Source organism: Rhodanobacter sp. Root480, from assembly GCF_001426645.1.
Taxonomy (GTDB): domain Bacteria; phylum Pseudomonadota; class Gammaproteobacteria; order Xanthomonadales; family Rhodanobacteraceae; genus Rhodanobacter; species Rhodanobacter ginsenosidimutans.
Genome location: NZ_LMEX01000002.1, coordinates 688,271 through 744,074, shown reverse-complemented (window position 1 = coordinate 744,074; position 55,804 = coordinate 688,271). Strand labels below are relative to the sequence as shown.

General features: G+C 66.9%; 53 protein-coding genes and 1 riboswitch (2 of these 54 cut by a window edge). Of the genes, 23 read left to right on the top strand and 30 right to left on the bottom strand.

Translation table 11 applies throughout. From position 1 onward, the window contains the following. The 5 genes from ASD22_RS10375 to ASD22_RS10355 form a co-directional block, all read left to right on the top strand. Positions 1-15: the 3' portion of a helix-turn-helix transcriptional regulator gene (locus tag ASD22_RS10375; protein WP_082520214.1), read on the top strand. It extends 180 nt beyond the left edge of the window; only the last 15 of its 195 coding nucleotides appear in the window; its start codon lies off the left edge, out of view; it ends in the stop codon at positions 13-15. A 123-nt stretch (positions 16-138) separates the two neighbouring features. Then, the gene (locus tag ASD22_RS10370) at positions 139-1,713 is read left to right on the top strand and encodes an alpha/beta hydrolase (RefSeq protein ID WP_056082709.1); all 1,575 of its coding nucleotides are present in this window, start codon (positions 139-141) and stop codon (positions 1,711-1,713) included. A 12-nt stretch (positions 1,714-1,725) separates the two neighbouring features. Further along, on the top strand, positions 1,726-2,460 hold the full coding sequence (locus ASD22_RS10365) for an ATP-binding cassette domain-containing protein (protein WP_056082706.1): 735 nt from the start codon (positions 1,726-1,728) through the stop codon (positions 2,458-2,460). Beyond that, complete coding sequence (locus ASD22_RS10360; RefSeq protein WP_056082705.1) at positions 2,457-3,665, top strand: ABC transporter permease; 1,209 nt, start codon at positions 2,457-2,459, stop codon at positions 3,663-3,665. The genes ASD22_RS10365 and ASD22_RS10360 overlap by 4 nt, the downstream gene beginning before the upstream one ends. Before the next feature lie 84 nt (positions 3,666-3,749). After that, entirely contained in the window at positions 3,750-5,477 is a 1,728-nt protein-coding gene (locus tag ASD22_RS10355) for a Zn-dependent hydrolase (protein ID WP_056082701.1), read from the top strand. Between the two features lie 201 nt (positions 5,478-5,678). Here the strand turns inward: ASD22_RS10355 and ASD22_RS10350 are convergent, their stop codons facing one another. From ASD22_RS10350 to ASD22_RS10325, 6 genes are all read right to left on the bottom strand, one after another. Further along, positions 5,679-6,293, bottom strand: coding sequence for an FmdE family protein (locus ASD22_RS10350; protein ID WP_056084156.1), 615 nt, complete (start codon positions 6,291-6,293; stop codon positions 5,679-5,681). A gap of 8 nt (positions 6,294-6,301) precedes the next feature. After that, positions 6,302-6,568: a DUF2249 domain-containing protein gene (locus ASD22_RS10345; protein ID WP_056082698.1), complete on the bottom strand. Its 267-nt coding sequence runs from the start codon at positions 6,566-6,568 to the stop codon at positions 6,302-6,304. Positions 6,569-6,658: 90 nt separating this feature from the next. Further along, the gene (ubiE, locus tag ASD22_RS10340; RefSeq protein WP_056082695.1) at positions 6,659-7,426 is read right to left on the bottom strand and encodes a bifunctional demethylmenaquinone methyltransferase/2-methoxy-6-polyprenyl-1,4-benzoquinol methylase UbiE; all 768 of its coding nucleotides are present in this window, start codon (positions 7,424-7,426) and stop codon (positions 6,659-6,661) included. Between the two features lie 184 nt (positions 7,427-7,610). Beyond that, positions 7,611-10,142 carry a glycerol-3-phosphate 1-O-acyltransferase PlsB gene (gene plsB / locus ASD22_RS10335; protein ID WP_056082692.1) on the bottom strand — a complete coding sequence of 844 codons (2,532 nt, stop codon included), beginning with the start codon at positions 10,140-10,142 and terminating at the stop codon, positions 7,611-7,613. A 26-nt stretch (positions 10,143-10,168) separates the two neighbouring features. Further along, positions 10,169-11,095 (bottom strand): hypothetical protein, encoded by a 927-nt coding sequence (locus tag ASD22_RS10330; protein ID WP_056082690.1) that lies wholly within the window; start codon positions 11,093-11,095, stop codon positions 10,169-10,171. 299 nt (positions 11,096-11,394) lie between these two features. Next, positions 11,395-12,243, bottom strand: coding sequence for an HAD family acid phosphatase (locus ASD22_RS10325; protein ID WP_056084153.1), 849 nt, complete (start codon positions 12,241-12,243; stop codon positions 11,395-11,397). A 194-nt stretch (positions 12,244-12,437) separates the two neighbouring features. Here ASD22_RS10325 and ASD22_RS10320 point away from each other — a divergent pair, with 194 nt between their 5' ends. Together ASD22_RS10320 and ASD22_RS16705 are read left to right on the top strand one after the other, a co-directional pair. Then, positions 12,438-13,430 (top strand): AI-2E family transporter, encoded by a 993-nt coding sequence (locus ASD22_RS10320; protein WP_056082688.1) that lies wholly within the window; start codon positions 12,438-12,440, stop codon positions 13,428-13,430. A 954-nt stretch (positions 13,431-14,384) separates the two neighbouring features. After that, entirely contained in the window at positions 14,385-14,864 is a 480-nt protein-coding gene (locus ASD22_RS16705) for a hypothetical protein (RefSeq protein ID WP_156458987.1), read from the top strand. A 271-nt stretch (positions 14,865-15,135) separates the two neighbouring features. Here the strand turns inward: ASD22_RS16705 and ASD22_RS10310 are convergent, their stop codons facing one another. Then, positions 15,136-17,118 (bottom strand): UvrD-helicase domain-containing protein, encoded by a 1,983-nt coding sequence (locus tag ASD22_RS10310; protein WP_056082683.1) that lies wholly within the window; start codon positions 17,116-17,118, stop codon positions 15,136-15,138. A gap of 143 nt (positions 17,119-17,261) precedes the next feature. Between ASD22_RS10310 and ASD22_RS10305 the strand changes: the two genes are divergently transcribed. Further along, positions 17,262-18,632, top strand: a complete 1,371-nt coding sequence (locus tag ASD22_RS10305) for an NAD(P)/FAD-dependent oxidoreductase (RefSeq protein ID WP_082520212.1) — start codon at positions 17,262-17,264, stop codon at positions 18,630-18,632. Between the two features lie 9 nt (positions 18,633-18,641). Here ASD22_RS10305 and ASD22_RS10300 read toward each other — a convergent pair whose 3' ends face one another. Beyond that, positions 18,642-19,133, bottom strand: coding sequence for a GAF domain-containing protein (locus ASD22_RS10300; RefSeq protein WP_056082680.1), 492 nt, complete (start codon positions 19,131-19,133; stop codon positions 18,642-18,644). Between the two features lie 59 nt (positions 19,134-19,192). Between ASD22_RS10300 and ASD22_RS10295 the strand changes: the two genes are divergently transcribed. The 4 genes from ASD22_RS10295 (at position 19,193) to dcp (ending at position 23,282) form a co-directional block, all read left to right on the top strand. Continuing rightward, positions 19,193-19,882: a TMEM175 family protein gene (locus ASD22_RS10295; RefSeq protein ID WP_056082677.1), complete on the top strand. Its 690-nt coding sequence runs from the start codon at positions 19,193-19,195 to the stop codon at positions 19,880-19,882. Next, complete coding sequence (gene bioD / locus ASD22_RS10290; RefSeq protein WP_056082673.1) at positions 19,879-20,577, top strand: dethiobiotin synthase; 699 nt, start codon at positions 19,879-19,881, stop codon at positions 20,575-20,577. The genes ASD22_RS10295 and bioD overlap by 4 nt, the downstream gene beginning before the upstream one ends. A 112-nt stretch (positions 20,578-20,689) precedes the next feature. After that, positions 20,690-21,037: a hypothetical protein gene (locus ASD22_RS10285; RefSeq protein ID WP_056082671.1), complete on the top strand. Its 348-nt coding sequence runs from the start codon at positions 20,690-20,692 to the stop codon at positions 21,035-21,037. Between the two features lie 97 nt (positions 21,038-21,134). After that, positions 21,135-23,282: a peptidyl-dipeptidase Dcp gene (gene dcp, locus ASD22_RS10280; RefSeq protein WP_056082665.1), complete on the top strand. Its 2,148-nt coding sequence runs from the start codon at positions 21,135-21,137 to the stop codon at positions 23,280-23,282. Positions 23,283-23,424: 142 nt separating this feature from the next. Here dcp and ASD22_RS10275 read toward each other — a convergent pair whose 3' ends face one another. The 3 genes from ASD22_RS10275 to trxA all read right to left on the bottom strand — a co-directional run bounded on the left by ASD22_RS10275 (position 23,425) and on the right by trxA (position 27,564). Continuing rightward, positions 23,425-24,792 (bottom strand): glutamate--cysteine ligase, encoded by a 1,368-nt coding sequence (locus tag ASD22_RS10275; RefSeq protein ID WP_056082662.1) that lies wholly within the window; start codon positions 24,790-24,792, stop codon positions 23,425-23,427. A 417-nt stretch (positions 24,793-25,209) separates the two neighbouring features. After that, positions 25,210-27,072 carry a transcription termination factor Rho gene (gene rho / locus ASD22_RS10270; RefSeq protein ID WP_056084146.1) on the bottom strand — a complete coding sequence of 621 codons (1,863 nt, stop codon included), beginning with the start codon at positions 27,070-27,072 and terminating at the stop codon, positions 25,210-25,212. Positions 27,073-27,237: 165 nt separating this feature from the next. Further along, entirely contained in the window at positions 27,238-27,564 is a 327-nt protein-coding gene (trxA, locus tag ASD22_RS10265; protein ID WP_007081605.1) for a thioredoxin TrxA, read from the bottom strand. Between the two features lie 450 nt (positions 27,565-28,014). On the opposite strand from trxA, the gene ASD22_RS10260 reads away from it, so the two are divergent. From ASD22_RS10260 to ung, 5 genes are all read left to right on the top strand, one after another. Next, on the top strand, positions 28,015-29,745 hold the full coding sequence (locus ASD22_RS10260; RefSeq protein ID WP_056084144.1) for a DEAD/DEAH box helicase: 1,731 nt from the start codon (positions 28,015-28,017) through the stop codon (positions 29,743-29,745). A gap of 114 nt (positions 29,746-29,859) precedes the next feature. Then, complete coding sequence (ftsE, locus tag ASD22_RS10255) at positions 29,860-30,537, top strand: cell division ATP-binding protein FtsE (protein ID WP_056082659.1); 678 nt, start codon at positions 29,860-29,862, stop codon at positions 30,535-30,537. After that, positions 30,534-31,508 carry a permease-like cell division protein FtsX gene (ftsX, locus tag ASD22_RS10250; protein ID WP_056082656.1) on the top strand — a complete coding sequence of 325 codons (975 nt, stop codon included), beginning with the start codon at positions 30,534-30,536 and terminating at the stop codon, positions 31,506-31,508. The genes ftsE and ftsX overlap by 4 nt, the downstream gene beginning before the upstream one ends. A gap of 86 nt (positions 31,509-31,594) precedes the next feature. After that, the gene (locus tag ASD22_RS10245) at positions 31,595-32,461 is read left to right on the top strand and encodes a response regulator (protein WP_056082653.1); all 867 of its coding nucleotides are present in this window, start codon (positions 31,595-31,597) and stop codon (positions 32,459-32,461) included. Continuing rightward, positions 32,454-33,152 (top strand): uracil-DNA glycosylase, encoded by a 699-nt coding sequence (ung, locus tag ASD22_RS10240; protein WP_056082650.1) that lies wholly within the window; start codon positions 32,454-32,456, stop codon positions 33,150-33,152. Before ASD22_RS10245 ends, ung begins: the two co-directional genes overlap by 8 nt. A gap of 25 nt (positions 33,153-33,177) precedes the next feature. Here the strand turns inward: ung and ASD22_RS10235 are convergent, their stop codons facing one another. From ASD22_RS10235 to thiC, 8 genes are all read right to left on the bottom strand, one after another. Further along, complete coding sequence (locus ASD22_RS10235) at positions 33,178-33,852, bottom strand: Fe2+-dependent dioxygenase (RefSeq protein ID WP_056082647.1); 675 nt, start codon at positions 33,850-33,852, stop codon at positions 33,178-33,180. Positions 33,853-33,958: 106 nt separating this feature from the next. Beyond that, entirely contained in the window at positions 33,959-34,705 is a 747-nt protein-coding gene (gene thiD / locus ASD22_RS10230) for a bifunctional hydroxymethylpyrimidine kinase/phosphomethylpyrimidine kinase (RefSeq protein WP_056082644.1), read from the bottom strand. Next, positions 34,702-35,688, bottom strand: a complete 987-nt coding sequence (locus tag ASD22_RS10225; protein ID WP_056082640.1) for a HesA/MoeB/ThiF family protein — start codon at positions 35,686-35,688, stop codon at positions 34,702-34,704. The genes thiD and ASD22_RS10225 overlap by 4 nt, the downstream gene beginning before the upstream one ends. Further along, complete coding sequence (locus tag ASD22_RS10220) at positions 35,685-36,293, bottom strand: thiamine phosphate synthase (protein ID WP_082520263.1); 609 nt, start codon at positions 36,291-36,293, stop codon at positions 35,685-35,687. The genes ASD22_RS10225 and ASD22_RS10220 overlap by 4 nt, the downstream gene beginning before the upstream one ends. Next, positions 36,290-37,060, bottom strand: coding sequence for a thiazole synthase (locus ASD22_RS10215; RefSeq protein ID WP_056082638.1), 771 nt, complete (start codon positions 37,058-37,060; stop codon positions 36,290-36,292). The genes ASD22_RS10220 and ASD22_RS10215 overlap by 4 nt, the downstream gene beginning before the upstream one ends. A gap of 3 nt (positions 37,061-37,063) precedes the next feature. Then, positions 37,064-37,261, bottom strand: a complete 198-nt coding sequence (gene thiS, locus ASD22_RS10210; protein ID WP_056082634.1) for a sulfur carrier protein ThiS — start codon at positions 37,259-37,261, stop codon at positions 37,064-37,066. Then, positions 37,246-38,235 carry a glycine oxidase ThiO gene (thiO, locus tag ASD22_RS10205; protein ID WP_056084139.1) on the bottom strand — a complete coding sequence of 330 codons (990 nt, stop codon included), beginning with the start codon at positions 38,233-38,235 and terminating at the stop codon, positions 37,246-37,248. Before thiO ends, thiS begins: the two co-directional genes overlap by 16 nt. Before the next feature lie 5 nt (positions 38,236-38,240). Beyond that, positions 38,241-40,073, bottom strand: coding sequence for a phosphomethylpyrimidine synthase ThiC (gene thiC, locus ASD22_RS10200; protein WP_056082632.1), 1,833 nt, complete (start codon positions 40,071-40,073; stop codon positions 38,241-38,243). Positions 40,074-40,145: 72 nt separating this feature from the next. Further along, positions 40,146-40,246: riboswitch (TPP riboswitch) on the bottom strand. Positions 40,247-40,504: 258 nt separating this feature from the next. On the opposite strand from thiC, the gene rpoH reads away from it, so the two are divergent. Beyond that, entirely contained in the window at positions 40,505-41,365 is an 861-nt protein-coding gene (rpoH, locus tag ASD22_RS10195) for an RNA polymerase sigma factor RpoH (protein ID WP_056082628.1), read from the top strand. Between the two features lie 84 nt (positions 41,366-41,449). Here the strand turns inward: rpoH and ASD22_RS10190 are convergent, their stop codons facing one another. From ASD22_RS10190 to hemH, 3 genes are all read right to left on the bottom strand, one after another. Then, positions 41,450-42,754: an NAD(P)/FAD-dependent oxidoreductase gene (locus tag ASD22_RS10190; RefSeq protein WP_056084138.1), complete on the bottom strand. Its 1,305-nt coding sequence runs from the start codon at positions 42,752-42,754 to the stop codon at positions 41,450-41,452. 112 nt (positions 42,755-42,866) lie between these two features. Then, positions 42,867-43,721 (bottom strand): alpha/beta fold hydrolase, encoded by an 855-nt coding sequence (locus tag ASD22_RS10185; protein ID WP_056082626.1) that lies wholly within the window; start codon positions 43,719-43,721, stop codon positions 42,867-42,869. Continuing rightward, a complete protein-coding gene (hemH, locus tag ASD22_RS10180; RefSeq protein WP_056084136.1) occupies positions 43,718-44,785 on the bottom strand; it encodes a ferrochelatase in 1,068 nt (355 codons plus the stop codon). The genes ASD22_RS10185 and hemH overlap by 4 nt, the downstream gene beginning before the upstream one ends. Before the next feature lie 118 nt (positions 44,786-44,903). On the opposite strand from hemH, the gene ASD22_RS10175 reads away from it, so the two are divergent. From ASD22_RS10175 to tatC, 4 genes are all read left to right on the top strand, one after another. Further along, on the top strand, positions 44,904-45,593 hold the full coding sequence (locus tag ASD22_RS10175; RefSeq protein WP_056082623.1) for a lipid-binding SYLF domain-containing protein: 690 nt from the start codon (positions 44,904-44,906) through the stop codon (positions 45,591-45,593). Positions 45,594-45,654: 61 nt separating this feature from the next. Beyond that, positions 45,655-45,876, top strand: a complete 222-nt coding sequence (gene tatA, locus ASD22_RS10170; protein ID WP_056082619.1) for a twin-arginine translocase TatA/TatE family subunit — start codon at positions 45,655-45,657, stop codon at positions 45,874-45,876. 30 nt (positions 45,877-45,906) lie between these two features. After that, positions 45,907-46,341: a Sec-independent protein translocase protein TatB gene (tatB, locus tag ASD22_RS10165; RefSeq protein WP_056082616.1), complete on the top strand. Its 435-nt coding sequence runs from the start codon at positions 45,907-45,909 to the stop codon at positions 46,339-46,341. After that, positions 46,338-47,099, top strand: a complete 762-nt coding sequence (tatC, locus tag ASD22_RS10160; protein WP_056082614.1) for a twin-arginine translocase subunit TatC — start codon at positions 46,338-46,340, stop codon at positions 47,097-47,099. The genes tatB and tatC overlap by 4 nt, the downstream gene beginning before the upstream one ends. A 3-nt stretch (positions 47,100-47,102) precedes the next feature. Here the strand turns inward: tatC and ASD22_RS10155 are convergent, their stop codons facing one another. Both ASD22_RS10155 and ASD22_RS10150 read right to left on the bottom strand, forming a co-directional pair. After that, positions 47,103-48,467 (bottom strand): S41 family peptidase, encoded by a 1,365-nt coding sequence (locus ASD22_RS10155; RefSeq protein ID WP_056082611.1) that lies wholly within the window; start codon positions 48,465-48,467, stop codon positions 47,103-47,105. Positions 48,468-48,544: 77 nt separating this feature from the next. Continuing rightward, on the bottom strand, positions 48,545-49,759 hold the full coding sequence (locus ASD22_RS10150) for a peptidoglycan DD-metalloendopeptidase family protein (protein WP_056082609.1): 1,215 nt from the start codon (positions 49,757-49,759) through the stop codon (positions 48,545-48,547). 165 nt (positions 49,760-49,924) lie between these two features. Here ASD22_RS10150 and ASD22_RS10145 point away from each other — a divergent pair, with 165 nt between their 5' ends. Continuing rightward, positions 49,925-50,800 carry a methylglyoxal synthase gene (locus ASD22_RS10145; RefSeq protein ID WP_056084134.1) on the top strand — a complete coding sequence of 292 codons (876 nt, stop codon included), beginning with the start codon at positions 49,925-49,927 and terminating at the stop codon, positions 50,798-50,800. A 68-nt stretch (positions 50,801-50,868) separates the two neighbouring features. Here ASD22_RS10145 and ASD22_RS10140 read toward each other — a convergent pair whose 3' ends face one another. The 6 genes in view from ASD22_RS10140 to ASD22_RS10115 are tightly spaced (at most 5 nt apart) and all read right to left on the bottom strand, a layout consistent with a single transcriptional unit that may run on beyond the window. Further along, entirely contained in the window at positions 50,869-51,777 is a 909-nt protein-coding gene (locus ASD22_RS10140) for an SMP-30/gluconolactonase/LRE family protein (protein ID WP_056082607.1), read from the bottom strand. Further along, positions 51,774-52,541: an SDR family oxidoreductase gene (locus ASD22_RS10135; RefSeq protein WP_082520211.1), complete on the bottom strand. Its 768-nt coding sequence runs from the start codon at positions 52,539-52,541 to the stop codon at positions 51,774-51,776. Before ASD22_RS10135 ends, ASD22_RS10140 begins: the two co-directional genes overlap by 4 nt. 5 nt (positions 52,542-52,546) lie before the next feature. Continuing rightward, on the bottom strand, positions 52,547-53,695 hold the full coding sequence (gene dgoD / locus ASD22_RS10130; RefSeq protein ID WP_056082602.1) for a galactonate dehydratase: 1,149 nt from the start codon (positions 53,693-53,695) through the stop codon (positions 52,547-52,549). Further along, positions 53,692-54,327 (bottom strand): 2-dehydro-3-deoxy-6-phosphogalactonate aldolase, encoded by a 636-nt coding sequence (locus tag ASD22_RS10125; RefSeq protein WP_056082598.1) that lies wholly within the window; start codon positions 54,325-54,327, stop codon positions 53,692-53,694. The genes dgoD and ASD22_RS10125 overlap by 4 nt, the downstream gene beginning before the upstream one ends. Further along, positions 54,324-55,274, bottom strand: a complete 951-nt coding sequence (locus ASD22_RS10120; RefSeq protein WP_056082595.1) for a 2-dehydro-3-deoxygalactonokinase — start codon at positions 55,272-55,274, stop codon at positions 54,324-54,326. Before ASD22_RS10120 ends, ASD22_RS10125 begins: the two co-directional genes overlap by 4 nt. Before the next feature lie 4 nt (positions 55,275-55,278). Further along, on the bottom strand, positions 55,279-55,804 hold the 3' portion of the coding sequence (locus ASD22_RS10115; protein ID WP_082520210.1) for a FadR/GntR family transcriptional regulator. 149 nt of this gene lie beyond the right edge of the window; 526 of the gene's 675 nt are visible here — the last part of the coding sequence; the start codon falls outside the window, past its right edge; the stop codon is at positions 55,279-55,281.

Here is a 55,804-nt window from a genome sequence, read left to right as displayed (position 1 = left end):
GATCCGGGCGAATGAGGGCCTCTCCATGAGCAACCCCGCGATGACGATGTACGGCGAAAGCATGGCCCACAGTCCCGAGCGGTCAACGCGCCGCCATGCCGCCATCATTCCCTTCCGGTCCCACGAGGAGCCCATGCCATGAAGCTCGCACCCCGTACCGTGTTCCGCATCGTGCTCGCCGCAGCGGGCCTGGGCTGGTTCGCCTGGAGCTATTTCCATACGGATCAGGCGCCATCCGACGCCACGGCTCCGACCGCTGCCAGTACCCAGCCCACCGCCCCCAGCGTGCCGCAAAAGCCGCGCACCTGGCGGCTGGGCTCGCTCACGCTGACCGCCTGCGAATTGCCGCAGCCGCATACCGGGCTGTCCAGCGCGGCGTGGTGTGCACCGTTCGAGGTGCCGGAGAACCGCGCCGACCCACACAGCCGCAAGATCAGCCTGAACCTGGCGGTGATTCGTTCGGCGGCGCAGCTGCCGGCGAAAGACATGGTGGTGCTGCTGGCCGGTGGCCCCGGCCAGGCCGCCACGGAAAGCTGGTCCGGGGTGGCGAATGCGCTCGATCCGCTGCTGGCGCACCGCAACGTGCTGCTGCTGGACCAGCGCGGCACCGGTCATTCCAACCCGCTCAGCTGCAAGGGGCCGGAGCAGGCGGCTACCGACGAAAAGGTGGGCTTCGACCCGGAGGCGCTACGGGCGGAAACGGCGCGTTGCCTGCAGCAGGTGCAGGCGCGTGCCGATCCGCGCTACTACACCACCACCATCGCGGTGCAGGATCTGGAAGACGTGCGCCGTGCGTTGGGTTCGCCGCGTTTCGACCTGGTCGGGGTGTCCTACGGCACCCGCGTGGCTCAGCAATACGCCATGCATCATCCGGACGCGATCCGCAGCCTGGTGCTCGATGGCGTGGTGCCCAACCCGCTGGTGCTGGGGGAGGATTTTGCGCAGAACCTCGACGCGGCCCTGAAGCTGCAGTTCGCCCGCTGCACGGCGCAACCTGCCTGCAAGGCGCGGTTTGGCGACCCGTACCAGACGCTCTATCAACTGCGCGATGCGCTGCGCGCCAACCCGCACAAGGTGAGTTTTCGCGACCCGCAGAGCTACCAGAGCGTGCAGCGCGTGCTGAGCGAGGATTCGCTGGCCAGCGTGGTGCGCATGTTCGCCTACACGCCGCTCACCGCCGCGCTGCTGCCGTTGTCGATCGACGCGGCCGCACACGGCGACGTGGGACCGCTGCTGGGCCAGGCGAAATTGCTGCAGGGCGATCTGGTCGATTCGATGGATGGCGGCATGCAGTCGTCGGTGATCTGCAGCGAGGATGCCGATTTGCTGCGCCCGCGCCCGCAGGATGAGGACACCATCCTGGGCACGCGGATGATCACCGCGTTGCAGGCGGTGTGCACCGTGTGGCCGCGCGGCACGCGGCCGGCCGATTTCCACCAGCCGTTGCGCAGCGCCACGCCGGCCTTGCTGCTGTCGGGCCAATACGATCCGGTGACACCGCCGGCGTATGGCGAGGCCGTGCTGAAGGGGCTTGCCGACGCGCGCCACCTGGTGCTCAAGGGCCAGGGTCACAACGTGATGGGGGCCGGCTGCGCGCCGCGGCTGGTGAAAAAATTCATCGAGGATCTGCAGCCGAAGGCGCTGGACGCCAGTTGCCTGGACCGGTTGCAGGCCCCGCCGCTGTTCATCGATTTCAACGGTTCAACACCTTAAAGGACCGCCCCCATGATCGAAGTAAAGGATCTGCACAAGGCATTCGGCGACGTGCGCGCCGTGGATGGTGTCGGCTTCAGCGCCCGCGATGGCGAGATCACCGGCCTGCTGGGCCCCAACGGCGCCGGCAAGACCACCACGCTGCGCATGCTCTATACGTTGATGACGCCCGACCGCGGCCAGGTGCTGGTGGACGGCATCGACGCCGCTGTCGATCCGCTGGCGGTGCGTCGCCGGCTGGGCGTGCTGCCGGATGCGCGCGGGCTGTACAAACGACTCACCGCGCGCGAGAACATCGACTATTTCGCACGCCTGCAAGGCCTGCCCGACGACGAGCTGCGCACCCGCCGCGAAGCGCTGGTGCAGGCGCTGGAGATGGGCGACATCGCCGACCGCCGCACCGAAGGCTTCTCGCAAGGCCAGCGGGTGAAGACCGCGATCGCCCGTGCGCTGATCCACGACCCCGGCAACGTAATCCTCGACGAGCCCACCAACGGGCTGGACGTGATGGCCACCCGCGCCTTGCGCCAGTTCATGCTGAAACTGCGCGCCGAAGGCCGTTGCGTGCTGTTTTCCAGCCACATCATGCAGGAGGTGGGTGCGTTGTGCGATCGCATCGTGGTGATCGCCCGCGGCCGTGTGGTGGCCGATGAAACACCCGATGCGCTGCGTGCGCAAACCGGTGAAGCGAACCTGGAGGATGCCTTCGTGAAGATTATCGGCAGCGACGAGGGCCTGGCCGCATGAATGCCATCCAGCCCACCCGCGTACGCCGCAGCCGCGCGTTCGTCACCGTGTTCCTGAAGGAAGTGCGCGAGAACCTGCGCGATCGCCGTACCCTGATCAGCGCCTTCGTCACCGGCCCGCTGCTGACCCCGCTGATCTTCGTGATGCTGATCAGCGTGTCCATCCACCGCCAGCTGGACAAGGCCGAGCAGCCGCTGAAAGTGCCGGTGATCGGCGCGCAGTACGCACCCAATCTGATCGATGCGCTGAAAGCCGGCGGCATCGTGCCGCAGCCGGCCATTGCCGACCCCGAAAAAGCCGTGCGCGAACAGGAGGCCGACCTGGTGCTGCGCCTCAGCGCCGAGTACCCCAAGGCTTGGCGCCAGGGCGAGCCGGTGCAGGTGGAAATGATTTACGACTCCTCGCAGCGCGATGCCGGCGGTTCGGTGGACCGCGTAAACCAGCTGGTGCAGTCGTACGCACGCCAGCAAGGCGTGATGCGGCTGGTGGCGCGCGGCCTCTCGCCCGGTACAGCGTGGCCGGTGCAGGTCGCGCGGCGCGATCAGGCCACGGCGGAATCGCGGGCGGTGTTGCTGTTCAACATGCTGCCGTACCTATTCGTGCTGACCATCTTCATCGGCGGCATGTACCTGGCGATCGACCTCACCGCGGGCGAGCGCGAGCGGCAATCGCTGGAGCCGCTGTTTGCCAACCCAGTGCCGCGCTGGAAAATCCTGCTGGGCAAGCTGGCCGCGATCTGCGCGTTTTCCACCGCGAGCCTGCTGATCTGCCTGCTGGCGTTCTCGCTGGTGGGGCGCTTCCTGCCCACCGACAAGCTGGGCATGGAGATCAACCTGGGCTGGCACTTCGCCGCCAACGTGCTGCTGCTGCAATGGCCGATGATCGTGCTGCTGGCGGCGTTGCAGTCGCTGGTGGCCGCGTTCGCCAAGAGCTATCGCGAGGCGCAGACCTATCTGTCGCTGTTGATGATGCTGCCGATCCTGCCCAGCATCCTGCTGATGGTGATGCCGGTCAAACCGCAGGACTGGATGTACGCCGTGCCGCTGCTGGGCCAGCACCTGGGCATCATCGACCTGCTGCGCGGCACCGGCGTGGCGCCGATGCACATGCTGTTGTGTCTGGCGGGTACCGCGGCGGCCGCACTGGTGGCGGTGGCGATCGGCATGCAGTTGTACCGCTCGGAGCGGCTGGCCATTTCCGGCTGAACAGCGCGCGTCCGCATGCGATCACCATCGCATTGCGGACACCGGCGCAGGCGATACCATGACCCTTTCGCCGGAGGACTTTCCATGTATCGACGCCTGCTCCCGTTGTGCCTGCTGCTCGCGCTGGCGGGCTGTTCATCCGGTCACGATGCGGCGCCGATCGCACCGGTGTCGAAAGAGGAGCTGGCGCCGGCCCCTGCCAGCTCGGCGCCGGCCACGGCCGCGAGTGCGGCCGCCGCGACGGCGGAAGAGGGTAGCGTGGCGCAGCGCCTGGCCAGCTACGCGCCGGTGAAACTGGAAGCCGACCTGTCCGCGTTCAACAAGCGCCAGAAGAAGATGATTGCCCTGCTGGTCGAGGCGGCCGACAGCATGAACGCGATCTACTGGCGCCAGTCGTGGGGCGACAAGGATGCGCTGATGAGCCGGATCAGCGACCCGGCCACGCGCGAGTTCGCCCAGCTCAACTACGGCCCGTGGGATCGGTTGAACAACGACAAGCCCTTCGTCGGGGGCATCGAAGAGCGACCGCCCGGCGCGCAGTTCTATCCGGCCGACATGACCCGCGAGCAGTTCGACCAGTCGCCGCTGAAAGACAAGACCTCGCTGTACACCCTGCTGCGCCGCGATGCGCAGGGCCAGTTGATCACCGTGCCCTATCACGAGGCGTACAAGGCCGAGCTGCAGAAAGCCGCCGGCCTGCTGCGCGAGGCCGCCAAGCTGGCGCAGGACGCGGGCTTCAGGAAATACCTCACGCTGCGCGCCGACGCGTTGCTTGACGACAACTACCAGCCCAGCGACCTGGCCTGGATGGACATGAAGAAAAACCCGATCGACATCGTGATCGGCCCGATCGAAACCTACGAAGACCAGCTCTACGGCTACAAGGCCAGCTACGAATCCTACGTGCTGATCAAGGATCAGGCCTGGAGCGCCAAGCTGGCGCGCTTCGCCAAATACCTGCCCGAGCTGCAGCGCGGCCTGCCCGTGCCCGACCGCTACAAGGCGGAAAAGCCTGGCTCCGATGCCGACCTCAACGCCTACTTCGCGGTGTACTACGGCGGCGACGCCAACGCGGGTGCCAAGACCATCGCCATCAACCTGCCCAACGACGAGCAGGTGCAGCTGAAAAAAGGCACGCGCCGGCTGCAGTTGGAAAACGTGATGAAGGCGAAGTTCGACACCATCATGTTGCCGATCGGCAAGCTGCTGATCGCCGACGACCAGCAGCAGAACCTCACCTTCGACGCGTTCTTCCAGAACACCATGTTCCACGAGGTGGCGCACGGGCTGGGCATCAAGCAGACGCTGGACGGCAAGGGCACGGTGCGCAAGGCGCTGAAGGATCAGGCCTCCAGCTTCGAGGAAGGCAAGGCCGATGTGCTGGGCCTGTACATGGTGACCAGGCTGGCCGGGAAGGGCGAGCTGGACAAGACCAAGTTGATGGACAACTACGTCACCTTCCTGGCCGGCATCCTGCGCTCGGTGCGTTTCGGCGCCAGCGATGCGCACGCACGGGCAAACATGGTGCGCTTCAACTATTTCAAGCAGGCGGGCGCGTTCACGCGCGACGACAAGACCGGCCGCTACCGCGTCGATTTCGACAAGATGACCGCCGCGATGAGCTCGCTGTCGACCAAACTGCTGACCATCCAGGGCGATGGCGACTACGACGCGGCCAAGCAGCTGACCGACCAGCTGGGCGCGGCCGATGCGAAGCTTGCGGGTGATTTGAACCGGCTGGCCGAGGCGAACATCCCGGTCGATATCCGCTTCGAGCAGGGCCTGGACGTGTTGGGTCTGGCCAAGCCTTGATTCCTTCCCCCGCAAGCGGGGGAAGGTGCCCGACAGGGCGGATGGGGGCGCTCTTGGGTCGGCGTGAAGAACAACAGCAGCGCGGCTTGCCGCGCCCCCGTCCGCCTTCGGCACCTTCCCCCGCAAGCGGGGGAAGGGACGGTATAGCGCTTCCATTCCTGGCCCGAATTTTTCACACCCTCTGAGGTGTATGTCGGCGATTCAGTGCAGCGGTGTGAGCCGCAGTACCTCGGGGTCGTCGGCGTGATCGAGCAACAGCCGCCGCACGCGGTCCTGCCAGGCCTGGCCGAATGCCGTGCGTTGTGCCGCGGTGGCGGCCGGGTCGAGTGCCGCGCCCATCAATTCGCGCAGTTGCGGCGCTGGCGGTATGCGGCTCAGGTCCAGTTCGACGGACACGGCGTTGCCGTTGTCGCGACGATGGAACTGCACGGCGCTGGCGCCCCGCACTGCGGCGTAACTGAGCAGCGATTGCCGCACGAAACGTCCGCCGATGCCGTGGAAACCATTGCTGGCGGCCGCGCCGGTGATCAGCGTCAACACCTGCGCGGTAACGCCGGTGACACCTTCGTCTTCCGCCGCCGGCATGCGCACGCAGATGCCGCCGCGCTCGGCCGGCTGGTCCGGGTACAACGCGCGCAATGCTGCGCGCGCCATCAGGTAGGCACCGGCCACGGTGGGGCAGGAGTGGCCGGCCAGGCGCACGGCATCAACGTAGCCGTAGTCGATCAGGCCGTCGTCGGCGGCACCCAGCAGGGCGGCCAGCGGATCGTGCATCGCGATGCGCGGGGCTTCGTCGTAGAACGCGGGGTAATGCATCGCGGCGCTCACTCGATCGGCAGGCCGACGATGCCGAAGTCGATCACGATCGCACCGGGGTCGCGCTGGCGGTAGGTCACGGTGAGGTTTTCGCCGAGGCGGTCGTTCAATTGCGCGATCAGCGGGATCGGGTCGTGGTCGTTGATGAAGCGCATCGTCTCGCCCGAGCGCAGCACGCCGATGGCGGCGAAGATGGCCGAATGGCGGAAACGCCGGGCCACGCCGCGTGCGTCGAACGTGTGGACATTGGCTTCGGGTAGGGCGTCGATCGACATGGTGTTGATACCTCGTTGCAGGAGGTCATCAACATACGCCGCGATCCGCGCCGGGCCCCTGATCTGGATCAGCGGGGCCGCGCTTGCGGTCTACAGCTTGTATGCGCGGTGGATCGCCACGACGCCGTTGGTGAGGTTGCGCACCTCGACCTTGCCGAAGCCGGCGCGTTCCATCATCCCCTTCAGCGTTTGCTGGTCGGGGTGCTTGCGGATCGATTCGGCCAGGTACTGGTAGCTGTCGGCGTCGCCGGCAAACAGGCGGCCCAGTTTCGGCAGCACCTTGAACGAGTGGAAGTCGTAGAGCTTGTTGAACAGCTCGTTCTGCACCCGCGAGAACTCCAGCACCAGCGCTCGACCGCCGGGCTTGAGCACGCGGCAGATGTCGGCCAGCGCCTTGTCCTTGTCGGTGACGTTGCGCAGGCCGAAGGCCATGGTCACCGCGTCGAAGCTGTTGTCGGGAAACGGCAGCGCCTCGGCGTTGAGCTGCGCCCAGCGCAGGCCGGACACCAGCCCGCGGTCGGTCAGCCGGTCGCGGCCCACGCCCAGCATGGCGGCGTTGATGTCGCCCACCACCACCTCACCGTCCGCGCCCACCACAGGCTTCAGCAGCGCGGCGATGTCACCGGTGCCGCCGGCCAGGTCCAGCACGCGATCGCCACGGCGCACGCCGCTGATCGCCACGAAATGCCGCTTCCACAGCCGATGCACGCCAAACGACATCAGGTCGTTCATCAGGTCGTAACTGCGCGCCACCGAGGTGAACACCTGGCCCACCAGCTTCTGCTTGTCGCCGACGGGTACGTCGCGGAAACCGAAATGGGTGGTTGGCGTGGGAGCGGGTGTGGGCTGGTCGGTCATGGGGTGCGATGTTACAGGATGGGTTGAAGTGGTTATGGGAAAAGCGCCCCCTTCCGCCTTCGGCATCTTCCCCCGTAAACGGGGGAAGGAAGCTGGCTGTTTCGAGGAGGCCTGTGACTTCCTTCCCCCGTTTACGGGGGAAGGTGCCCGAAGGGCGGAAGGGGGGCCGCTCTTGAAGCCAGCGCTACGCCGCCTGCTCCGCCGCGTCGCCGCCCGCCGGCGGCTCCTTCTCGCCAGCGCCCTGCGTGATCTTCAGGATTGAGTGGCGCACATCGCGCGACAGGATCACCCGCGCGTCGCGCACCATGCCTTCCAGCGCGCTGTCGTAATCGAGCTTGCCGCCTTCGTCGGTCCACACGACGCGCTGCTCGCGCAGTTTCTGGATGAAGCCGCGGAACAGCGCCTTGTCGAAGAACTCCGGCGCGGACAATTCGTTGAGCAGGCCCAGCCGCTGCGCGGTGAGGGTGCAGGTGGTTTCCAGCTCGGCGCCGGTGATGGTGTGCGGGCCGTGCTTGGCCAGCGCCGCCAGGGTGATGTAGTAGCGCTCGAACGCCTGCAGCAGGCCGCGCGCGATCACTTTCAGCTGGAAGGCGCTGTCTTCCTGACCCGGGCCGCGCTCGACCGTACGGCCGTCGCTGCGCGATTCCAGCAGGCCGCGGCGGATGAAGAAGTCCAGCGTGGCTTCCAGTTGCGCCCCGAAACCGTCGCTGTCCCACGGCAGGAACAGCTCGCTCTGGATGAACGGGTAGATCAGCGTGCCCAGCCGCACCACGGTGGCGCGCGCCATGCGCCGGTTGTTGAGGAAGCAGCAGGCCACCCACGCCGCGGTGGCGGTGAGGTGCAGCACGTTGTTGCGGAAATAGCTCAGCAGCACCGCCTGCTCGCCACTGACCGTCAGCACGTCGCCCAGCGGGTGCTTGACCCGCTGGATCCAGCCCATCTGCTCGCCGTAGGCGATGATCCCGGCGGGGTTCATCGGGGTTAGCGTGACGCGGTCGGAGTAGGGCAGTTCCTCCAGCAGCGCCTTGCTCAGTTCCAGTTGTGCCAGCAGGTCGCTCTCGGCCATCGCGTGCTTGGGCGTGGCCAGCAGCACCAGCGCCAGCAGGTTGATCGGGTTGACGTCGGCGGCGCGGTTGATGTTGACCTGGATGCGCTCGGCCACCTGGTCGACCACGTCGTTGAGCCATTCGGGGCGGGCGTCCGGGTCGCCGCTGGCGGCGCGCCAGTCGGTGCCGGTGGCGTCCAGCAATGGGTTCAGTTCGATCGGCTCGCCGAAGTTCAGCGCCACGTGGCCGTAGCGCTGGCGCAGCACCTTCAGGCCGCGCAGGAGGCCCAGCAGGGATTCCTTCTCCTTCGGCTTGCCGCTGAGTTCGCCGGCGTAGGCGTTGCCTTCCATCAGCTTTTCGTAGCCGATGTAGACCGGCTGGAACAGCACCGGCCGGCGCGGCGCGCGCAGGAAGGCGCGTATGGTCATCACCAGCATGCCCGCGCGCGGCGCCAGCAGGCGGCCGGTACGCGAGCGGCCGCCTTCGATGAAATATTCCATCGGCACGCCGCGGTCGATCAACTGCGCCAGGTATTCGTTGAACACCACCGAATACAGCGCATTGCCCTTGAAGCTGCGGCGCATGAAGAACGCGCCGCCGCGGCGCAGGATCGGCCCGATCACCGGCAGGTTGAGGTTCACGCCCGCGGCGATGTGCGGCACCACCACGCCGGACACGTGCAACTGGTAGCTCAGCAGCAGGTAATCGGCGTGGCTGCGGTGGCAGGGCACGTAGATCACTTCGTGGCCGGGCGCCACCGCGCGCGCCTTGTCGAAGTGGTGCATGGCAATGCCGTCGTACAACTTGTTCCAGAAGCTGGACAGCACGAACGACGCCGAGCGCACCACCGGGTGCGAGTAGTCGGCGGCGATCTCCAGCAGCATCTTGTGCGCCTTGCGCCAGGCCTTGGCGTGGCTGATTTTTTCCTTGGCGGCGCTGGCGGCGATCGCCGCGCGCACCGGCTCGGCATTGAGTACCGAATCGACCACGGTGCGCCGGTGCGACAGGTCCGGCCCCACCACGGCGGTGCGGATGCGGCGGAAATGGGTACGCAACACGCGGGCGATCTTGCGCGCGAAACGCTCCGGCGCGATGTCGCCCGATTCGTCCAGTACCTTGCGCAGCGACACCGGCGCGGAAAACTGCACCACCGTGTCGCGGCCATTCAACAGCAGTGCCAGCAGCCGGCGGAAACTGCCGACCATCACCCAGTTTTCCGAAAACAGCACGCGGAACCAGCCGGTGTCGCGGTTGGGCGCGCGGCCCACGTAGATCGATACCGGCACGATCTGGATGTCACGCTCGGGGAAGCCCTCCAGCGAGTGCACCAGCTGGCCCAGTGGTTCGTTCGGCGTGCGGCTGCGGATGCGGCCGAAGATCCAGCCGTCGCGGCGCGCCAGCGCAAACACCGAGCGCCGCCGGCGGGTGCCGGCCAGCGGCTGCATCGGGCTGGGCAGGCCTGCCTCGCGGCAGGCGCGCTGCAGGATCAGGGCGTCGGAAAAGCCGTCGCGCTCGATCGCGTAGCAGACGGGCACGCCCGCCTGCAGCAAGGTCGCCGGTTCGGCCGGGTCGCGGCGGATGCGCACCCAGGACTGCAACAACTGCCCGGCCAGGGTGAACCACCAGGGTGCACGGCTGCGCGGGGCGTCCGCGTTTGAATGATTTGGCATCCGCCTATTCTAAACGGTTGCGCCGATCAGTCCGTGTGAGCGGTGCTGCCGGCCGGTGCCGGCTCGGCGGTTGCCGCGTTGTCTTCGTGCTGCTGGTGCGACTGGCGGGCGTTCTTCAGCATGCTTTCGCTATACCAGCGGCCGTCGACCTCGACCATCGCGGTTTCGGTGGAGAGCGGCTTGCCCAGCAGGGTGTAGTCGATCTTCACCTTCGCGTGGCCGTCCTTGTTCTCCAGCTCGCTGAGCTTGATCGAATCGAGCGTGTCATCCACCGACAGGCCGTAGATGGCCAGCAACTGCTTGGCGCCGGCATAGCCCACCGCGTATTTCTTCATGGCGGTGTCGAAATCCATCGCGCGCAGCGCTTCCGGGCTTTTCAGGTCGAGCTGGCGCACGGTGGTGACGGCCACGTGCACGGCCTGTTTCGCCTTGGCCTGGTCGAACCATGGGGTCTTCTGCGCCCACGGCGCCAGCACGTCGACCACCGCATTGGCCTGGGTCTTCTGCTGCGCATCCAGCGTGGTGTTCTGCGCAATGCCGCGCTTGACCAGGGCGTCGCCCATGCTGATCAGCACCGGCAACTGATCCTTGTACTGCTGCTCCATCTGGGTCAGCTTGGGCTCCAGCTCGGCGTACAGCTTTTGCTCGGCATCGGGCGCGGTGAATTTCTGCAGTGTCTCGTTGAAACGGGCGCGGTCCTGCTCGGTGATCGGCGGCTGGTTGGGGTCGCGCTTGCTCCAGTCGGCGCGCAGCGTGGCGTAATCCGCCGGCGGCAGCGCGTGCTTCCACAGGCCGGCAAGGTCGCCCTTCTTCAGCAGCTCGACCGAACTCTGCACGGAAGCTACCGGCGTGCTGCCGCCGGGCTGGGTCGGATCGTCCTTGCCATGGCAGCCGGCCAGGACGAACGCGGCCAGCAGCGGCAGCAGGGCGTGACGAACAAGGGTGATGCGCATGGGCGGATTCTCGCGGTGGGTGGCAGCAGGGCGAAACGCCGGTGCGCGCCGTGACCGGGCAGGTTAAGGGCCGGCGCGATGCGGAACAAGGGCGAGGAGCCGGTTTCAGGCAGCCCACAAAAAGAAAACCCCGCGGGCTGGAGCCTCACGGGGAAATCCGGCAAAACCGGATGGGAAACGGCCTCGTCTGCAAACTCGCGGTGAGCAGGATCGGCAAGGCGGATATTACTTTGGTGTGAAAGTTAAGGCAACACCTATCTATTGTTACGTAACATGTTGATTTTGATTGACGTGTTCGATCAGTAGCGCAGCGCCTCGATTTTCTGCCGCCGACGCTGCTGTCGCGGAGCGCTCCATTGGTCGTGGAAAAGCGCCGATTCCCACGCGCCGTAGGTGGCGTTGGGCAGCACGAACCAGCGGGTGCCGATCCACGGCAGGTAGCGGGCCATGGCCTGTGGCCGCGCGGCTCGGTCGGTGGGGAAGTCGGCGAAATCGCCGAGCTGGTCGCCCAACTGCATCAGCACCCGGTAATGCCGGCTCACCTGTTGGCGGCGGCAGCTCTTGTCGCTGCCCACCTGGGTGCATCCAGCCACCACCGTGCCCAGGCCCAGGAACGCGTCCGGCCCGGAAACCGGCAGGCCGACCTTGCGCAGGTTGGCCAGCGTCACCTGGTCCAGCTCGCGGCTGCGGTTGGAAATGTAGATCACCGCGATGCCATGGCTGGCGGCGAACTTCGTGAACGCGACCGCACCCGGCAACGCGCGGGCGCTCTCCTCACGGCACCAGGCTTGCCAGCTTGCCTCGTCGTACTCCTTGCCGCTGCGCACCAGGCGCGCCGCGTAGGGCGAGTTGTCCAGCACCGTCTCGTCGATATCCAGCACCACGGCGGGCGGCAGTTGCGCCAGCGGCGCGACCCGGTCGGAACTCGCCAGTGCATCCCACTGCGGGTCGTTCAGGGCGGTCAGCAACTGCGATTGCGCATCGCGATAGGTCTGCAGGTAGATCAGGTCGTGCTCGATGGCCGTCTGGCTCCACGCCACCGCGTTGAGGTTGTCATCGGCCGGCACCGTGGCCGTCGGCACCGGTACGCTGGCGCAACCGGCCAGCAGGGCAAACGCGAGCAAGCCGGCGGGGAGACGAAGAGTCATGGCGTTCCTGAAGCGTGGAGTGAAGCCGCCATGATCGCCGAACCGGTGGGTGCGAAACATCGGCCGATCGGCATGCATCGGTCCGCCAGGCGGAGCCCGTCCAGGCATTACACTGGCCGCCCCACCTCGCAGTGATATGCATGGATCCCGCGTCGTCCTTCCCCTCGCCGCCCGTCTGGCGCCCACCGTCCCCGATGTTGCGCAAGATCAGTTACGTGCTGGCCGCGATCGCGCTGCTGCTGGTGGTGGAGTTGCACCTGCTGCCCGCGCTGCTGGGTGGCTTGCTGGTGTTCGAGCTGGTGCAGTCGATGACGCCGCTGCTGGGCCGGCGCATCTCCGGCGACCGCGCCCGCGTGGTGGTGGTGGCCCTGCTGGGTGCGCTGGTGGTGGGGCTTTTGCTGCTGCTGATCCTGGGCGCCATCAGCTTTTTCCGCGCCGAGATCGGCAACCCCGAGCTGCTGTGGCAACAGCAGCTGATGCCGCTGGTGCAGAAGGCCCGCCAGCAACTGCCCGCGGTGCTGATCAACCACCTGCCCGACAGCGTCGACGACCTGCGGGTCAGCGTGATGGAGCTGACCCACCGGCACGCTGGCACCCTGCGTCTGGCCGGCAAGGAGGCGGCGCATACCTTCGTGCATGTGCTGATCGGCCTGGTGCTGGGCGCCATCATCGCGCTCAGCCGCACCCGGCCGGCGCATCAGGTCGGGCCGCTGGTTGCCGCACTGAGCCTGCGCTGCCGCCGCCTGGCCGACGCGTTTCACAACATCGTGTTCGCTCAGGTCAAGATCTCGCTGATCAACACCGTGTTCACCGCGGTCTTCCTGCTGGGCGTGATGCCGTTGTTCGGCGTGCACGTGCCGCTGGCCAAGACGCTGGTGGTGGTGACCTTCATCGTCGGCCTGCTGCCGGTGGTCGGCAACTTGATCTCCAACACCGCCATCACCATCGCCGGGTTGTCGGTATCGTTGGGCGTGGGCCTGGCGGCGCTGGTCTTCCTGATCCTGGTTCACAAGCTGGAATACTTCCTCAACGCCCGCATCGTGGGCACCCAGATCCGCGCCCGCGCCTGGGAGCTGCTGGTGGCGATGCTGGTGATGGAAGCGGCCTTCGGCCTGCCCGGCGTCATCGCCGCGCCGATCTACTACGCGTACCTGAAAAGCGAGCTTGAGGCGGAGAAGTTGCTGTAACGCTGCGGATCGCGGAAATCCACTGGCGAACCGTCCTGATACCCATCGCCTCGGCGACATCGCCACCCCAGGCTGGCGCGGCTGGAAGACGGTTTATGTATTGAGCAACGTGGTGGGCAACGTCGTGCGCATGCCTGGGCTGGGTAGGGCGCTGATCCCGATCAGGCTTGCATTGATCCTTATGGGACAGAGCGCAATCCGAGGTGCGGGCATACATAATTCAATTGGCATGTCTTCGAAGGAAGCTTGCAGAACTTGCCGATTGCGATGAGTGCAAGAAAACCGTCGAAAAAAGCTATCGATATCTAGTAAGCGAGGCTGGCGGGTTAGGAAAACTGGCTCAAAATCCACCTCTCCTAGAATGACGTCTTGCGCTCTTTTTATGATCCTCTGTTTTACGCCGTGCCTTGACGCGACCGCCGCGAAATTTCTGGTGGAAGAGCAAATCGAATCAGAGCCGTCAAAAAGTCTCTTTACCTTGATTTGGCTGTCTGGAATTGTTCGCGACGGCCCGTGGCCCCGCAATTGGCGGATATGCCATGGGCCGAAAATGCTATCGGCCTCGTTGTGTATGCAGCTGGCCCTCGGGGTGGGCAGCCTCTTGTGGAAGCAGGGCCGATTTCCAACTTTCCAATCAAAGAGGTGAAAATTCCACCCAGGGGTTCGGTTTCAGGGACAATCAATATTTCAAGGCTGTTCCCTGCATTGTCCCGCTATTCCAGGTATGACGACCTCATGCTTTTCCGGGGTTACAATAGGATCGTCCCGGTGGACGATGCGTCCGACCGTAGTGAGATGGACTCGGAAGTAGGCGACAATCAGCAAATGTTACGATGCTAGGCCTGACTCCTAGATTCATCTAGACCTGCCCCTTGATGCACGTGAATCGCGCACTTTTCACGGCAGCGGGACACAAGCTACGATGGGACACTCCACGTCTTACGGTACGTCTCCATGAAGACCTCCCTCTCCATCTCTGTGGTCGGTTTAATCGCGGCCCTGTCGCTCATCGCCGCTCAAGACATTAATGCTCAAAAAGCACCTGGCTCCGCGGACAAACCGCAGTCGACAATTCCAGCAGTGAGAGCCAAGACTGTGTTGAATCCGGATCTGAGTAAGAGACCGGTAATCGTCATGGAGGATCCTGTCATCAAGGATTTGAAGGCGCATATTGCTGCGCTCGAAAAGCGCAGTGCCGCCGCCGAGGAGCGCACGGCAGCGCTGGAGAAGCGTCTTGCGCTGCTTGAGCCTTCCGCCTACAAGGTAATCAGAGAGTTCCCCGGTCACACCCATCCGTACAAGATAAGAACCTGGGGTCAGACCACCGCAGCCAATATCTACATGCACGGAAAGGCGGGCGTTTATGTACCGATTCCTACGGTAGATAAAGGTGGGACGAAAACCCTCCAAACTCAGCCGCCGAAGCTGGATTAAGAGCGCGGGCAGATTCTGGTTGCATTTTGTGCGCTCTATTTCCCGCTTGAGCGAGCGGGATTCGGCTGCGAATAAAGGCGCCTGGCGCCTTGCTTCCCCCTGCAGTGGCGATCGCCGCGTCTCTGCGTCTCTGAAAAGTGAGTTGGAGGAGAAGGCCTCATCTGACCGTCCACTCGCAGGTGATGATCTACCCGGTCCCGCTATTCCCTGTGCCCCAAAAGCATCGCCTGCGAGCGGGCTCCTGCCCGGGGAAGGCGGCTTCTGCGCTGTTTTACCCGCCCGCCAACATCGCCTTGATCTTCGCCATGTGCGATTCGGCGGTTTCGCGGGTGATTTCCTTGTCCGCTTCTGGGTCCTTGCCCTGCCAGTGCAGGTCGTCCTGCGGCAGTTCGTGCAGGAAGCGGCTGGGCTGGTTGCGGTGGATATCGCCCCAGCGTTTGGTCTGCGCGCACCACGACAGGGTCAGCAATTCCTTGGCGCGGGTGATGCCCACGTACATCAGGCGGCGTTCCTCGTCGGTGCGGCCTTCGTCGATGGCGCCTTCGTGGGGCAGGGTGCCATCCTCACAGCCCACGATGAAGACGAAGCGGAATTCCAGCCCCTTGGCCGCGTGCAGCGTCATCATGCGCACGGCATTGCCCGGCTCGTCGCGGTCAGCATGGCTGAGCAGGGCCAGTTGCGAGGCCAGGTCGCCGGCGGTGTTGCCACCCTTCTGCATCGCGCGGAACCAGTCGGCCAGCTCCTTGAGGTTGCCCAGCTTGCGTTCGCGCACGGCCGCGTCGGGCGTGCTGGCGGCGATCTGGGCGGCGTAGCCGGTGCGTTTCAGGATGCGTTCCACCAGGTCGGCGGCGCTTTCATGCAACGAGGCGCTGCGCAGTTCGTCGAGCAGGGTGGCGAACGAGGCCAGCGCCGCGGCCGGGCGCGGCGTGAGCTGGCGCAGCACGCTGTCGCTGCGGGTGGCGTCGAGCAGGGACGAGTGGCGCGATTGCGCGAACTGGCCCAGCTTCTCCAGCGTGGTGGCGCCGATCTCGCGTTTGGGCACGTTGACCACGCGCAGGAAGGCCGCGTCGTCGCTGGGGTTGGTCAGCAGGCGCAGGTAGCACAGCAGGTCCTTCACCTCGGCGCGGTCGAGGAAGCTCAGCGCGCCGGTGAGGTGGTACGGGATGCGCGCCAGGCGCAGCGCCTTTTCCAGCGGACGTGCCTGGAAATTGCCGCGATACAGGATCGCCATGTCCTCCCAGCGCGCCTTGTGTTTCTCGGCCAGCGTGGTGGCGACCGCGGCGATGCGCTCGGCCTCGTGCTCGGCTTCCTTGCATTCCAGCACGCGGATGGGCGCACCCTCCGGGTGCTCGCTCCACAGTTTCTTTTCGTGCAGGTGTGGGTTGTTGGCGATCAGCTTGTTCGCCGCGCGCAGGATGCGCTTACCGCAGCGGTAGTTCTGTTCCAGCTTGATCACGCGCAGGTTGGGCCAGTCGCGGCCGAGCTGATCGATGTTTTCCGGGTTCGCGCCGCGCCAGGCATAGATCGACTGGTCGTCGTCGCCCACGCAGGTGATGCCGCCGCGCTCGCCGGTCAACGCCTTCAGCAGCCGGTATTGCGCGTCGTTGGTGTCCTGGTATTCGTCCACCAGCAGGTAGCGCAGGCGCTCGCGCCAGGCGTCGCGGCATTCGGCGTCGCTTTCCAGGATGCGTAGCGGCAGCCGGATCAGGTCGTCGAAATCGACCGCGTTGAAGGCCGCCAGGCGCTGCTGGTACAGATCGTAGATCGTGGCCGCTTCCAGCTCGCGCGGGCTGCGTGCGGCGGCCAGCGCTTCCTCCGGCGACAGGCCGCCGTTCTTGGCCCGGCTGAGCAGATTGCGTATGCCGAACAGCACATCGTTCTTGACGCCCTTGGGCGCCAGCTCCTTCACGATGCCGCCGCTGTCGTCCGCGTCCAGTACCGAGAAGCCGCGGCGCAGGCCGGCGCGCTCGTGCTCGATCTGCAGGAATTTAAGCCCCAGCGCGTGGAACGTGCTGACCGTGAGCGCGGCCGCATCGTCGGCGCTTACCAGCTTGCCCACGCGCTCGCGCATCTCGCGCGCCGCCTTGTTGGTGAAGGTGATCGCGGCGATACGCGACGGCGCCAGCCGCTTGCGCTGGATCAGGTAGGCGATTTTCTGGGTGATCACCGAGGTCTTGCCGGAGCCCGCGCCGGCGAGGACGAGCAGCGGCGTGTCGCAATGTTCGACGGCGGCCTGTTGTTGCGGGTTGAGCATGGATCGAGGCAGCCGGGGCGATGGATCGGTGGGCGACCGATGGTAGCAGAGGCGTCCATGCGATCTGGGCGGGCCGCGGACGCTTGGGCATAATCACCCGCTGGCGGCCATGCCGCGACCGACAATCCACAGGGGGAAAACGCATGACGGCTCAGGCACAGGACGGGCACGCACACGACACACAGGCAGCGGATGCCGATGAGCAATGCGACGTGGTGGTGATCGGCGGCGGGCCGGGCGGCAGCACCGCGGCGGCCTTGCTGGCGCGGCGCGGCTACAAGGTGGTGGCGCTGGAGAAGGATCATCACCCGCGTTTCCATATCGGCGAGTCGCTGCTACCGATGAACCTGCCGGTGTTCGAGCGCCTGGGCGTGCTGGAAAAAGTGCGCGCGATGGGCCTGTTCAAGGCCGGCGCGGATTTCGAGGCGGACAACGAGCGCGGCTACAACACCTACGCGTTCAACCGGGCGATCGGCAACAGTCCGCCACACGCGTTCCAGGTATGGCGGCAGGATTTCGACAAGATGCTCTACGAGCACGCCCGCGAGTGCGGCGCCGATGCGCGCGAAGGCCATGAGGTGAAGCAGGTTGAGCAGGCCGGACCGCGTGACTCCCTGCTCGACGTGGGCACCGACCAGGGCGAGAGCTACCGCCTGCGCGCCCGCTACGTGGTGGACGCCAGTGGCCGCGACGCGTTCTTCGCCAGCCGCAAGAAGCTGCGGCGCAAGAATGCCGCCCACCAGAGCGCGGCCATCTTCGGCCACTTCCGCGGCGCGCAGACGCGCGAGGGCGCGGACGCGGGCAATATCAGCATCTACAACTTCGATTACGGCTGGATGTGGATGATCCCGCTGCCGAACGGCAGCATGAGCGTGGGTGCGGTGGCGCGGCCGGAATACCTGAAGCAGCGCAAGGGCAGCCCCCGCGAATTCTTGCTGCAGACGCTGCAGCAGGTGCCGGCGCTGTGGCAGCGGCTGCAGCAGGCGGAGTTGATCGGCGACGAAGTGCGCGTCACCGGCAACTATTCCTACGACGCCACCGCGATGGGCGGGTCGGGCTGGATCCTGGTGGGCGATGCGTTCGCGTTTCTCGACCCGGTGTTTTCCTCCGGCGTGTACCTGGCCATGAGCGGCGCGGAAAAGGCAGTCGAGGTGGTCGACCAGGCGCTGCGCGACCCCACCTGCGAAATGGTGCTGATGCGCAAGCTGGAAAAGCGCCAGCGCGCGGCGATGAAGCGCTTCGCGTTCTTCATCTACCGTTTCAACGGCCCGGTGATGCAGCAGATGTTTCGCCAGCCGCGCAACATCTGGCAGCTGGAGCAGGGCGTGATCTCGATGCTGGCCGGCGACTTGTTCGACATGCCGCTGGTGCTGCGCAAACTGCGGCTGTTCAAGCTGGTGTATGCCGTCTACACGCTGCGCGACTGGCGCCGGGCGCGGCGCGAGCGCAAATACCGCCTGGCGCAGGCGCGGCTGCAATTTACCGGTGGCACCACGCCGCTGGATCCGGCCTGAGGGCCGCGCTCAGTCGCCCAGGTTTTCGATGAACACCGCGCACAGCGCCTGCATGCCGGCGCGGTCGTCCTCGTCGAAGCGCCGCGTATGCGGGCTGTCCACGTCCCATACGCCAAGCAACCGGCCATCGGGTCGAACCAGCGGCACCACGATTTCCGATTGCGAGGCGGCATCGCAGGCGATATGGCCGTCGAAGGCGTTCACGTCGGCCACCAACTGGGTTTCCCGTGTCTGCGCGGCGGTGCCGCAGACGCCGCGGCCCAGCGCGATGCGGATGCAGGCCGGCTTGCCCTGGAACGGCCCCACCACCAGCTCGTTGCCGTCGTACAGATAGAAGCCGGCCCAGTTGATGTCGGGCAGGCTGTGGTAGACCAGTGCGCTGAAATTCGCCGCGTTGGCGATCAGGTCGCGCTCGCCGGCGAGCAGGCCGCGCGCCTGCGACACCAGGTCGTCGTAATGCTCGCGCTTGCTGGCATAGGTGTGTGGTTTCAGTTCGAACATGCGACGCGTCCGGCGGCAAAGCTCGTATTATGCGCCGAGCCATCGTGGCGGGAGGGAGCATGAGTCTGATCGGGCAACGCGAAGGAATCGAGGCCGGGCGGCTTGATGCGTTCGTGGACGGCGCTTTCGCGTTCACGCTTACCTTGCTGCTGATTGGCGGCAGTTCCATCCCCGACAGCACCGACAAACTGCTGCTGATGCTGGGCGGCATTCCCGCTTTCGCGGTGTGCTTCTTCCACATCGCGTTCTTCTGGCATGGTCACGTGCGCTGGCGCCGACGCTGCCATGAAGCCACCACCACCGGCCGGTGGCTGTCGTTGCTGCTGGTGTTTTTCGCGATGATCTTCGTGTACCCGTTGCACATGGTGTTTGCGGGACTGTTCAACGGCTTGAGCGCGGGCCGCCTGCCCAGCGACTTCCACCTCGTCGGCGGCGCCGCCGACATGCGCACGTTGTTCGCCTGCTACGGCCTGGCCTATGCCTGCATGGCCGGCACGCTGACGGCGCTGTTCGGGCATGCAGCGCGTCGCGCGGGCAGGGCGGGCTTCGACACGCTGGGCGCGCGCCGCGAGATGCGCGTGTGGAGCGTGCCGGCCGTGATCGGGCTGGCGTCCGCCCTTGTGGCGCTGCTGCTGCCGCTGTCGGCGCCGGGCTGGATGTGGGCGCTGCCCGGCTTCATGTATGCGCTGTTGTTCCTGATCGGCCCGGTGGTGAGCCGTTTCAACCGGCGCTACGGGCAAGCAGCATGAGCGCCGTCTTCATCGCGGGCACCGATACCGGCATCGGCAAGACCCACAGCTCCTGCACCCTGCTGCATGCGCTGCGCGCCGCCGGCCTGGTGGCGTGCGGCATGAAACCCGTGGCCAGCGGCTGCGAGGAAACACCCGACGGCCTGCGCAACGAGGATGCGCTGGCGCTGCAGGCGGCCAGCAGCGCGCCGTTGCCGTATGCGGTGATCAACCCGTTCTCGATGCGCGACCCGTTGTCGCCGCACCTGGCGGCCGCCCACGATGGCGTGCTGATCTCGATGCCGCCGCTGCGCGCCGCGTTCGAGCAACTGGAACGCACGCACGACTGCGTGGTGGTGGAAGGCGTGGGCGGCTGGATGGTGCCGCTGGCGCCCGGGCTATCCGCCGCGGACATTCCACGGCAGTGGCAGTTGCCGGTGATCCTGGTGGTGGGCTTGCGACTGGGTTGCCTCAACCATGCGCAGTTGAGCGCGCGGGCGATCGTCGCCGATGGTTGCCGGCTGATCGGCTGGATCGGCAACCGGATCGACCCGGCGATGGATGCGCTGGACGAAAACCTGGCCACCCTGCGCGAGCTGTTGCCTGCGCCTTGCCTCGGCGTGCTGCCGCATGGCGTCGTGCCGGCGCTGGCCGCTGCGCAACTGACTGCCGCCGTCGCCGCGGTGCAGGACGCCAACCGGATGGCGGCCGCGTAACGACCTTTCCAGCGCTGCGGTCGCGCATTTCACGCGCCGCCGTCAGGCGCGCTTCACGGCCACTATGCGTCGATATCCGGTGGGCACATCCCCGATGCCCACCGGAGTGAACATGAGTCGACACCACTACTACCTCTCCATCGCCGACCTGGCCCACGCACGTGGCGATGACCCGCGTTTCAGCTACGACGGCGTCGATCCGCGCAGTTTTGCCGCCATCCTGCAGGAATCATTGCGCGACGATGGCCTGTTCCAGCGCTGGCGCGCCGTGCAGCCTGATCCGGACGCCGTGGATGCGAGCCTGGGCGATGCCGATCCCGAAGCGCAGGTCAGCGCGCACCTGGCCGGCCTGCACACCGAGGTTGACCTGGTGACCTCACTGCCGATGAGCGTGGTGCGCCATCGCCTGTACCTGCTGGTGGGCTCGGCGTGGCAATTGCGCGATCTGCGGGCGGCTTGAACGCGCGGTTGGTCGTGGTGATCACCAGTGCCGTTAGTGGCATTGACCCCATTGTTGCCAGGTTGCACGTTTGGGTGTACCCAACGGAGTAAGCACGATGTTTCCCCTTCGCACTCTAGTGATCGCCACCACCATGTCGCTTGCCGCGTTCTCCACCCAGGCTGCCGTGAACACCGCTGGCGCCGACCTCGGCAGCAACCCGTTCTACGCCGCCAGCACGCTGCCGTTCCAGGCGCCGCCGTTCGACAAGATCAGTGATGGCGACTACCAGCCGGCGATCGAAGAGGGCATGCGCCAGCATCTGGCGGAAATCGAAAAGATCGCCAACAACCCCGCCGCACCCACCTTTGAAAACACCTTCGTGGCGATGGAGAAATCCGGCGCCATGCTGAACCGCGTGATGGCCGCGTTCGACACCGTCACCGGCGCCAACACCGACGACACGCTGCAGAAAATCCAGGAGCAGGAAGCGCCGCGGTTGTCCGCGCATCGCGATGCGATCTCGTTCAACGACAAGCTGTTCCATCGTATTGAAACCGTCTACAACCAGCGCGACACGCTCAAGCTTGATCCGGAATCGAAGCGGCTGGTCGAGGTGGTCTACCGTGATTTCGTCCACGCCGGCGCCAAGCTTTCCGACGCCGACAAGGCCAAGCTGAAGGCGCTGAACAAGGAAGAATCCACGCTCAGCACCGCCTTCACCAACAAGCTGCTGGCCGCGACCAAGGCTGCCGCGCTGGTGGTCGATGACAAATCGAAACTCGCCAGCCTGTCCGATGCCGAACTGGCCGCCGCCACCGCGGCCGCCAAGGACCGCAAGCTGGATGGCAAGTACGTATTGACCCTGCAGAACACCACCCAGCAGCCGGAACTGCAGGATCTGAACGATCGCGCCACGCGCGAGGCCTTGTTCAAGGCCTCGTGGAACCGCGCCGAACAAGGCGATGCCAACGACACCCGCAAGACCATCGAACGGCTGGCGCAGATCCGCGCCGAGCAGGCCAGGCTGCTGGGCTTCAAGAACTACGCCGGGTGGAAGCTGGACGACCAGATGGCCAAGACGCCGGAAACGGCGATCGCCTTCATGCAGCGGTTGGTCCCTGCCGCCACCGCCCGCGCCGAAACCGAGGCGAAGGACATCCAGGCCGTCATCGACCAGCAGCACGGTGGTTTCAAGGTGGCGCCGTGGGACTGGAACTTCTATGCCGAGCAGGTGCGCAAGGCGAAGTACGACCTCGACGAAAACCAGATCAAGCCGTATTTCGAACTGGACAACGTGCTGCAGAACGGCGTGTTCTATGCCGCCAACCAGCTCTACGGCCTGACTTTCAAGGAACGCCACGACATCCCCGTGTGGCAGCCGGACGTGCGCGTGTTCGAGGTGTTCGATCAGGACGGCAGCTCGCTGGCGCTGTTCTACTGCGACTACTTCAAGCGCGACAACAAGAACGGCGGCGCCTGGATGGACAACCTGGTCACCCAGTCGAAACTGCTGGGCACCAAACCGGTGATCTACAACGTCGGCAACTTCAGCAAACCAGCCGCGGGCCAGCCGGCACTGCTGTCGTTCGATGACGTCATCACCATGTTCCACGAGTTCGGCCATGCGCTGCACGGCATTTTCGCCGACGAGCAGTACCCGACCCTGTCCGGCACCAACACCGCGCGCGACTTCGTCGAGTTCCCCTCGCAGTTCAACGAGCACTGGGCGACCAACCCCAAGGTGTTCGCGCACTACGCCAAGCACTACAAGACCGGTGCGCCGATGCCGCAGCCGCTGGTCGACAAGATGAAGAAGGCGGGCAAGTTCAACTCCGGCTACAACATGACCGAGCTGGTCTCCGCCGCGCTGCTGGACATGAACTGGCACACGCTACCCGCCAGCGCGCCGCTGCAGGACGCCGACGCGTTCGAGGCCGCCGCGCTGAAAAAGGACAAGACCGACCTCAGCTACGTGCCGCCGCGCTACCGCTCCAGCTACTTCCAGCACATCTGGGGCAACGGCTACGCCGCCGGCTACTACGCCTACCTGTGGACCGAAATGCTGGCCGACGACGCCTTCGTGGCGTTCAAGGACCACGGCGGCATGACCCGCGCCAACGGCGACCGCTTCCGCAAGATGGTGCTCTCTCGCGGCAACACCGAAGACCTGGCCACGATGTACCGCAACTGGCGCGGGCAGGAGCCGGAGATCGAGCCGATGCTGGAGAATCGTGGCTTGAAGGATGCGCCGGCGGCAAAGTGATGTTGCCTGACGCATGAGGAAAAGGCCGGCGAAAGCCGGCCTTTTCCGTTGCTCGATACACCGTCGGTAGGAGCGCACCCTGTGCGCGATGGCTCTTCGCCGCAACGAAAAGCATCGCGCACAGGGTGCGCTCCTACACGTTTCAGTACGCGAACTCGCGGAACACCGGGTCCACGCTGCCATTCCACGGGCCGTGGAAAAGCTCCAGCTTGCGATCGGCCGGGGTCTGGTTGGCTTGCACGATTTCCAGCAGCGGTTCCAGGAAGACGCGTTCGTCGGCACCGTTGGCGTTGAGGCGGGCGCGGCGCTGCAGGCCGTGTGCGGCGATCTTCAGTGCCTGCTCGGCCAGGTCGCGCACGGTGCCGTTGCGGAACGGCAGCTTCAGCGCATGCTTCGGCACGCCTTCGCGCAGCGCGTGGCGCTCGGTGAGGCTGAAATCCTTGACCAGGTCCCAGGCGGCATCCAGCGCTTCATCGTCGTACAACAGGCCGACCCAGAACGCGGGCAGGGCGCACAGCCGGTTCCACGGACCGCCATCGGCGCCGCGCATTTCCAGGTATTGCTTCAGCCGCACTTCGGGGAACGCGGTGGTGAGATGGTCGGCCCAGTCCTTCATGGTGGCGCGGGTGCCGGGCAGGGCGGCGAGGTTGCCGGCCATGAACTGCTTGAAATCCTGACCGGCCAGGTCGAGGTACTTGCCGTTCTGCAGGCTGAAATACATCGGCACGTCGAGGATGTAGTCGACATAGCGCTCGTAGCCGAAGCCGTCCTCGAACACGAAATCGAGCATGCCGGTGCGATCGTTGTCGGTGTCGGTCCAGATGTGCGAGCGGTAGGACTGATAGCCGTTTGGACGGCCTTCCGTAAACGGCGAGTCGGCGAACAGTGCGGTGGCGATCGGCTGCAGTGCCAGGCTGACGCGGAATTTCTTGACCATGTCGGCCTGGCTGCCGAAATCCAGGTTCACCTGCACGGTGCAGGTGCGGGTCATCATGTCCAGGCCCAGCGAGCCGACCTTGGGCATGTACTCGTGCATGATCTTGTAGCGGCCCTTGGGCATCCACGGCATTTCGTCGCGCGGCCATTTCGGCTGGAAGCCCATGCCCAGGAAGCCGATGCCCAGCGTGTCGGCCACCGAGCGCACTTCGTCCAGGTGCGAATTCACTTCGCGACAGGTGTCGTGCACCGTTTCCAGCGGCGCACCGGAAAGCTCCAGCTGGCCGGCCGGTTCCAGCGTGATGTTGGCCATGCCGCGGGTCAGCGCCACCGGGATGTCGCCTTCGCGGGCGATCTGCCAGCCGTAGCGGCTGGCCAGCGTTTCCAGCAACACGCGGATACCGCGATCACCCTCGAAGGTGGGCGGGCGCAGGCTGTCGGTGAGAAAGCCGAACTTCTCGTGCTCGGTACCGATGCGCCAGGCTTCGCGGGGCTTTTCGCCGGCAGCCAGGTAATCAGCGAGTTGCTGGCGACCGCCGATCGGCGTGCTTTTGGCGGCACTGGGTATGGACACGGCATAGCCTCGCAGGGGAAGCCGACACTATGGGGGCGGCGCAAGGCGACGAAAAGGGGTGTCGTGGAATGCGGGGTCGGACAGCTCATTGAACCAACACGGGGCCGCGTACGCCCTGAGCTGGATCAGGCGGTATGCGTTCAGTGCGCCGCTACGATGGCGGGACACGCCAGTCGCTGTACGAGCGGTTCGGGCAATCCATTCTTCCGGCCAATCGTGGCCAGTGACGTTCCTGGCCGGTGGCGGCGTTCCAGCACAGAGCTTACGGCACAAAAAAAGCCGGCGACAAGCCGGCCCTTGCGGAGAGCGCCCCTCACCCCAGCCCTCTCCCCCAAGCGTCGCTTGGGGGAGAGGGGGCAGAAGCTCGGCTTCGAGGCTTTTGCGAGTCCCTATTCCCGAATCCCTATTCCCGGCTCTTCAGCGCTTCATCGAGTTGAAGAACTCGTCGTTGGACTTGGTGTTCTTCATCTTGTCCAGCATGAACTCCATCGCCGACAGCTCGTCCATCGGGTGCAGCAGTTTGCGCAGGATCCAGATCTTGGCGAGCATGTCCGGGTCGATCAGCAAGTCTTCGCGGCGGGTGCCGGAGCGGTTGATGTCGATGGCCGGGTAGACACGCTTCTCGGAGATGCGCCGGCTCAGGTGGACTTCCATGTTGCCGGTGCCCTTGAACTCCTCGTAGATCACCTCGTCCATCTTGCTGCCGGTTTCGGTCAGCGCGGTGGCGATGATGGTCAGGCTGCCGCCTTCCTCGACGTTGCGGGCCGCGCCGAAGAAGCGCTTCGGGCGCTGCAGCGCGTTCGCGTCCACGCCACCGGTGAGCACCTTGCCGGAGCTGGGGATCACGGTGTTGTAGGCGCGCGCCAGGCGGGTGATCGAATCCAGCAGGATGATCACGTCCTTCTTGTGCTCGACCAGGCGCTTGGCCCGCTCGATCACCATCTCGGCGACCTGCACGTGGCGCACGGCCGGCTCGTCGAAGGTCGAGCTGATGACCTCGGCGCGCACGGTGCGGGCGATTTCGGTGACTTCCTCAGGCCGCTCGTCGACCAGCAGGATGATCAGGTGCGCTTCGGGGTGGTTGTACTGGATGGCCTGAGCGATGTTCTGCAGCATCATCGTCTTGCCGGATTTCGGCTGGGAGACGATCAGGCCGCGCTGGCCCTTGCCGATCGGCGCGATCAAATCGAGGATGCGGCCGGTGATGTCCTCGCTGGACCCGTTGCCGCGTTCCAGCTTGAACGCCTTGCGCGGGAACAGCGGGGTGAGATTCTCGAACAGCATCTTGTTTTTCGATGCTTCCGGCGGATCGCCGTTGATCGTCTCCACCCGCAGCATGGCGAAGTAACGCTCGCCTTCCTTCGGGTGACGCACGCGGCCGGTGATGTAGTCGCCGGTGCGCAGGTTGAAACGGCGGATCTGGCTGGGCGAGACGTAGATGTCGTCGGGGCCGGCCAGGTAGCTTTCGTCGGCCGAGCGCATGAAGCCGAAGCCGTCCTGCAGGATTTCCAGCACGCCTTCGGCCCAGATGCCGCCGCCGGAGCGTGCGTGCGCCTTGAGCACGTTGAAGATCACGTCCTGTTTGCGCGCGCGGGCGATGCCTTCGTGGATGCCCAGCGACTCGGCGAATTCCAGCAGTTGCGGCGCGTTCTTGCGCTTCAGTTCGGTGAGGTTGATGACGCGGTCGTTGCTGCCCGGATCGGCGTTGTCGTCGTCCACCGGCAAGCCGTTCGGGTTGTTGTGGCGCGGGTTGTTGTTCTGTCCGCGCGGCGGTTGCTGCTGCGGGTTGCGCTCGTTGCGGCGGCGCCGGCCACGGCCTTCGCGACCCTCGCGACCCTCGCGACCGCCGTTGCCGTTGTTCTGCCCCTGGCCCTGATTCTGGCCCTGGTTGGACGACGGGTTCTGTCCCTGGTTCGGGTTCGACGCCTGGCCCTGGTTCTGGGGGTTGGCGTTGCCGGCCGGGCCCGCTTCGCGTGATTCCTGCGGCGCGCGTGGAGCGGGCGCCTCGCTGGATGAGGCGGCGGCCGGCGGCGCTACGGGCAGGTTGCCCTGCACGGGGGCGGACGGCGTCGGGGCTGGCGCGGGGGCCGGCCGGTCGGCGGTTTCGGCGGCCGGTTTTTCCGCCGCGGATGACTTGGCCGCTTTCTCGGCGTTTGCCGCCGCTATGGCTGCCGCCGTGCGGCGCGGCGCGCGCGGGCGCGGCTCGGGCTTGCCTTCGGCAACAGGTTTGGCGTCGGCGCCAACGGCGTCGTTCGGGGTGTGGTTTTCGGTATCGGACACGGGCAATCCTCGCGGGGCGCCGTTGAATTACAGGAGGGAGGATGTGCGTCGCGCGGAGGGCGCTGGGGGACAGGACTGTCCCGACGGACGCGATGAATCTAGCATCCGCCGCGTGCGGCCGTAAAGCACGCGGCGGGAATCACTGGATGGTTCAGGTGGAGCGGTTCAGATGGCCTTGTCGATCATCTGGGCCAGTTGCCCCTTGCTGACGGCGCCGATCTGGGTCGCCTCGACCTTGCCGTTCTTGAACACCATCAGGGTGGGAATGCCGCGGACGCCATAGGTGCGGGGGGTCTGCTGGTTGTGGTCGATATTGACCTTGACCACCCGCAGCTTGCCTTCGTAATCCTTGGCCAGATCCTCGAGCATCGGTGCGATGGCCTTGCACGGGCCGCACCATTCCGCCCAGAAATCAAGCAATACGGGTACATCCGATTCCAGCACCTGCTGCTGGAAGGCATCGTCGTTCACATGGGTAATCAGGTCGCTCACCGGGGATCTCCGTGACTGGGCAAAACGCGATAAGTAAACCGCGTGGTTGAAAAATGGGGCGGCCGCGCTCGAATGCAACACGTTCGGATGCAACTCGGCCACGGCAGGCGCGCCGCGCCGGCGGCGGCCGGGCCGGTAAAGACTCCGGGAGCCGTCATCAGCTACACTCGGGTGCCCATGAAGCGCGGGTCGAGCCGGAAGATGGTCTGCCTTGCGGCAGGTTCTTCATTCCAGCGCAACTCCGGGCACGATTCAAGGGCGGCCTGCGAAGGCCGCCAGCCAGGGAGCCGACAACCTCCGGTGCCGCCCGTTGCGGCGCGGCCCGTCGGGCCTGGCGCTGGGTCGCTCGCTTCACCCGCGCATCCCGTCCTGCACCGCCCTGCGCCGACATCCGGCATCAAGCGGGTGCAGCGCTTCACGCCGCCGTCTGGCCAGGTCAACCATCCGCATATGTCCCAAACCGTACTCACCGACACCTTTTTCACCAACTTCGATCTTCACCCGCTGCTGCAGCAGGGCCTGGACGACAGCGGTTTCACCCGCTGCACGCCGATCCAGGAAATGACCCTGCCGCTGGCGCTGTCCGGCAAGGACGTCGCCGGCCAGGCACAGACCGGCACCGGCAAGACCTGCGCCTTCCTGGTGGCGCTGATGAACCGCCTGCTGACCACGCCAGCGGTGGCCGAGCGCAAGGATGCCGACCCGCGGTCGCTGATCATCGCGCCTACCCGCGAGCTGGCCATCCAGATCGACAAGGACGCCCAGGCCATCGGCCGTCACACCGGCCTGAAGATCGCCCTGATCTACGGCGGCGTCGATTACGAGAAGCAGCGCCAGCAGCTGAAAGACGGCTGCGACATCATCATCGCCACGCCCGGCCGCATGCTCGATTACCACAAGCAGGGGGTTTTCAACCTCAACAGCGTCGAGGTGATGGTGATCGACGAGGCCGATCGCATGTTCGATCTCGGCTTCATCAAGGACGTGCGCTTCATCTTCCGCAAGCTGCCGCCGCGTGAGCAGCGCCAGGTGCTGCTGTTCTCCGCCACGCTGAGCCACCGCGTGCTGGAGCTGGCCTACGAGCACATGCATGAGGCCGAGAAGCTGGTGGTGGAAAGCGACAACGTCACCGCCGACAAGGTGCGCCAGCTGGTCTACTTCCCGGCCAAGGAAGAAAAGATGCCGCTGCTGCTGAACCTGATCGACAAGCACCAGCCCACCCGCAGCATCATCTTCGTCAACACCAAGGCCGCCGCCGAGCGCGTCACCGAGCGGGTGAAGCGCCACGGCTGCCGCGTGGGCGCGATCTCCGGCGACGTGCCGCAGCTGAAGCGGCAAAAGCTGCTGCAGCGTTTCCAGGACGGTCAGCTCGACATCCTGGTGGCCACCGACGTGGCCGCGCGCGGCCTGCACATCCCGGCGGTCAGCCACGTCTTCAACTACGACCTGCCGCACGAGGCCGAGGATTACGTGCATCGCATCGGCCGCACCGCGCGCCTCGGTGCCGAGGGCGACGCGATCAGTTTCGCCTGCGACCTGTATGCGATGAGCCTGCCGGATATCGAGGCGTACATCGGCCAGAGCATCCCGGTGGCGCACATGGATGCCGAGTTGCTGGTGATGCCCAAGCCGCGTGCCATCGATGCCGAATTCGCCGCCAATGCTGCTGCCGACAGCGCCGCGTTCGGCGACGTGGTGCCGCCGCGGCCGGGCGAGAAGCCGCGCCGCTCCGGCAGTCGCAGTGGTCACGGTGGTGAACGCGGGGCGGATCGCTCCGGCCCGCGCCCGCCGCGCAAGCCGCGGCCGGCTCCCGCCGCCGATGCCAGCGCCGAGGTGGCCGCCGCGCAGCCGATTCCGGTGCCGGTGCACGCCACCGAGGCAGGTGCCGACGCCAATGGTGACGCGCCGCGCAAGCCGCGCCGCCGTCGTGGTGGCCGCAACCGCCGTCGTGACGGAGTCGCCGCGGATGCCGGCGGCGCATCGGTGGCCCAGGCGGGCGCCGAGCGCGCACCGCGTGCCGATCGTCCCGCGCGCGAGTCGAACGCCGCGCCGGCCGAAGCGGTTGCCTACCATCGGCCCTCGCGGCAGGTGGCGGTGACGGCGGGCAAGACGCGCGACAACGCCCCGGCGAAAAAGCCCGGTTTGCTCAGCCGCCTGACGCGGTTGCTGACCGGCCGCTGATCGACCCCCGCGTGCGGCGGCCGGGATCGGTCGCCGCCGCTGTCGGAGGCCGCCACTTCGCATGCGCTTCCCTTATCCTTGTCGCTGGCAGGCCATGCAGGTGCGAGGAAACCGGTGATCCAATTCGAGCAAGTGAGCAAACGCTACGAAGGCGGCCACGAGGCGCTCTCGCAGTTGTCCTTCGAGGTGCCTACCGGCGAGATGGCCTTCGTCACCGGCCACTCCGGCGCCGGCAAGAGCACGCTGCTGAAATTGCTGGGCCTGATCGAGCGCCCCTCGCACGGCGTGATCACCCTGGATGGCCAGAACCTGGCCCGGGTGCGCCGGGGCGGCATTCCCAAGTTGCGCCGCCGGATCGGCATGGTGTTCCAGGATCACCGGCTGCTGATGGAGCGCACGGTATTCGCCAACGTCGAACTGCCGCTGATGATCGGTGGCGTGGCGCGGGCTGAACGCGCGCGCCGCGTGCGTGCCGCGCTGGAGAAAGTGGGCCTGCTGGCCTACGAGCGACAGTTGCCGGCCACCTTGTCCACCGGCGAGCAGCAGCGCGTGGGCATCGCCCGCGCCATCGTGGCGCGGCCCACCTTGCTGATCGCCGACGAACCCACCGGCAATCTCGATCCGCAGCTGGCGGTGGAGATCATGGGCCTGTTCGCCGAATTCCAGCAGGTGGGTGCCACCGTGCTGATCGCCAGCCACGACCTGCCCTTGATCAAGCGCATGCGCAAACGCGTGATCGTGCTCGATCACGGCCGGCTGGTGGCCGACCTTGCCGCGCAGGAGGTGCTGTGAACGCGTCGCCGGAATCCCCCTCGGGGCACAACGGGCCGTCAGCGCAGGCGCCGCGGCCACAGCGATTCGCCAGCTGGCAGGAGCACCACGGCTGGAGTGCCGCGGCCAGCCTGCGCCGGTTGGCCACGCGCCCGCTGGGCAGCCTGCTGACCATTGCCGTGATGGGCCTGGCGCTGGCCTTGCCGCTGGCGTTCTACCTGCTGCTGGGCAACGTGCAGAAGCTGGGCGACGCCATGGGCCAGAGCCAGGCGATCAGTGTTTTCATGCAAACCGGGCAGAGTGGCCAGGCCACGCAGTTGCTGGCCACGCAGCTGGGCAATCGGCCGGAGGTGGCGTCCGTCGCCGTGAAAAGCCCGCAGCAAGGGATGGAAGAGCTGGCGAAGATGCAGGGCTTCTCCGGCGCGCTGGAGTTGCTGGACGACAACCCGTTGCCTTATGTGGTGCAGCTGCAGCCGCGTACCGACGTCAGTGCCGCCGCCGTCGAGACGCTGGTGGCCGACGTGCGCGCGATGCGCGGGGTCGAGCTGGTGCAGGACAGCGACAGCTGGCGCAAACGGCTGGAGGCGCTGCTCGGCGTGGGCAACCGCGTGGTGCTGATGCTGGCGTTGATGCTGGCCGCGGCGGCGCTGCTGGTGGTGGGCAACACGGTGCGGGTGGACATCGCCAGCCGCAGCGAGGAAATCGGCGTGCTGCTGCTGGTGGGCGCCAGCGATGCGTTCGTGCGCCGTCCTTATCTGTACGCCGGCATCTGGTACGGCTTGTTCAGCGGTATTTTCGCCGCCGCGCTGGCGGTGGTGATCGAGCTGGGCCTGGCCGCGCCGGTGGCGCAGCTGAGCCAGACCTACGACGGCAAGCTGCAAGTGGCCGGCCTTCCCACCTGGCTGCTGCTGGCCGTGCCGCTGGCTGCCGCCGCACTGGGCTGGCTGGGCGCGCGGCTGGTCAGCGCGTGGCAATTGCGCAAGGCCGCCTGAACTTGTGACTTGCGCCGACACCCCGCCCGGTGTCGGTAAAGTATGGTGGCAGACAGGGTCGTGCCGCGACGTGAATCGGGATCGTCATGAATGGAGTGGACAACCAGGAAGTACCCCAGGCGATCAGCAACCGCTTGCTGACCACCGCGCCGCGGGTGCTGGTGGTTGACGGCTCGCGAGTGGTGCGGCAGTTGATCACCCGGGTACTGGAGGCGGAATTGCCGGGCGTCGAGATCGTCGGCTGCGGCAGCGGCAACGAGGCGCAGCAACTGCTGGGCGTGGGCGTGTTCGACTTCATCACCATCGCGCTGCGCCTGCCCGACATGGACGGGCTGGAGCTGGCGCAATTCGTGCGCGAGTCGGCGCCGCAATTCTATGTACCCATCGTGGTGGTTTCCGGCGACGTGGATTCGCGCCTGCACCGCCGCGAGCTGGGCGAACACGTCACCGACTACTTCGACAAGTCCCTGGGTTTCCAGGCGCTGGCCGAGTTCATCCGCGGCTACGTACGGCCCGAAAGCAGCGTCGAGGGCACCGTGCTGTACGTGGAAGACAGCCGCGTGGTGGCGCTGGCCACCCGTCGCATGCTCGAGAAATACGGCCTCACCGTGCGTCACGTGATCAGCGTGGAAGACGCGCTGGTGCTGCTGGAAACCGCCCGCGCGCAGGGGCGGATCGGTGCGGACGTGGTGCTGACCGACGTCAGCCTGAAGGGCGAGCTGACCGGCGGCGACCTGCTCGAGCGCATCCGTACCGAATACGGTTACGGCAAGGGCCGGCTGCCGGTGCTGGTGATGACCGGCGACGAGAACCCGGTCAACCAGGCGGCGCTGATCAAGGCCGGCGCCAACGACCTGGTGGAGAAACCGGTGGAGGAAAAACTGCTGGTGACCAAGCTGCTGTTCCAGCTGCGGGTGGCGCGCCACTTGCGTGAAGCGGCCGGCGATGAGTGACGCCCCGATCCGGCTGGAAGCCTCGTGGAAGGCGCGGCTGGAGGACTATCTGCGACGCCCCGAGATGCAGGCACTGGCGGCGTTCCTGCGGGCGGAGAAGGCGGCGGGCAAACGCATCTACCCGCCCGGCCCGGCGATTTTCTCGGCCTTCGACCACACACCGTTCGATGCCGTGCGCGTGGTGATATTGGGGCAGGACCCGTACCACGGCCCGGGGCAGGCGCATGGCTTGTGCTTCTCCGTGCCGGTGGGCGTGCGGGTGCCGCCCTCGCTGGACAACATCTTCAAGGAAATCCAGCGCGACCTGGGCATTGCGCGCCCCGATCACGGCTGCCTCACGCCCTGGGCCGATCGCGGCGTGCTGCTGCTCAACAGCGTGCTGACGGTGGAAGAAGGCCGTGCCGGCGCGCACCAGGGCAAGGGCTGGGAAGGCTTCACCGACGCGGCCATCGCCGCGCTCAACCACGAGCGCGAAGGCCTGGTGTTCCTGCTATGGGGCGCCTATGCGCAGCGCAAGGGCAGCCTGATCGACCGCAACCGCCATTGCGTGCTGACCTCGGTGCACCCCTCGCCGTTGTCGGCCCATCGAGGCTTCCTGGGTTGTGGCCATTTCTCGGCGGCCAACCAGTATCTGGAAAGCCGCGGTCAGGCGCCGATCGACTGGTCGCTGCCGCCGCGGGCCGCGATGTGAAAACCGCCGTGGGTTCCGCGGCGTCCTAGACGTCCGCCCACATGCGCAGCAGGTTGGCGTGGGATCGGCTGACCGTGTCGAAGGTGACGCTCTTCCCTTCGCGGCCGAAGAGTTGCCGCTTGGCGTTTTCCAGATCCCACAGCAATTCGCGCCGGGCCGGGTCGCGCACCAGGCTTTGCACCCAGATGATCGCCGCATGGCGACTGCCGCGCGTCACCGGGGTCACGTGATGCAGCGAATTGGCGGGGTAGGCGATGGCGGCACCCGCGTCGAGCTTGAACGCGTACTCCATGCCGCCGGAATCGATCATCAGCTCGCCGCCGTCGTAACTGGTCGGCTCGGAAATGAACAGCGTGATCGCCACGTCGGTGCGCACCGCATTGCCCATGCCGCCCATCACCGGCGCGTCGACATGCTGCCCGTACTGCATCCCGATGTCGTAGCGGTTGAACAGCGGCAGCGTCGATGCCGACGGCAGCAACGCCGTCTGCAGCATGCCATTACGCATGAAGGCGTTGCGCACCATGTCGCGCAAACGCTCCTGATTCGGATTGTCGTCGCTGGCCTGCAGGTTCTTCTTCACCTCCCGCGCCGACCAGCCCGCGGTGCGCGCGCCGTCGGTGAACGACGCATCGCGCAATTCGCTGCGAAGGGCGCCGAGTTCGTCGGCCGTCAACACGTTGGGGACGCAAAGGATCACGGGATGCCGCCTGGACGCAGTGGAGGGAAGGGCGCGTTCGATGCGCAAATCATTGTATCGGGCACCGATTGGCGGGGAAACGCGCGGTGCAGCAGACGTCAGGCGGTCAGCCGCGCGCCCGCTGGATCAGCACCTGGCGCAGGTGGCGTCGGGAACGATCAATTGCCTCGTGCAGCGGGCATGCTTTTGCCAGCCCGGCCGCTATGCCGGCCGCAAGCATGCAGCCGGTTCCGTGAAGCCGCGTGGTGACCACCCACGGTGCGGCAAAACGCTGCGTGCCGTGCGCGGTGACGAGGAGATCGACCGCTTCGGGCAGGGCGGCGTGGCCGCCTTTCATCAACACCGATCGAGGCCCCAGCAAGAGCAGCGCCTGCCCTTGCCGTGCCATCTCCGCCTCGTCTGTTGCTTGCGACGTATCCAGCAGCGCGGCGGCCTCGGCGAGATTGGGGGTGAGGCAATCGGCCAGCGGCAACAATCGCGTGCGCAACAGATCCACCGCCGCGGCTTCCAGCAGTTGCGCCCCCGAGGTGGCGAGCAGCACCGGATCGAGCACCACGAACGGTGGCCGCCGGCGTTCGAGTTGCTGTGCGACAGTGGCCACGATGTCCGCGTTGGCCAGCATGCCCAGCTTCACGGCGTCGATGGCCAGCTCCTCGAATACCGCGTCCATCTGCGCCTGCACCATCACCGCGGACATGGTCTGGATGGCGCGCACGCCCGCGGTGTTCTGGGCGGTGACGGCGGTCACCACGGTGGCGCCGTCGACGCCGAAGGCCGCGAACGTTTTCAGGTCCGCCTGCAAGCCGGCGCCGCCGCAGGAATCGGAGCCGGCGATGGACAATACCTGCGTCATGCGGGTATCCCGGCGAGCGTCGCCAAGGCCAGATTGGCGTAGCCGCGCGACTGCAATCGCCGACCGACGCGCCATGCGCGCACGCCGCTGTGACAGCACAGCACCACGCGGCGGTCGGCGGGTGGATGGGCGTCGATGAAAGCGTCGATGTGTTCCAGGGTGAAACGCAGGGCCGTTGCCAGTGGCGATATCGGGGCTTCGTCCAGGCTGCGCAGGTCGATCACCAGGTCGTCGGGCGCCACATCGCTGGGGTCGATGAAGCGCAACGCGTCGCCTTCGGGTTCGCTCGCCTGGTGAAAATCGAAGCCGCCGAACGCCAGGCGGCCCGCGTCGAAACTCAGCAGTCGACCCAGCGGCGACGGCGCGATGTCCAGCAGCAGTTGCAACACGCATTGCGCCTGCAGGCTGCCGATCATGCCGACCACGCTGCCCAGCACGCCGGCGCTGCTGCAACTGGCCGCGCGCGTGGGCATGTCGGGAAATACGGCGCGATAGCTGGGCGCGCCGCCGCAAAAGCCACCGACATAACCGGCCAGGCCCACGGCCGATGCGCTGATCAGCGGTGTGTGTTGCTGCAGGCAGGCGTCGCTCACGGTGTAGGTGACGGCGAGGCTGTCGGCCGCGTCGACGACGACATCGGCGCCGGCCACCAGCGCTGCCGCGTTGGCCGGGGTCAGCCGTTGCGCCAGCGCTTCCACGGCGATGGTCGGGTTGAGGCGCAGCAGGGCGGCGCGCGCCGCCTGTGCCTTGAACGAACCGATATCGCTCATCGCATACAGCGGCTGCCGGTGCAGGTTGCTCTCCTCGACGTGGTCATGATCGATGACGGTGATCCGCCCGACGCCGGCGCCCGCCAGATACTGCAGCACGGGAGAGCCCAGGCCGCCCGCACCGATCACCAGCACATGCGCTGCCGCCAGCCGCGCCTGGCCCGCTTCGCCGACGTGGGGCAGCACGGTCTGGCGCGCGTAACGGTCGCTCATGGATGTGCTGCCGTCGCGGTGAGCCACGCCGCCGCGCGGGCCAGCGGGTCGGCGTGGCCGGTCACGTCGCCGATGGTGGCGATGCTGTCGGCGCCCGCGTCGAAACAGCCGGCGGCGCGCTCCAGCGTGATGCCGCCGATCGCCACCAGCGCTCGATCGCCGATCAGCCGCTTCCACTCGGCGATGCGCGAAAGGCCCTGCGGCGCCCATGGCATCTGCTTGCGCGTGGTGGCATAGATCGGCCCCAGCGCCACGTAGTCGGGTGACACCGCCAGTGCGAGGTCCAGTTCGGCGTGGTCGTGCGTGCTGATGCCCAGCCGCATGCCGCGCCCGCGGATCGCCTTCAGATCCGCGTCGAGCAAGTCCTGCTGGCCGAGGTGGATGAACTCGGCGCCTTCGTCCAGCGCGATCTGCCAATGGTCGTTGACCACCAGTTGCACCCCCTGCCAGCGACATACCGCCAGTGCGGCGTGCACCTCGCGACGGATCACTTCCGGCGGCTGCGCCTTGAGCCGCAACTGCACCAGCTCGATGCCGAGCGGCGCCAGCCGGCCCACCCATTCGGCGCTGTCCACGATGGGGTAGAACGGGGGCAGGGTGATCACGCCAGCCACGCCTTGCCCACGATCGGCGTGGAGGGTTCGGCAAGATCGCGCGGCGCCATCGGCTTCGCCTGGAAACCCGCGCGGCCCGCTTCGATCGCGCGGGCGAACGCCGCGGCCATCGCCACCGGATCGCCCGCCAGCGCCACCGCGGTGTTCAGCAGCACGCCGTCGAAACCCAGCTCCATCGCCTCCACCGCGTGCGATGGCCGGCCGATGCCGGCGTCGATGATCAGCGGCACGTCGGGAAAGTGCGCGCGCAAGGTGCGCAGGCCGAAAGTGTTGTTCAGCCCGCGCCCGCTGCCGATCGGCGCGCCCCACGGCATCAGCACGCGACAGCCGGCCTGCAGCAGCCGGTCGGCCACGACCAGGTCTTCGGTGGTGTACGGAAACACCTCGAAACCATCGGCGCACAACTCGGCCGCTGCCTCGACCAGGCCGAACACGTCCGGCTGCAGCGTGTCGGCGTCGCCGATCACTTCCAGCTTGATCCACGGCGTCTGGAAGATGTCGCGCGCCATCCTGGCGGTGGTCACCGCCTCCTTCGCCGAATGGCAGCCGGCCGTGTTCGGCAGCACGTGCACGCCCAGGTCGCGGATCAGCGACCAGAAACCCTGCCCGCTGCGCTGTCCGCCCGATTCGCGCCGCAGCGACACGGTGACCACCTCGGTGCCCGAGGCGCGCACCGCATCGGCAAGCATCGCCGGCGACGGATAGCGGGCGCTGCCCAGCAGCAGGCGCGATGCCAGTTCGATGCCATAAAGCTGCATGGCTCAGCCTCCCTGCATCGGCGCGAGGATTTCCAGCGCATCGCCGTCGGCCAGCGTGGTGGTTTCTCGTCGGTCGGCGGGTACGAAAATGCCGTTGAGCGCCGTGGCCACGATGGCCTGCCGGTAACCAAGTGCGTCCAGTGCCTGCGACAAGGTGGTTGCGCGCAGGTCGTGCGCGGCGCCGTTCACGAGGAGATGCATGCGCTTGCCTCCGGGATGTTGGCCAGCGCCATCTGCGCGGCCTGCTGCGCCATCGCAGGCGAGAGCAGGAAGCCGTGGCGATAGAGGCCGTTGACGTGGATGACGTTGCCGCGACGGGACACCCGCGGCAGGTTGTCGGGAAAGGCAGGGCGCACGCCCACGCCCAGTTCCAGGATCTGCGCCTCGGCAAACGCCGGGTGCAGCGCGTAGGCGGCGTTGAGCAGATCCATCGCCGAACGCACGGTGACCGGGCCGTGGCTGCTGCTTTCCAGCAAGGTGCCGCCCAGCATGAAAACGCCCTGGCCGCGGGGGATCACATACACCCCGAAGCGCGGATGCAGCAGGCGCACGGGGCGGGTGAGATGGATGTCCGGTGCGCGCAGCATGATCATTTCGCCGCGTACGCCGCGCAGATGCTCCAGCGTGTCGCGTGCAGCGATGCCACGGCAATCGATCACGCGATCGGCCACCACCCGTTCGACATCGGCGTCCACGCCGTAGCGGATCGTCACGCCCACCGCAGCCAGTTGCGCCGTCAACGCCTGCAGCGCGCGGCGCGGGTCCAGGTGCGCCTCGTCGGGAAAGAACAGGCCTCGGTGAAACCGTCCGGCCAGGTCCGGTTCCAGTGCGCCGATGAGGGCGGCGTCGGTTGCTTCGAACCGGTCGGTGCGGCGGCCGAACAACTCCAGTTCGCCGGCATCGCGGGAGGCGGCGACCACCAGCGTGCCGCGCTGCACGGTATCGGCGAAATGACGTTGCCACCACGCGATGGAAGCGGCGCCCAACGCCGCCACCTGCGGTTCGGCGGTGGCCTGTTCGCACCATGGCGCCAGCATGCCGCCGGCAAACCAGGTACAGGCCTGCGCGCCCGGCGCGGCGCCGCGTTCCACGATCTCCACCCGGGCGCCGCGGCTGGCCAGTTCGATGGCCGTGACCAGTCCGGCCACGCCCGCGCCGATGACGGTGACGCGCATGGCGCTCATTCCCCGGCTGGCACGTAGATCGTGGCGCCCTGCTTGGCGAACTCGCGTGACTTCGCATCCATGCCCGCGCGGACCGTGGAGGCTTCCATCTCGCGCACCTCGCGGCGCAGGTCCTGGGTGATCTTCATCGAGCAGAATTTCGGCCCGCACATCGAGCAGAAATGCGCCACTTTGTGCGCCTCCTTCGGCAGCGTGGCGTCGTGGTAGGCGCGCGCCGTGTCGGGATCGAGTGAGAGATTGAACTGGTCCTCCCAGCGGAATTCGAAGCGCGCGCGCGACAGTGCGTTGTCGCGGTGCTGGGCGGCGGGATGGCCTTTGGCGAGATCGGCGGCGTGGGCGGCGATCTTGTAGGTGATGACGCCGGTCTTGACGTCGTCGCGGTCGGGCAGGCCGAGGTGTTCCTTCGGCGTGACGTAACAGAGCATGGCGGTGCCGAACCAGCCGATCATCGCCGCGCCGATGCCCGAGGTGATGTGGTCGTAGCCCGGCGCGATGTCGGTGGTCAACGGGCCCAGCGTGTAGAACGGCGCCTCGGCGCAGTGCTCCAGCTGCTTGTCCATGTTGAGCTTGATCTTGTGCATCGGCACGTGGCCGGGCCCTTCGATCATCACCTGGCAGCCGTGCGCCCAGGCGATCTGGGTCAGCTCGCCCAGCGTTTCCAGTTCGCCGAACTGGGCCGCGTCGTTGGCGTCGGCGATCGAGCCGGGGCGCAGGCCGTCGCCCAGCGAAAAGGCCACGTCGTAGCGGCGCATGATGTCGCAGATTTCGGCGAAGTTTTCGTACAGGAAACTCTCGCGGTGATGGCTGAGGCACCAGCGCGCCATGATCGAACCGCCACGCGACACGATGCCAGTGACCCGCTGCGCGGTCAGCGGCACGTGGTGCAGGCGCACGCCGGCATGGATGGTGAAATAGTCCACGCCCTGCTCGGCCTGCTCGATCAGGGTGTCGCGAAAGACTTCCCACGTCAGCCGCGCGGGATCGCCACCGACTTTTTCCAGCGCCTGGTAGATCGGCACGGTGCCGATCGGCACCGGCGCGTTGCGGATGATCCACGAGCGGATGTTGTGGATGTTGCGGCCGGTGGAGAGATCCATGATGGTGTCCGCGCCCCAGCGGATCGCCCACACCAGCTTCTCGACCTCCTCGGCCACGCCGGAGGACACCGCCGAGTTGCCGATGTTGGCGTTGACCTTCACCAGGAAGTTGCGCCCGATCACCATCGGCTCCAGCTCGCCGTGGTTGATGTTGGCCGGGATGATGGCGCGCCCCAGCGCGATCTCGCTGCGTACGAATTCGGGCGTGACGAAGGCGGGCAGGGCCGCGCCGAACGCTTCGCCGTCGGCCAGCCGGGCGTGCGCGTCTTCATGCATCTGCGTGCGGCCCAGGTTCTCGCGCTGGGCGGCGTAGATCATTTCCTCGGTGATGATGCCAGCGCGGGCAAATTCCAGCTGGGTTACCGGTTGCCCGGCTTCGCCCCGGCGCAATGTGTGGTGCGCGGGGCAAGGCGCCACCAGCCGGTCCGGGCCGACGCCGCCGTTGTCCTCCGGACAAGTGGTGCGCCCTTCGGTGACCGGAAATCCGCGTGCCGCGATCCACGCATCGCGTACCGGTGGCAGGCCTGCGGCCAGGTTGATCTGCGCCGCGTCGTCGGTATACGGGCCGGACGGATCGTAGACGTGCAGCGCGGGCGAGAGCGGATCGTTCAACGCGATCTCGCGCACCGGCACCCGCAAGGAAGGATGCGCGGGAGGCGACACGTAGACCTTGCGCGAACCGCCGATCGGCCCGGTGGTGACGCTGAGTGGTGCGGCAGCGGAATGGTTCATGGATCTCCTCCTTCGATGGAGATCCGGGACGCGACGCTGCAACGGCGCACGGACGCGCCGCAGCCGGCCGCCCATGGTGATGATTCCCGTTCCTACGCCGGTATTACCCGGATCAGGTTCAAGGGTCAGCTCGCGCTATCTCAGCCCCTTGCGGGGCACCCCTCGGAATGGCCGGCAGGATGGTGGCCACGGTTGCGTGCTGTCAAGCGCGCCTGGCCTCCGTTGGCCGGCGTCGGTGCAGGAAACGGACACCTGGACATGACGCGTTCTGAACGTAACTCTGGCCAGACTGGCGACGAATAGAAGGGTGATGGACAGTGCCCACCAATATGTGTACCATTTAGTTCATTAAAGGCCCGGAACCAATGTCCGGACTTAGCACTCCAACCCACCGAGTGCTAAACTTTGTTGCCATTCTGGAGGTTCCAACCATGTCTCAAGCCTTGGTAACCGCCAACTTCCCGCTGCCGAGCGTGGTCGGAAGTCTGGATGCCTATATTTCCGCCGTGCATCGCATCCCGGTACTGAGCTCCGAAGAGGAGCAGTCGCTCTCGCGCGACTACCTCGAGGACGCCAATCTCGACGCGGCCAAGAAACTGGTGATGTCGCACCTGCGCTTCGTGGTGCACGTGGCCCGCGGCTACAGCGGCTACGGCCTGCAGCTGGCCGACCTGATCCAGGAAGGCAACATCGGCCTGATGAAGGCGGTCAAGCGCTTCGACCCCGACCAGGGCGTGCGCCTGGTCAGCTTCGCGGTGCACTGGATTCGCGCCGAAATGCACGAGTTCATCCTCAAGAACTGGCGCATCGTGAAGGTCGCCACCACCAAGGCGCAGCGCAAGCTGTTCTTCAACCTGCGCAAGAGCAAGAAGCGGCTGGGCTGGATGAATGCCGCCGAAGTGCGCACGGTGGCGAATGATCTGGGCGTGCCCGAGGCGACGGTGCGCGAGATGGAATCGCGCCTGTCCGGCCGTGACATCGGTTTCGAGCCGGTGAGCGACGATGAGGACGCCAAGCCTGCCCCGGCCGCGTTCCTGGTCGACGACGGCGCCGATCCGTACGAAAACGTGTCCGATGCCGATGCCAGCGACAACCGTCTGCAGGCCTTGTCCGACGCGCTGGTGCAACTGGATGCCCGCTCGCGCGACATCATCCAGCGTCGCTGGCTGGACGACGACAACAAGGCCACGCTGCAGGATCTGGCCGACGAGTACGGCGTGTCCGCCGAGCGCATCCGCCAGGTCGAGGCGAACGCGATGAAGAAGATGCGCGGGCTGTTCGCCGAAGCCTGAGCGGCTCGAAACGCACTGACAGACGGCCCCGCAAGGGGCCGTTTGCGTTGGCGGGCAACGCGGAGGGATCGGTGGCCGAAACGATCAGCGATTTTCCGCTTCGTCCGTTTCGTCCTGCCCGCTGACGATGCGGGCGTGGCGTTCGTGGGTCCAGTACGCCCACGCCCAGTCCAGCATCACCACCAGCCGGTTGCGGAAGCCGATCAGAAAATAGATGTGCGCCAGCAGCCACACCGCCCACGCGGGAAAGCCCGACAGTTTCAGACGGCCAAACTGGGCCACCGCCGCCATGCGACCTATGGTGGCCAGCGAACCGGCGTCGCGATAGCGGAACGGCGTGGGGCTGTCCTTCCCGTCGAGTCGCGCGCGGATAGCCGCGCCCACGTATTCACCCATCTGCTTGGCCGCCGGCGCCACGCCCGGCACTGGTTTGCCGTTTGGTTGCTGCACGTCCGCCAGGTCACCGATGACGAATACCTCCGGATGCATCGGCAGGCTGAGGTCGGGGCGAACCTGTACCCGGCCGGCGCGATCCAGCGGCGCTCCCAGCATGCGACCCAGTGGTGAGGCCGCCACGCCAGCAGCCCACAACACGGTGCGCGCCGGCAGTCGTTGATCGCCCAGGTTCACGCCTTGCGCATCGATGTGAGTCACCGCCGTGCCGGTATGCACGGCCACGCCCAGGCGTTCCAGCTGGCGGCGGGCGCGTTCCGACAACAGCGGATCGAACGCGGGCAGCAGACGCGGCCCGGCCTCGATCAACCGCACGCTGGCGCGGCGCGGATCGCTGCGACGGAAATCGCGCGGCAGGGTGCGTCGCGCCAGTTCGGCCAGCGTGCCCGCCAGTTCGACGCCGGTGGAGCCGCCGCCCACGACCAAGAAATTCAGCCAGGCCTGACGCCGCGCCGGATCGTTTTCGCGCTCGGCGTGCTCGAAGGCCAGCAGCACGCGGCGGCGGATCAGGAAGGCATCGTCGAGTGTCTTCAGCGCCGGTGCGAAGGGCGCCCATTCGTCGTGGCCGAAATAGGCATGCGTCGATCCGGTCGCCACCACCAGCATGTCGTAATGCAGGGTGCCGTGCGCCAGCCGTACCTCGCGTGCCGACGTGTCCACGCCGATGACGTCGTCGAGCAGCACGGTGAGGTCCCGCTGGCGGCGCAGGATCTGTCGCAAGGGCGCAGCAATGGCCGGCGCCGCCAGGCTGGCGGTGGCCACCTGGTACAGCAGCGGCTGGAACAGGTGATGGTTGCGCCGGTCCACCAGCGTCATCCGCACCCGCGCGCCGGCCAGCCGCCGCGCCACGGCGAGCCCGCCAAAACCGCCGCCCAGGATCAGCACATGCGGCCAGTTCGCGTGGGTGTCCGGATCATCGGTCGGACGGTTTGGCATGGGGGCTCCTTCGGCGATGGCGGGTGCCAGTCGCTGCATCCTTGCAGCCCGGGTGTCGATGCGCGGTCGAATGCCGCGACACCTTCAGGTGCGCTGGCGATCGTGATCGATGCTAACGCGCGGGTTCGTCCGCGGCCTTGATCCAGGTCGCCACGGCGGCGGGATGTTCCAGATGGAGATGGTGGCCACCATCCATATGGCTGACGGCGATGTCCTCGACACAGTCGATGCGCGCCTGCATCAAGGCGGCCGGCAAGTAGGATGTCGACGGTCGCGCCAGCAGCAGCGCGGTGGGCGACGCAATGCCTTGCAGCAAGGCACGCACCTGCGATTCGGCCAACCGCGTGGCGCTGGGCTGGGTCAGGCGCGGATCGCTGCGCCAACGCCAGCCGCCGTCGACGTCGACGAGGCCGCGCGTGACGATCGGTCGCGCCAGGTCGCCGCGCAAACCGCTGGCGATGCTGCGAGCGTCGACCGCCTGTTCGACACTGCGGAACAGCCGCAGCGGCTTGCGTGTGGCCTGCGGCGCCAGCGCCTCGCGAAAGCGTTGCAGCGTACGCGTGCCATCGTCGCCAAGGGGTCCCAGCCCTTCGATCAACCACAACCGTTCGATCCGCGACGGCGCGGCTGTCGCCACCAGCGAGGCAATGCCGGCGCCCAGCGAATGCCCCAGCAGACTGTAGCGATCCAGCGCCAGCGCATCGGCGGCGGCCAGCACGGTGCGCACGTAATCCGCATAGTGATACTGCGCGCCCGCCGCCACATGGTCGGCGTGCCCGTGCCCGGGCAGATCCAGCGCGATCAGCTGGAACCGCGTGGCCAGCAGGGGCGCCAGCCGTGCATAACTGCCCGCGTTGTCGAGCCAGCCATGCAGGGCAAGCAGCGGCGGCAGCGTGTCGTCGCCCCAGACCTGCGCGGCCAGGGTCAGGTGCGGCAGCGCGATGCGCCGTTCGCGTGGTTCGATCACACCGCGCCGTCGCCGGTGCGGGATGCCGGCCAGCCGCGGAGATGGCGCTGCAACAACGCGGCCAGGCTGTCGATCTGCTCGGGGCTGTCGTTCAGGGCGGGGATGTAGCGCAGCGATTGGCCGCCGGCGGCGAGGAAGAAATCGCGGTTCTGCATCGCGATTTCCTCCAGTGTCTCCAGGCAATCCACCGCGAAACCGGGGCAGGCCACGTCGAGGCGCTTCACGCCGTCGGCTGCCAGTTGGCGCACGGTGGCGTCGGTGTAGGGATGCAGCCAGCGCTCTCGGCCCACGCGCGACTGGAAGCTCACCAGCAGTTCGCCTTCGCCCAGTTGCAGCCGCTGGCGCAGTAGCCGCGCCGTCGTCTGGCACTGGTCGGCGTAAGGATCGCCCAGCCGTACGTAGCGCTCCGGGATGCCGTGGAAGGACAGCAGCAGCTTGTCGCCGCGACCGTTCTCGGCCCACCAGCGCTCGATGCGTTGCGCCAGCGCCTCAATGTGAGCGTCGTCGTCGTGGTAATCGTTGATCAGGCGCAGCTCGGGCGGCCAGCGCATCGCCTTCATCGCGTCGGCCACGGCATCGATCACCGAGCCGGTGGACGTGGCCGAATATTGCGGATAGAGCGGCAATACCAGCAGCCGGCGTACACCTTCGCGATGCAACTGGGCGATGGTATCGGCCACGGCGGGCTCGCCGTAGCGCATCGCCAGTGCCACGCGCAGCGTGCCGGGCTGCTCACGCTCCAGCTTGGCCTGCAGTGCCGCCGCCAGCGCCTCGCTTTCGAAGCGCAGCGGCGAGCCGCGCTCGGTCCAGATCCGCGCGTAGGCATGCGCCGAACGCGCCGGCCGGATGCGCAGGATGACCCCGTGCAGAATCAGCCACCACAGCCAGCGCGGGTAATCGATCACCCGCGTGTCGCCGAGAAACTGCGCCAGATAGGGCCGCACCGCCTGTGCGGTGGGTGCGGTCGGCGTGCCCAGGTTGACCAGCAAAACGGCTGTCTGAACGGACTGAACGTCGGCTGTGTGGGAATGGCCGGTGGGGCCGGTATAGTAATTGGGTGGCATCGTGACGAGGGCGATGGCGTCGAAGACGATCAATCGCGCAGTCTGCCACAAGCGCCCATCCGGGCCGTGAGCACGCCTATCGTCGCCCCGCATCCCAACCCCACGTGGAGCTGAGCCAATGTTCAAGATCCCGCTGCATCGTCTGCTTGTGATCGGCGCTGCCCTGCTGCTGCCCGCCATGGCCGTGCACGCCGAAGATCCGCCGTTGGTCCGTGCCAACAATGCCGTGCGCGTCCTGGGCGAAATCATGCAGGCGCCGGACAAGGCGATCCCCAGCGATCTGCTGCGCGAAGCCAAGGCGATCGCGGTGATTCCGGACATGATCAAGGCCGGTTTCATCTTCGGCGGCCGCCGCGGCGAAGGGCTGATCTCGGTGAAGACCCGCGACGGCACCTGGTCCAACCCCAGCTTCATCACCATGACCGGCGGCAGCGTGGGCTTCCAGGCGGGCGTGTCGTCGACCGACGTGATCCTGGTGTTTCGCACCCAGCGCGGCGTCGATTCCATCGTCAACGGCAAGTTCACCCTGGGCGCCGATGCGTCGGCCGCCGCCGGCCCCGTCGGCCGCACCGCCAGCGCCGCCACCGATGGCCAGCTGAAGGCGGAAATCTATTCCTACTCGCGCACTCGCGGGCTGTTTGCCGGCGTGGCACTGGATGGTTCGGCGCTGCGCATCGATTATGATGCGAATGCTGCCATCTACGGCCCCGGCATCACGCCGCGGCGCATTTTCGAAGGTGGCGTGAGCAATATCCCCGCGCCGGTGGTCGATTTCCGCGACCGGCTGGAAGAGTACACTCAGCGATGAGCCGTCGGCGCTGCGGCGCGCTCCGGCACATCGCTGTCCGTCGCCGTTTTGAGGTCAAACCATGAGCATCACCCATCTCATCATCCTGCTGATCGTCGTTGTGCTGATCTTCGGCACCAAGAAGCTGCGCAACATCGGCTCGGACCTGGGCGGCGCCATGCGCGACTTCAAGAAGGGCCTGGAGGGTGACGACAAGCCCAAGGACGAGCAGCGCCTGCAGGCCGACCCGCCGGTCGCGAAACCTGCCGAGCAGAAGCAACCTGATTCCACCGAATCGAAGTAACCGCGCGCGGGCGCGGCGGGATACATCGCGATGATCGAGATCAGCTTCGGCAAGCTGGTGCTGCTGGCGCTGGTTGCATTGATCGTGCTCGGCCCGGAGAAGCTGCCCGGCGTGGCGCGCACCGCCGGTGCCTTGCTGCGGCGGGTACGCAGCGGCTGGGACAACGTGCGCGCCGAAGTGGAGCGGGAGTTCGAGATCGAGGAGATCAAGCGCACCGCGCGCGAGGCCGCGGCGCGCGCCGAAGCGCTGCAGAGCCAGTTGAATGACGGCGTGCAAAAGGTTCGCGAGCCGCTGGCCGGCGCGCTGGACGAAGCGGCCGCAATGGTGCGCCCCAAGGCCCCGGCGACCGGGGATGGCGCGGAAACGGGCACGGAAGCAGGCGATGATCCGTCCAGCCAGGTGCAGGCGGAACTGCCGCTGAGCGCGCCGGCGCCGGCCGAACCGAACAGGGATCACTCCGCATGACCACGCCTGACGATCCCGTCGACGACCTGCAGCAAGGCCTGTTTTCGCACCTGATCGAACTGCGCTCGCGCCTGCTCAAGGCGGTGGCGGCGGTGGTGGTGATCCTGCTGGTGCTGATCCCCTTCGCGAACCGCCTCTACACCGAGCTGGCCGCGCCGCTGGTGGCCCGGTTGCCGGAGGGGGCGCACCTGATCGCCACCGAAGTCGCCAGCCCGTTCGTGACGCCGCTGAAACTGGCTTTTTACGCGGCGCTGTTCATCGGCATGCCGATGATCCTGTACCAGCTGTGGGCGTTCGTCAGCCCGGGCCTGTACAAGCACGAGAAGCGCCTGGCGCGGCCGCTGTTGGTGGCGGCGATGGGGCTGTTCTATCTGGGCTGCGCCTTTGCCTATTTCCTGGTGCTGCCGGCCGCGTTCCGCTTTCTCACGGCGGTGACGCCGCAAGGCGTGGAGATGATGACCGACATCTCCCATTACCTCGATTTCGTGATGCTGATGTTCTTCGCGTTCGGGCTGTGCTTCGAGGTGCCGGTGGGGGTGGTGATCCTTGCCGCCGTCGGCGTGGTCGACGTGAAGCAGTTGCGCAGCGGCCGTCGCTATGCGGTGGTCGGCGCGTTCGCCATCTCCGCCTTCATCACGCCGCCGGACATCACCTCGATGATCATGCTGGCGATCCCGATGTGCCTGCTGTACGAGCTGGGCGTGCTGGCGGTGGGTTGGCTGGTGAAGCCGCGCGAGGCGGCGTCGCCCGACGCGTGAATTTCACCGCGCCGACTTGACCGCCGCACGGTTGAGCGACATGCCCTTGAGCACGTTCAGCGCCTGCGACAGCGCGAAATCCTGCGTGGCCAGCTTGGCCTCCTCGTCGGCGCTGTCGCCATGGGAGGTCACCGCTTTTTCGTTGGCCAGGTGGTGAGGCAGGTCGGATTCGAAGTTCACCGGGCCGGTGGCGCGATCGGCTTTGCGCACCGCCAGGTCGGCCAGCACGATGTCGGGCGTGATGCCCTTGGCCTGGATCGAGGTGCCGTTGGGCGTGTAGTAGCGCGCGGTGGTGATCTTCACCGCGTGGTCGGCGTCCAGCGGCAGCACGGTTTGCACCACGCCCTTGCCGAAGGTGCGCTGGCCGATGATCAGCGCGCGGTGGTTGTCCTTCAATGCGCCGGAAACGATCTCCGCGGCCGAGGCGGTGCCGTTGTTGACCAGCACCACCAATGGCGCGCCGTCGAGCAGGTCGCCCGGGTGCGCGGCGAAGCGCAGGTTGGCGTCGGGCAGGCGGCCGCGGGTGGTGACGATCACGCCCGAATCGAGCAGGTCGTCGCTGACCGAGACGGCGGCGGTCAGCAGGCCGCCGGGGTTGTTGCGCAGGTCCAGCACCGCGCCCTTCAGCGGGCCGGTTTTCTGCAGCAGTTCGGGTAGCTTCTTTTCCAGGTCGGCGGCGGTGTCGCTCTGGAACTGGGTCAGCCGGATATAGGCATAACCCGGCTCCAGCTGGCGCGTCTTGACGCTGGCGATGGAGATGTTCTCGCGCACCAGGTCCAGGTCGATCGGCTTGTCGCTGTTGGCGTGCACGATGGTCAGGCTGATCTTGCTGCCGGGGTCGCCACGCAGCTGCTTGAACATCTCATCGACATTCTGCGGGTCGATGGTGGTGCCGTTGATCTTCACGATGTCGTCGCCCGGCTGGATGCCGGCGCGCGCGGCGGGCGTGTCGTCGATCGGGGTGACGATGTGCAGGCCGCCGTCGGTCTGCAGCACCTCGATGCCGAGCCCGCTGTACTGGCCGGTGGTGTCCTCGCTGAGCTGTTGCAGGCCTTCCTTGTCGAGGTAGGCGCTGTGCGGATCGAGCTGGCTGAGCATGCCGCTGATCGCCGCATTCATCAGCGTCTTGTTGTCGACCTTCTCCACGTAGGCCTGGCGCACCACCTCGTACACGCGGCTGAAGCGCCGCACGTCGTCCAGGTCGATCGCATCCTCATTCGGCCCGGAGGCGGAGCTGGCGGTGGCCGGCAGGTCGATCGGGGCGGCGGCGCTGCGGGCGGCCGCCGGTGCCGCTGTCTGCGCCAGCAGCGGTGCGGCGAGCAGCAGGCCGGCCAGGCCGGCGAGGGATCCGCGAAGGAAAACACGCATGACGCAAGACTCCAGGAAAACGGGGTGCGTCGCCGGGGACGCGGTTCGGGCCAGCCTGCGGCGCCACGCCTTCGGCGTCAACGGTGCTTGCTCAGCCAACTGCGCGGATCGACCGGTTGGCTGTTGTGCCGCAGCTCGAAATACACGCCGGTGTTGACGCCGGTGGGTGCGCTGGCGGTGCCGATGGCCTGGCCCGCTTCGATCGCGTCGCCCACGCCGTGCAGCAGGGTTTCGTTGTTGCCGTACATGCTCATCCAGCCGTCACCGTGGTTGAGGATCAACAGCATGCCGTAACCGCGCAGAAAGCCCGCGTAGATCACCCGGCCACGCGCCACGGCGTGAATCTCGCTGCCGCCGCTGGCGCGAATCAATACGCCGTTGCCGTAGCTGCGCACGTCGCCGGCCGCCGGCCACGGCAGGTTGCCGCGGATATTGGCGCCGGCATTGCCCACTTCCACCGGCGGCGCCTTGTGGCCGGCCCGTTTCTGTTTCGCCGCCTCGCGCGCCGCCGCCTGGCGGGCCTTGCGGGCCGCTTCGTCGATGGCTTTCTGCAGCTTGTCGACCAATGCGTTCAAGGCCTGCGCGTTCTCTTTCAGCGCAGCCAGCCGCTGTGCCTGGTCCTGGTAGGTGGCATCGGCCTCGCGGGCGAGTTTTTGCTGCGCGGCGCGCTGCTTTTTCAGTGCTTGCGCCTGTTCCTCGCGCTTTTCGCGTACCGCCTGCAAGGCCTGCTGCTCGGCGGTGATGGTGGTTTCGACCTCCTGCAGGCGGGCCAGGTCGGTCATCAGCAGGCGCACGCGCTCGACCCGGTCACGCTGGAAATAGGTCGAGTAGACCAGCGCCCGCGAGATCCGGCCCACATCCTCGTCGCCCAGCAGCAGGCGCAGGTCGGAGCCCCGGCCCAGGGTGTAGGTGGCGCGCAGCAGCGCGGCGATGGCGGCGCGTTGCCCCGACAGTTTTTCCTGCAGCGCGCTGCGTTGTTGCTGCAGGTCGTCGAGCTGTTGCTGCTTGGCCGCCTGCTCGGCCTCGGTCTGGCGCAGGGCGCGGGCGGCGACGGCCAGCGCCGTGGCCTGCTTGGCGAGTTCCGCATTGAGCTGCTCGCGCCGCGCGGCGGTCTCCGATTGCTGCTTGGCCAGGGCCTGCATCTTGTTGTGCACGTCGGCCAGCTTCTTGCGGGCGGCGGCCTGCTCCGTGCTGCTCTGCGGGCTGGCGACGAGCGCGGGGGCTGCGCCGAACAGCACCGCGGCGATTACCAGGCAGGCGGGCAGGCGAAGGAAACGGGCGGGACTGGGCATCGCATGATTATCACCGAGCCGGCCGGTGGGAGCGAGCGGCCATGGCGTGCCGATTGTCACGCAGGTTGGTTAAGCTTCCTGTCTGTCGAGATGTTCATGGCGCGGCGCCCGACGCTGGCCGATGGATCGACACAACTCAATCGATGCATGTTCAAGGAGAGCACTATGCGCATGGGCCTGGCTGCCAACCAACGCCACCACGGTCACGACGATGCGGCGTTGTTTCGCTGGCTGCGTGCCTGCGAGCCGGGTATCCGCGAGCTGGAACTGGGCCTGCATGCGGTGGGCCGAACCTGCGACGCCATCGTCCGCGCCGGCTGGCTCAACAACTATCCGGCGTTGCGCCGCTATCCCTACGGCCGCGATGGCGGCTTGATGAAGCTGGTGGCGGAGGTCGTCGGCCTACAGGAATCGGAGCGCGCGCTGGATGGTGCGATCTACCTGATCGATCCGGTCGACCCGTCCTCGATCTTCCCCGAGGCGATCGCGTTGAAGCGCCAGTGCGTGATCCACCAGAAGCCGTTCATTTCGACGGTGGCGTCGGCGCGCGACTGGGTGGAGATCGAGCGCATCCACGCCGGTTTCGCGCCGGACCCCGGCGCCAGCGACCTGCATGCGCTGGAGACGCATACGCTTGCGCTGATCGCCCATGATGCGATGAAGCCGCAGATGCTGGCCTTCGCCGCCGAACACTTCGACCTGCTGTCACGCTTCGCCGCCCGCGTGGCCACCGGCACCACCGGCCAGCGGCTCAACGAACTGGCCTGGAGCCGCGGCTGGCCGCAGGACGAGCTGTGGGTACAGCGCTACCAGAGCGGCCCGATGGGTGGTGACGCGCAGATCGCCGACCTGGTGCTGGAACGCCGCTGCCAGCGCGCGATCTTCTTCGAGGACCCGCACGTGGCGCGCCAGCACGAGGCTGATATCCAGTTGCTGGAGCGTGCGGTGACCACGGTGACCGACGCCACCGTCTGCATGACCTCGCCAAAGGTGGCCGCGCGCTGGGCCGAAGCAGTGGCGCTGCGCAAAGCAGCCGTCTAGACGGCCGTTTCACCAAAACCCGGCACGAACGATACGCGCTGGGTTTGGCACGACTCAGTTCGAGCCGCTCACCTGAGCGAAGGGTTGCCGCCGAAGCGGGCCTCGGCGAGGCCGCGCACGCCCGCGGGAGCAGGTGTGGCGAACAGCGCGCCGTTGCGCGGTTCATCGCGCACCGTAGCGGCGGACAGGCCGTCGCGGGCGCTGGTGATGTACAGCGTGTCCAGCGCCGCGCCACCCAGTGCCGGCCGCGTCGGCTGTCGTGCGGGCAGCGGCACGATGGTGTCTTCGCGGCCATCGGCGCGGTAACGCACCACGCGCGACATGCCCCATTGCGCATTCCACAAACCACCCTCGGCGTCCACCGTGGAACCGTCGGGATCGCCTTCAATGCCGGCCAGGTCGACGAAGGTGCGCGGGGCGCCCAGGCTGCCATCGGCCGCGTAATCGCAGCACTGGATGCGCTGGGTGGGCGAATCGCAGAAATACATCGTGGTGCCGTCGGAGCTGAAGGCCAGACTGTTGCTGATCGCCACCGACGGCAGCGGCAGGCGTTCCAGCGACAGGTCGGTGTTCAGCCGGTAGAAGCCGCCGATGGCCTGTTTCGGCGCATCGCCTTCGGGTTCGTGCATGGTGCCGAAGACGAACCGGCCCTGGCGGTCGCAGACGGCGTCGTTGAGGCGGGTGGGCAGATCGGCTTCCACCGCGGCGATGGGTTGCAGTTCGCCGCTGTCGAGGTTGAAAAACGCCAGCCGCGAGGCAAGTCCCAACAGCAGCCAGCCATCGGCCTCGCACAGCGCGAATGAAGCCAGCCGCTCAGGCATCGCCCATTGGCGCGTGGCCCCGTCATGCGGCGTGTAGCGCCACAGCGTCGAGGCGAGGATGTCGGTCCAGTACAGCGCCTGCGTGCGCGGGCACCACTGCACGCCCTCACCCAGCCGGTTGGCCGCCTCGACGACGGGTTGTGCCGCGTTGCTCATGTCCAGCCTCCGTCGATGATCAGATCCTTGGCGGTCAGCATACGGCTGTCGTCGGCCGCCAGGAACAGCGCGCCGCGGGCCAGGTCTTCGGCCATCACATGGCCGGGCAGGCATTGATTGCGGGCGATGTCGGCTTCGCCCTCGGCGTCCAGCCACAACCGCTGCTGCTTCTCGGTGATCACCCAGCCGGGCACCAGGCAGTTGATGCGGATGTGGTGCTGGCCCAGTTCGCGGGCCAGCCCCGCCACCAGGCCGTGAATGGCGGCTTTGGCCATCGTGTACATCGGATAGCCCGCGTTCTTGATCATCCAGCCGGTGGAGCCCAGGCAGATCACCGAGCCGCCGCCCAGCGATTTCATGTCCTCGACCACCGCCTGCGTGGCGAAATACTGGTGGCGCAGATTCACCGCCACGCTGCGCTCGAAGTCGGCGGCGGTGGTGGCGGCGAAATCGTGCCGCACGTCGTTGGCGGCGTTATTGATCAGCACCGCGATCGGGCCGATGTGCGCGCGCGCCTGGTCGATCGCGCCCTTCAGCGCATCCAGGTCGGTGAGGTCGCAGGCGATGAACAGCGGCGTGTGATTCACCTCGCCCAAGTCATCGAGCAGCGATTGCGCTGACGCGGTATCAAGGTCGAGAAACGCCACCCGCGCACCCTGACGCGCGAAGTGCTGGACGAAAGCGGCGCCGATGCCGCTGGCGCCGCCCGTGATCAATACCGCGCGGTTGGCGAGGCTGGGATAAGTGGCATACGCGGGTTTCATCCGGGTCACCATTCCGCCACGCTGTTATCCGCGTGGCGCCAGATCGGGTTGCGCCAACGATGGCCGACGGCGGCGCGTTCGGCGACGTATTCCTCGTTCACCGTGATACCCAGGCCGGGGCCGCCGGGGATGGTGACGAAGCCGTTTTCATAGGCGAAAACGCTGCGGTCGCTGATGTAGTCGAGCAGGTCGTTGCCGGCGTTGTAGTGGATGCCCAGGCTCTGCTCCTGGATGAACGCGTTGTGGCACACCGCGTCGATCTGCAGGTTGGCCGCCAGCGCGATCGGACCCAGCGGGCAATGCAGCGCCAGCGCCACGTCGTAGGCTTCGGCCATCGCGGCGATCTTGCAGGTTTCGGTGATGCCGCCGGCATGCGACGGGTCGGGCTGGATGATGTCCACGCCGCCGCGCTGCAATACGCGCTTGAAGTCGTAGCGCGAGTACAGCCGTTCGCCCAGCGCGATCGGCGCGGGCGAAATTGCGGCCAGTTCGGGGATCGCCTCCAGATGGTCGGACAGCACCGGCTCCTCGATGAACATCAGCTTGTACGGCGCCAGTTCGCGCATCAGCACCTTGGCCATTGGCTTGTGCACGCGGCCGTGGAAATCGAGCCCAAGGCCCACGTTCGGCCCCACCGCCTCACGCACCGCCTGCACGTTGGCCAGCACGTGCTCGACCTTGTCGTGCGTGTCGACATACTGCATTTCCTCGGTGGCATTCATCTTCACCGCGGTGAAGCCGCGCCCCACCGCCTCGCTGGCGGCCCTGGCCGTATCGGCCGGGCGATCGCCGCCGATCCACGAATACACGCGGATGCGGTCGCGCACCGGGCCGCCCAGCAGCGCATGCACCGGCACGTCCAGATCCTTGCCCTTGATGTCCCACAGCGCCTGGTCGATGCCGGCGATGGCACTCATCAGGATCGGGCCGCCGCGATAGAAGCCGCCGCGATACATCACGTTCCACAGATCCTCGATGTGGCGCGGGTCCTTGCCGATCAGGTAATCGGAAAGCTCATCCACGGCGGCTGCCACGGTATGCGCGCGGCCTTCCACCACCGGCTCGCCCCAGCCGCAGATGCCCGCATCGGTGTCGATGCGCAGGAACAACCAGCGCGGCGGCACCAGGAAGGTGGTGAGCTTGGTGATCTTCATGCGCGTTCTCCCCGCGGCAGCGCAGCCCACGCTCGCGCAAACGCCTGCGCGCGGCGGCCCACGTCGGCCACGTCGCGGCCGGGCGCGTACAGCGCCGAGCCGATGCCGAAACCGTTGGCGCCCGCGTCGACGTAGGGTTGCATGTTGTCGGGCGTGATGCCGCCCACCGGCAGCAGCGCCAGATCGCGCGGCAAGACCGCACGCCACGCTTTCACCACGGCCGGGCTGACCTGTTCGGCCGGGAAGATCTTCAGCGCATCGGCGCCGGCGGCCAGCGCGGCGAACGCCTCGGTGGGCGTGGCCACGCCGGGTGTACAGACCATGCCGGCGCGCTTGGCGGCGGCGATCACCTGCGTGTCCGCGTGCGGCATCACGATCAGCTTGCCGCCGGCGGCGGCGATGTCGTCGACCTGCGCCGGCGTCATCACCGTGCCGGCGCCGATCAGGCAGCGCTCGCCCAGCCGTTCATGCAGCAAGCGGATGCTTTCCAGCGGGTCGGGCGAATTCAGCGGCACTTCCAGCATGCGGAAGCCGGCGTCGGCAATCACTTCGCCGATGGCGACGGCCTCACGTGGGGTGAGGCCGCGCAGGATGGCGATGAGCGGTAACGGGTCGAGCCAGGAACGGATCATCCGGGGAGCTCCATGGGGACGGGAGGTGTGCGATCGACGGCCAGGCCGGCGACGCGGGCGATGCGCCACAGGCCGCGCGCGGTAGCGTCGGCGATCCAGGTGGGGTCGGGCAGGTCGAACAAGGCGGCGGCGCGGCGGTAGCGCAGGCACAACGCTTCATCGCCGATCAATACCGGGATCTCGCCGCGATCGAGCCAGCCGGCGGCGAGCGCGGCGCGCCACTCTTCGCCAATCAGCAGGCCGGACAGATAGTCGGGCACGGCGGCGGCATCCAGCTTTCCTTCGAGCACCAGCGTGCGCGCGGAAAACAGCCGCGTCAGCACGCCGGCCGAGCCGCTGGCGCGGGCGGCGCGCACGCCGCCATCGAAGCTTTCGTGGTGGCGTGCTGCGGCGCGTGCATCGGGCAGGCCGGTGCCAAGGATCGAGTGCGTGCGCAGCAAGCCGTACAACTCGCCGGTCATCATCGTGGTGAAACCGGTGATGCGGCGCCGGTGCAACTGCACCCATTTGCTGTGCGTGCCGGGCAACACCAGCGGCGTGCCTTCGGCGAGGCGTGGCTGCGCATCCAGCACGCCGATCAGTTGGGTTTCCTCGCCCCGCATCACATTGGGGCCCACGCCGTCGCGCACGCCCGGAATGATGTGGATGCGGCGTCCGTCGGCGGCCGCTACCGTTACCAGATGGGCAGCCAACGCGTGCACGTCGGCGGGCGTGTCGACATAGGGCGCTTCGTGCCAGCCCTGCTGGCTGCCGATCATGCCGGCGGCCAGCACCGGGCATGACGGCCAGCCTTCGCAGATCGATGACAGCGCAGCCTCGAACCCGCCTTCCGGCAACTGGCGGATCCCCCAGGCGCGGTGGCGGGTTTCGTGCACGCCGCCTTCGCCGTCGAACAGCATCGCGCGCAGGCTGGTGGTGCCCCAGTCGAGGCCGATCAGCCAGCCCATGGTTTCAACCTTTCTCCACATGGCGGCGCGTCTTGTTCGTGGGGGCGCTGGAGTCGGCGATCATGCGTTGCATGGCGCGCCGGGCGGCTTCGGGTTGCCGGCGACGCACCGCGTCGAGCACCTTGCGATGGTGGGGCAATGAATATTTGAAATTTTTCACGGTGCGCGCGGACAGCACGAAGAACGTGCCCAGCGCGGTTTCGATCACCGAGAACAGCGAAATCATCAGCTCGTTGTTGGTGGCGCTGAGCAGCGCCTCGTGGAAATCGAGATCGGCCTCGGCCCAGGCGTCCAGCGTCTGTGCGGCATCCATCGCGGCGTAGGCGGCTTCGAGTCGTTTGAGTTGTTCCTCGCTGCCGCGCCGCGCGGCGGCGGCAGCGGCGCTGGGTTCGATGATCTCGCGCATCTCCGCCAGCTTCTGCACGAAATCCTCGGTGGGCATCAGCGCGCAACGCCACGCCAGCACGTCGGCGTCCAGCTGATGCCAGTAGCGCGGGTCGCGCACGCGGGTGCCGACCTTGGTGCGCGAC

What these genes read in the sequence shown, in the direction of transcription:
- ASD22_RS10370 (WP_056082709.1), top strand. Translation starts at nt 139, where the DNA reads ATGAAGCTCGCACCCCGTACCGTGTTCCGCATCGTGCTCGCCGCAGCG.
- ASD22_RS10365 (WP_056082706.1), top strand. Translation starts at nt 1,726, where the DNA reads ATGATCGAAGTAAAGGATCTGCACAAGGCATTCGGCGACGTGCGCGCC.
- ASD22_RS10360 (WP_056082705.1), top strand. Translation starts at nt 2,457, where the DNA reads ATGAATGCCATCCAGCCCACCCGCGTACGCCGCAGCCGCGCGTTCGTC.
- ASD22_RS10355 (WP_056082701.1), top strand. Translation starts at nt 3,750, where the DNA reads ATGTATCGACGCCTGCTCCCGTTGTGCCTGCTGCTCGCGCTGGCGGGC.
- ASD22_RS10350 (WP_056084156.1), bottom strand. Translation starts at nt 6,293, where the DNA reads ATGCATTACCCCGCGTTCTACGACGAAGCCCCGCGCATCGCGATGCAC.
- ASD22_RS10345 (WP_056082698.1), bottom strand. Translation starts at nt 6,568, where the DNA reads ATGTCGATCGACGCCCTACCCGAAGCCAATGTCCACACGTTCGACGCA.
- ubiE (WP_056082695.1), bottom strand. Translation starts at nt 7,426, where the DNA reads ATGACCGACCAGCCCACACCCGCTCCCACGCCAACCACCCATTTCGGT.
- plsB (WP_056082692.1), bottom strand. Translation starts at nt 10,142, where the DNA reads ATGCCAAATCATTCAAACGCGGACGCCCCGCGCAGCCGTGCACCCTGG.
- ASD22_RS10330 (WP_056082690.1), bottom strand. Translation starts at nt 11,095, where the DNA reads ATGCGCATCACCCTTGTTCGTCACGCCCTGCTGCCGCTGCTGGCCGCG.
- ASD22_RS10325 (WP_056084153.1), bottom strand. Translation starts at nt 12,243, where the DNA reads ATGACTCTTCGTCTCCCCGCCGGCTTGCTCGCGTTTGCCCTGCTGGCC.
- ASD22_RS10320 (WP_056082688.1), top strand. Translation starts at nt 12,438, where the DNA reads ATGTTGCGCAAGATCAGTTACGTGCTGGCCGCGATCGCGCTGCTGCTG.
- ASD22_RS16705 (WP_156458987.1), top strand. Translation starts at nt 14,385, where the DNA reads ATGAAGACCTCCCTCTCCATCTCTGTGGTCGGTTTAATCGCGGCCCTG.
- ASD22_RS10310 (WP_056082683.1), bottom strand. Translation starts at nt 17,118, where the DNA reads ATGCTCAACCCGCAACAACAGGCCGCCGTCGAACATTGCGACACGCCG.
- ASD22_RS10305 (WP_082520212.1), top strand. Translation starts at nt 17,262, where the DNA reads ATGACGGCTCAGGCACAGGACGGGCACGCACACGACACACAGGCAGCG.
- ASD22_RS10300 (WP_056082680.1), bottom strand. Translation starts at nt 19,133, where the DNA reads ATGTTCGAACTGAAACCACACACCTATGCCAGCAAGCGCGAGCATTAC.
- ASD22_RS10295 (WP_056082677.1), top strand. Translation starts at nt 19,193, where the DNA reads ATGAGTCTGATCGGGCAACGCGAAGGAATCGAGGCCGGGCGGCTTGAT.
- bioD (WP_056082673.1), top strand. Translation starts at nt 19,879, where the DNA reads ATGAGCGCCGTCTTCATCGCGGGCACCGATACCGGCATCGGCAAGACC.
- ASD22_RS10285 (WP_056082671.1), top strand. Translation starts at nt 20,690, where the DNA reads ATGAGTCGACACCACTACTACCTCTCCATCGCCGACCTGGCCCACGCA.
- dcp (WP_056082665.1), top strand. Translation starts at nt 21,135, where the DNA reads ATGTTTCCCCTTCGCACTCTAGTGATCGCCACCACCATGTCGCTTGCC.
- ASD22_RS10260 (WP_056084144.1), top strand. Translation starts at nt 28,015, where the DNA reads ATGTCCCAAACCGTACTCACCGACACCTTTTTCACCAACTTCGATCTT.
- ASD22_RS10245 (WP_056082653.1), top strand. Translation starts at nt 31,595, where the DNA reads ATGAATGGAGTGGACAACCAGGAAGTACCCCAGGCGATCAGCAACCGC.
- ung (WP_056082650.1), top strand. Translation starts at nt 32,454, where the DNA reads ATGAGTGACGCCCCGATCCGGCTGGAAGCCTCGTGGAAGGCGCGGCTG.
- thiD (WP_056082644.1), bottom strand. Translation starts at nt 34,705, where the DNA reads ATGACGCAGGTATTGTCCATCGCCGGCTCCGATTCCTGCGGCGGCGCC.
- ASD22_RS10225 (WP_056082640.1), bottom strand. Translation starts at nt 35,688, where the DNA reads ATGAGCGACCGTTACGCGCGCCAGACCGTGCTGCCCCACGTCGGCGAA.
- ASD22_RS10215 (WP_056082638.1), bottom strand. Translation starts at nt 37,060, where the DNA reads ATGCAGCTTTATGGCATCGAACTGGCATCGCGCCTGCTGCTGGGCAGC.
- thiS (WP_056082634.1), bottom strand. Translation starts at nt 37,261, where the DNA reads ATGCATCTCCTCGTGAACGGCGCCGCGCACGACCTGCGCGCAACCACC.
- thiO (WP_056084139.1), bottom strand. Translation starts at nt 38,235, where the DNA reads ATGCGCGTCACCGTCATCGGCGCGGGCGTGGCCGGACTGGTCACGGCC.
- thiC (WP_056082632.1), bottom strand. Translation starts at nt 40,073, where the DNA reads ATGAACCATTCCGCTGCCGCACCACTCAGCGTCACCACCGGGCCGATC.
- rpoH (WP_056082628.1), top strand. Translation starts at nt 40,505, where the DNA reads ATGTCTCAAGCCTTGGTAACCGCCAACTTCCCGCTGCCGAGCGTGGTC.
- ASD22_RS10190 (WP_056084138.1), bottom strand. Translation starts at nt 42,754, where the DNA reads ATGCCAAACCGTCCGACCGATGATCCGGACACCCACGCGAACTGGCCG.
- hemH (WP_056084136.1), bottom strand. Translation starts at nt 44,785, where the DNA reads ATGCCACCCAATTACTATACCGGCCCCACCGGCCATTCCCACACAGCC.
- ASD22_RS10175 (WP_056082623.1), top strand. Translation starts at nt 44,904, where the DNA reads ATGTTCAAGATCCCGCTGCATCGTCTGCTTGTGATCGGCGCTGCCCTG.
- tatA (WP_056082619.1), top strand. Translation starts at nt 45,655, where the DNA reads ATGAGCATCACCCATCTCATCATCCTGCTGATCGTCGTTGTGCTGATC.
- tatB (WP_056082616.1), top strand. Translation starts at nt 45,907, where the DNA reads ATGATCGAGATCAGCTTCGGCAAGCTGGTGCTGCTGGCGCTGGTTGCA.
- tatC (WP_056082614.1), top strand. Translation starts at nt 46,338, where the DNA reads ATGACCACGCCTGACGATCCCGTCGACGACCTGCAGCAAGGCCTGTTT.
- ASD22_RS10155 (WP_056082611.1), bottom strand. Translation starts at nt 48,467, where the DNA reads ATGCGTGTTTTCCTTCGCGGATCCCTCGCCGGCCTGGCCGGCCTGCTG.
- ASD22_RS10150 (WP_056082609.1), bottom strand. Translation starts at nt 49,759, where the DNA reads ATGCCCAGTCCCGCCCGTTTCCTTCGCCTGCCCGCCTGCCTGGTAATC.
- ASD22_RS10145 (WP_056084134.1), top strand. Translation starts at nt 49,925, where the DNA reads ATGCGCATGGGCCTGGCTGCCAACCAACGCCACCACGGTCACGACGAT.
- ASD22_RS10140 (WP_056082607.1), bottom strand. Translation starts at nt 51,777, where the DNA reads ATGAGCAACGCGGCACAACCCGTCGTCGAGGCGGCCAACCGGCTGGGT.
- ASD22_RS10135 (WP_082520211.1), bottom strand. Translation starts at nt 52,541, where the DNA reads ATGAAACCCGCGTATGCCACTTATCCCAGCCTCGCCAACCGCGCGGTA.
- dgoD (WP_056082602.1), bottom strand. Translation starts at nt 53,695, where the DNA reads ATGAAGATCACCAAGCTCACCACCTTCCTGGTGCCGCCGCGCTGGTTG.
- ASD22_RS10125 (WP_056082598.1), bottom strand. Translation starts at nt 54,327, where the DNA reads ATGATCCGTTCCTGGCTCGACCCGTTACCGCTCATCGCCATCCTGCGC.
- ASD22_RS10120 (WP_056082595.1), bottom strand. Translation starts at nt 55,274, where the DNA reads ATGGGCTGGCTGATCGGCCTCGACTGGGGCACCACCAGCCTGCGCGCG.